The organism is Paraburkholderia sp. Clong3 (assembly GCF_050436485.1).
GTDB classification, from domain to species: Bacteria; Pseudomonadota; Gammaproteobacteria; order Burkholderiales; family Burkholderiaceae; genus Paraburkholderia; species Paraburkholderia tuberum.
This window is the reverse complement of sequence record NZ_JBNDMH010000002.1, coordinates 2,641,793-2,697,030: the sequence shown is the minus strand read 5'-3', so window position 1 is coordinate 2,697,030 and position 55,238 is coordinate 2,641,793. Positions and strand designations below refer to the sequence as shown.

Here is a 55,238-nt window from a genome sequence, read left to right as displayed (position 1 = left end):
CCGCCGATTACGCCAAGGGGCACCTGCCCTCGGCACGGCATTTCGAATTCGCAGAGTTGCAGGCGAAAGTCACGCAACTCGCGAAGAACAAGAGCAACCCGGTGCTGCTGGTGTGCCAGACCGGCCAGCAGTCGAACAAGGCCGCGCGTATCGTGCAGGAAGCGGGATACGCGGAAGTCCATGTTCTCGAGGGCGGCGTCGATGCCTGGCAGAAAGCCGGTATGCCGGTTGTGAAACAAGGAGCAGCCAAGTGAACAAAGTGATCATGTACAGCACCCAGGTGTGCCCGTATTGCCAGATGGCCGAACGTCTTTTAAAGTCGCGCGGCGTCGAGCACGTTGAGAAAGTACTGATCGACAAGGACCCGGGCCGTCGTGAGGAGATGATGACCCGGACCGGTCGTCGCACGGTGCCGCAGGTGTTCATCGGCGAGACGCATGTGGGCGGCTATGATGACCTTTCCGCGCTCGATCGCGCGGGCGGTCTGACGCCGCTGCTCGAAGCAGCCTGAGTTCGCGCGTTTCGCGCCGCGCGAGCGGGCGGACCACTCGATAAGCCGGCGCACGCGCTCCTCGTGGAGCCGGCGAGCCGGCGCAATAATCTGGCGGCCCATGCGTGCATCGGCCGCCGCCACGCACACCTATCAGGAATCACCATCATGTCCGACGAGAATAACCAGCCGTTCTTCAACATCCAGCGCATCTATCTGAAGGACATGTCGCTCGAGCAGCCGAATTCGCCGGGTATCTTCCTCGAGCAGGAAATGCCGTCGGTCGAAGTCGAAGTCGACGTGAAGGCCGAGCGCCTCGCCGAATCCGTGTTTGAAATTCTCGTGACGGGCACGGTCACGGCCAAGGTGTCGGACAAGGTCGCGTTCCTGATCGAAGCGAAACAGGCCGGCATTTTTGACATTCGCAACATTCCTGCCGAGCAGATCGATCCGCTCGTCGGCATTGCCTGCCCGACCATCCTGTTCCCGTACCTGCGCTCGAACATCGCCGATGCGATCACCCGCGCCGGCTTCCCGCCGATCCACCTCGCCGAGATCAACTTCCAGGCGCTGTACGAGCAGCGTCTCGCCCAGATGAGCGCGGCCCAGCAGGACGGCGCGGCGCAAAAAGGCGTCACGCACTAAGGCGCCGCGCGCAGTGCCGGCTATGAAAGTCGCCGTTCTCGGCGCTGGCGCCTGGGGCACCGCCCTCGCCGGCCATCTGGCCTTAAGGCACCACACGGTGTTGTGGGCGCGCGAGTCCGCGCTCATCGCCGAGCTTTCCACTTCGCATGAAAACGCCCGCTATCTGGCGGGCGTCGCGTTGCCGCCCGCGCTTCGCTTTGAAGCGGATCTCGGAGTGGCGCTCGATCACGCGCTCGACGACGATGCGCTGTGCGTGGTCGCGACGCCCGTGGCTGGCCTGCGCGGCCTGTTGCGCGTGATGCGCGATGCGGGCAAGGTGCCCGCGCATATCGTGTGGCTGTGCAAGGGGTTCGAAGCGGATTCGCAGTTGTTGCCGCATCAGGCGGTCGCGGCGGAATTGCCCGAGCATGCGAGCAACGGCGTGTTGTCCGGACCGAGCTTCGCGCGCGAAGTCGGGCAGGGGCTGCCGGTTGCGTTGACGATCGCGAGCCCGTCGGCGGCGTGCCGCGAACGCACGGTCGCGGCGTTCCATCACGGCGCGATGCGCATCTATACCGGCGACGACGTCGTTGGCGTCGAAGTGGGCGGCGCGGTGAAAAACGTGCTCGCCATCGCCACGGGCATCGCCGATGGCCTCGGCCTCGGCCTCAATGCACGCGCGGCGCTGATCACCCGCGGCCTCGCCGAAATGTCGCGCCTTGGCGTGACGCTCGGTGGGCGCGCGGAAACCTTTACCGGGTTGACCGGCCTCGGTGATCTGATTCTGACTGCCACCGGCGATCTGTCGCGCAACCGCACCGTGGGCCTGCAACTCGCCACGGGCCGCACGCTCGACGACATCCTCGGCGGTCTCGGTCACGTGGCCGAAGGCGTGCGCTGCGCGCGGGCGGTACTCTCGATCGCATGTGCTCATGCAATCGAAATGCCGATCACGCAGGCGGTCTGCGCGGTGCTGTTCGACGGCGTGGCGCCGCGCGATGCGGTTAGCGCGCTCCTGCGGCGCGATTCGAAGGCGGAATAAAGCCTTTTCTATCAGCCGTTTAGCGGAAATTCGCGTTGAACGGCTGCCTCGCCTGGTTGTCCACTTCGGGTTGTCCACTTCGGGTTGTCCACTTCGTGAGCGAGACTCGGGTCAGCGAGGTTCCCATGCCCACCTTCATTCTCAGGCTTGGCACGTGCACGCTCGAAGCGCGCGTGGTCGATATCACGACGCTCGCCGTCGATGCGATCGTCAATGCCGCGAATACTTCGCTGCTCGGCGGCGGCGGTGTGGATGGCGCGATTCATCGCGCGGCCGGCAAGGAGTTGCTGCGCGAATGCGAAACGCTCGGCGGCTGCGCGACCGGCGACGCCAAAATCACCGCCGGCTATCGTCTGCCCGCGAAGCATGTTATTCACGCGGTCGGTCCAGTGTGGCGTGGCGGCGCGCATGGCGAAGCCGACCTGCTCGCATCGTGCTATCAGCGCTCACTCGAAGTCGCGCGCGAAACTCAGTGCACGAGCATCGCGTTTCCAGCGATCAGCTGCGGTATCTACCGTTTCCCCGCCGACGATGCGGTCAGCATCGCGGTCGCGACCGTACTCGACACGTTGCCGCGCACACCACACATGAAGCACGTGACGTTCGCGTGCTTCGACGACGCGATGTTCGCACGCTACGAGGCCGAGCTCGAACGCCGTCAGGCGCCGCCTTCGAAGCCGGCCTGACGCCACGCTTCGAACACCACGATCGCCACCGTATTCGACAGATTCAGACTGCGATTGCCGGGACGCATCGGCAGACGCACGCGCTGTTCGTTCGCAAAGCGCTCGAGCACCGTGCCGGGCAGGCCGCGCGTTTCGGCGCCGAACACGAACCAGTCGCCCGGTTGAAACGCGTGGTCGTGAAAGCGCCCCGAGCCGCGCGTCGTGAATGCGAACATGCGCGACGCGTCGGGCGTTTCTTTCGCGATGAACGCGTCCCAATCGGCATGCACGTTCATTTCCGCGTACTCGTGATAGTCGAGGCCGGCGCGCCGCATCTTGGTATCGTCGAGAGGGAAGCCGAGCGGCTCGATCAGGTGCAGCCGGGCGCCGGTGTTCGCGCACAGGCGAATCACGTTGCCGGTGTTGGGCGGAATTTCGGGTTCTACGAGAACGACGTTGAACATAAGAAGACCACGTAAAAGCTAGTTTTTCGGAGTGCGCAGCGCGACGAAGTTCGTAACCCGCCGCGCGCCGGCGGCCTTCAGCGTATGCGCGAGCGCTTCGAGCGTCGCGCCGCTCGTCATGACATCGTCGACGATGCCGACGTGCAGGCCGCGCACTGGGCGCGCGACGCGAAACGCTCGGCCGACGTTCTGCCGGCGCGCATCGAGATCGAGGCGCGATTGCGGCGCGGTGTCGAGCGTTCGTTCGAGCAGCGTGGGGTCGCCGCGCACGCCGAGCGCCCGGGCGAGCGGCCGCGCGATCTGCCAGGCCTGGTTGTAACCGCGCTCGACCAGACGGCGACCGGCGAGCGGCACAGGCGCGATCACGTCGGGCCGCTCGGCCGCGTCGTGCCAATTGGCTTCAGCGAGCCGCGCGAGGCGTTGCGCGAAGTCTCGCGCGAGCATCAGCCGGGCGCGGAACTTCAGGCCGACCGCGAGCGTATCGAGCGGCGCGCGATAGTCGGCGAGCGCGAAGCTCGCGTCGAACGGCGGCGGCTCGGCCACGCAATCCGCGCAGCGATACCGCGCCTGAGCGACCCAGCGTGACGCCGGCAACGGCACCGCGCAAACGGTGCAGCGCAGCCGGCTCTCGTTCCAGTAGGCCGCGTCGCAACCGTCGCACAACGTCTTATGCGACAAATTGCCGCACAACGCGCACAGGTTCGGCAGCGCGGCGTTCAAGGCCCGCGGCCATGCCGAATGCAGTCCGCGCGCAAAACGCGCCACCTGATTTCGACACGACGAAGAAAATGACTGGAATCGCACGAGTGAGCGCCGGTGAAAGCCGTTCTCGCTGAATGGAGAGGAACGAACGAGTATACTTCGAGCTCACGCCAGCACGACACACATGTCCCCAACATCCGCTCAATCTGGCCGTCCGGCCTACGATTCACGGCGCCTCAGGCGTATTTTCGACCGTCGCGCTGCCACCTTCGACGAGGTTGCGTTCCTGCCGCGAGAGATTGCGCAGCGCATGCGCGAGCGTCTCGATTACATCAAGGTGGCGCCCTCGAGCGTGCTCGACGCCGGTTGCGGCGCGGGCGAAGACCTCCCCGCATTGCGCGAACGCTTTCCCGAGGCGCCGGTGTTCGGCGCTGATCTGTCGCACGGCATGCTCCGCCGCGCGCTGCGTCACGATGCCGGCGACACCAGTTGGCGGCGCTTTCTTCCCGCCTCGCTCGGCAAGGCGCTCGGCGCGCGTGGCCCGCGCTTCGCGCAGACCGATTTCTCCGCGCTGCCGTTCACGTCCGGCGCATTCGAATTCATCTGGTCCAACCTCGCGCTGCACTGGCACTCGCGGCCCGATCTGGTGTTTCCCGAATGGCAGCGCGTGCTGAAGGTCAACGGCCTGCTAATGTTCAGCACGCTCGGCCCCGATACGCTGAAGGAGTTGCGCGGTGCCTACGCCGAGATCGAGGCCGCCCACGGCGTCGCGTCTCGCAAGCATGTGATCGACTTCGTCGACATGCACGACCTCGGCGACATGCTCGTCGAGGCCGGCTTCGAAATTCCGGTGATGGACCAGGAGACGCTGACGATCACCTATAAGTCGCCCGAGTCGCTGCTCGCGGACGTGCGTCGCTGGGGCGCGTACCCGTTCGAGCGCGATGCGCATGACGGCGTGCTCGCGCGTCGGTTGCACAAAGCCCTGCTCGCCGCGCTCGAAGCGCGCCGGCGCGCCGACGGCACGATCGCGCTGACCTTCGAGGTGATCTACGGCCACGCATGGAAAGCCGTGCCGCGCACCACGGCGGAAGGACATGGCATCGTGCGGCTCGAGGACATCGGACGAGGTCCGGGCAAGCGTGGATAGCAGATTGCGGTGCTGTCATCAACTGCTTGCCGACGGTGCGGTTGACGTGTTGCAAAAGCGGTAAAGAGGACATCCGTTATGCCTGGGATTTGCCCTCCAAAAGAGCCGCAAAATGCCGGGCAAAATGGCGCGAAGGCTTGTCGCGCCTGGCTTGCGGGCCGATCGGGGTTTGCTTGTCGATGCTATGGATCGCGCCTATAATGCGTCAGTTTGTCACCCGAGGTTCCCACATTTGGGGTGGCAAGCCCGAGGCGCGGGGCTGCAAAATGAAGTGATGCGGTAGGGGTTGGCGCGCTCGCGAGTGATGCTGGAAACAGTGACTCGAACGGCGGCCGCGAGATGCATCCGGAAGTAAAAGAAGGCAGGCCGGACTCGACGATTCGCAGGAGGCAGCGATGGGCGCATCAGATCATCTGCTGGCGGATTCAGAACCGGTCCTTAGGGACTGGACCATGAAGCGCAACTGTTCGATATCGCCGCGGCAGTTCGTCTGTCTGTACGTGTCGCTTGCGTTGTTTTCGTTGGCAATTGCATTCATGCTGGTTCTGGTCGGCGCCTGGCTGGTGTTGCCGTTCACTGGAATCGAATTGCTGGCCGTAGGTATCGCGTTTGCAATATATGCGCGTCATGCTGTCGATTACGAGCGCATCCGGTTGTTTCCGAACCGGCTCGTGATCGAGCAGGTCAGTGCCGAGCAGATTACGCAGTTCGAATTCAATCCGCGCTGGGTGCGGATAGAGCCGGGCGCAACGCCGCGCGATCAGATCAAGCTGGTCTCGCGCGGGCAGACTCATGATCGGGCAACACCTCGCGCAGAATCGGCGCGCGCAGTTCGCAGGCGAACTACGTATGTGGCTGGCACGTTGTTAGATGGTGCCGGACGCGCGGCGTTCAAGGGGGCGCGACACGCTGCCAGCGGGGTCGAGGGGTTTGAATGGAAAATTTGGGTAAGGAAGCTATGAAAACAATCAAGCGAGCGCTCATGAGCGTGCTGGCGACGAGCGGACTGCTTTTCGCCGGTGCCGCCCTGGCAGTGGGCGATGCTCCGGGCGGCCCAGCCGTCAACGCGATCAATCTCCAGCCGCCTGCAACGAGAATCGCTGAGGAGCTGTTCAGCCTCCACATGTTCATGCTGGGACTTTGCACCGTGATCTTCATCGGTGTGTTCGGCGTGATGTTCTATTCGATCTTCGCGCACCGCAAATCGAAAGGCCACAACGCAGCCAATTTCCACGAAAGCACCACCGTCGAAATCATCTGGACGATCGTGCCGTTCATCATCGTCGTGCTGATGGCGCTGCCCGCCACCAAGGCCGTCGTCGCGATGAAGGACACCTCGAACGCCGACCTCACGATCAAGGTCACCGGCTACCAGTGGAAGTGGGGCTACGACTACGTGAAGGGTCCGGGCGAGGGCATCGGCTTCCTGTCCACGCTCGCCACGCCGCGCGCGCAAACCGATGGCCGCGAGCCGATCTCCACGCTGTATCTGCAGGAAGTCGACAACCCGCTCGTGGTGCCGGTCGACAAGAAAATCCGCATCATCACCACCGCGAACGACGTGGTCCACTCCTGGTACGTGCCGGCCTTCGGCGTGAAGCAGGACGCGATTCCCGGCTTCGTGCGCGACACGTGGTTCAAGGCCAACCGCACCGGCACGTTCCGCGGCTTCTGTACCGAACTGTGCGGCAAGGAACACGCGTTCATGCCGGTCGTCGTCGAGGTGCTGTCTGCCGACGACTACGCGAAGTGGGTCGACGAGCAGAAGAAGAAAATGGCCGCCGGCCAGGACGATCCGAACAAGACCTACACGATGGCCGAGCTGATGGAACGCGGCGGCAAGGTCTACGCGTCGAACTGCGCGGTCTGCCACCAGCCGACCGGCAAGGGCGCGGGCGCATTCCCGGCGCTCGACGGCAGCAAGATCGCCAACGGTCCGATCGGGCAGCACGTGAGTCTCGTGTTGAAGGGCAAGAACGCGATGCCTTCGTGGGCGCCGACGCTGAACGACGTCGAAATCGCCTCGGTGATCACGTACGAACGTAACTCGTGGGGCAACCACACGGGCGACATCCTGCAGCCGAAGCAGGTCGCCGACGCGCGCAACGGCAAGCTGCCGGAAGGCGGCGATCATCTGGCCAACGCCGGTGCTGCCGCGAGCGGCGCCGTTGCGGCATCGGGCGCGGAAGCAGCGTCGGGCGCAGAAGCGGCGTCCGCACCGGCCGCATCGGGCAACGAGGCTGGCGCGGCTGCTTCGAACAACGCAGAGGCCGCGCTGCCGGCGAGCATCTACTTCGAGACCGGCAAGAGCACGCTGCCGGCCGACGCGAAAGCGGCGGTCGACGCGGCCGCGGCCTACGCGAAGGCGCATCCGGACGCGAAATTCATGCTGTCGGGCTTCACCGACGCAACCGGCTCCGCCGACGTCAACGCGAAGCTCGCGAAGAGTCGTGCCGAAGCCGTTCGCGACGCGCTGAAAGCAGCCGGCATTGCCGACGATCATATTATTTTGAAGAAGCCGGAAACGATCACCGGCGGCACCGACGCGAAGGAAGCCCGGCGCGTTCAGATCAGCCCGGCAGCCTGACGTGTTCATGGTCAGCACCGCAGAATTCGCTTTAGGAGATTGTCATGTCTAGCATCGGACACGATGTAGTCGCGGGCCACGAGCACGTGCACGGCGACCATGCCCACGAAACGCCGCATGGCTGGCGCCGTTGGCTGTTCGCAACCAACCACAAGGACATCGGTACGCTGTACCTGATCTTCTCGTTCACCATGTTCCTGTCCGGGGGCGTGATGGCGCTGATGATCCGTGCCGAGCTGTTCGAGCCGGGTCTGCAGATCATGCGTCCCGAGTTCTTCAACCAGTTGACCACCATGCACGGGCTGATCATGGTGTTCGGCGCGATCATGCCGGCGTTCGTCGGCTTCGCGAACTGGATGGTGCCGCTGCAGATCGGCGCATCGGACATGGCTTTCGCGCGGATGAACAACTTCAGCTTCTGGCTGCTGCCGGTCGCGGCCGTCCTGCTGGTCGGCTCGTTCTTCGCGCCGGGCGGCGCGACCGCCGCGGGCTGGACGCTGTACGCACCGCTCTCCACGCAGATGGGCCCGGGCATGGACTTCGCGATTTTCGCGATCCACCTGATGGGTGCGTCGTCGATCATGGGCGGTATCAACATCGTCGTGACGATCCTGAACATGCGCGCACCCGGCCTCACGCTGATGAAGATGCCGATGTTCGTCTGGACCTGGCTGATCACCGCGTACCTGCTGATCGCCGTGATGCCAGTTCTGGCGGGCGCGATCACGATGGTGCTGTTCGACCGTCACTTCGGCACGTCGTTCTTCAATGCGGCAGGCGGCGGCGACCCGGTCATGTACCAGCACATCTTCTGGTTCTTCGGGCACCCCGAGGTGTACATCATGATCTTGCCGGCGTTCGGGATCGTCTCGCAGGTGATCCCGGCGTTCTCGCGCAAGCCGCTGTTCGGCTATAGCTCGATGGTGTACGCAACCGCGTCGATCGCGATCCTGTCGTTCATGGTCTGGGCGCACCACATGTTCGTGACCGGCATGCCGGTCACGGGCCAGCTGTTCTTCATGTACGCGACGATGCTGATCGCGGTGCCGACCGGCGTGAAGGTGTTCAACTGGGTCGCGACGATGTGGCGCGGTTCGCTGTCCTTCGAAACGCCGATGCTGTTCGCGGTCGGCTTCCTGATCGTGTTCACGTTCGGTGGCCTGTCGGGTCTGATGCTCGCCATGGCGCCGCTCGACATCCAGTATCACGGTACCTATTTCGTGGTCGCGCACTTCCACTACGTGCTGGTGGCGGGGTCGCTGTTCGCGCTGTTCGCCGGCTGGTACTACTGGTCGCCGAAGTGGACCGGCTGGATGTACAACGAAACGCGCGGCAAGATCCACTTCTGGGCGTCGATGTTCTTCTTCAACCTCGCGTTCCTGCCGATGCACTTCGTCGGTCTCGCTGGCATGCCACGTCGTTATGCCGACTACCCGGCGCAGTTCACCGACTGGAACCAGGTGATCTCGATCGGCGCGTTCGGCTTTGGTCTGTCACAGGTGTACTTCCTGTTCGCGGTGGCGCTGCCGGCCTACCGTGGCGGTGGCGAGCTCGTAGAAGCGGGCGACAAGCCGTGGGACGGCGCAACGGGCCTCGAGTGGACCGTGCCGAGCCCGGCTCCGTTCCACACGTTCGAGCATCCGCCGACCGTCGAGTAAGCCCATCCCGGCGAGGTGCCGGGTTCCGGCGGCGCGATATGCCGCCACCGGACTCGGACGCTTCGCGCGGCGGCCTCGCCAGTCAAGAACCGTACTCAGAAAGTCGAGCATGACGCGCAATCCACAGGAAAGACGTACGCCGGAGCAGATTCGCGCGGGCAACAGGCGGATAGGGTTGGTGATGTTCGCGATCGCCGCGGTGTTTTTCGCGAGCGCGATTCTGAAGCAGTGCTGGTTCAGCTAACGCCGCCTTCGCAGTCTGTTTGCAGGTTTGTTGAGAATTCAGATGTCGACGCAACCGCCGGCCGAGGCCGATCGCTCTTTCAACCGTTCGATGCTGATCAAGCTGTTCGTCGTCGCGTTGATGATGTTCGGTTTCGGTTTCGCGCTGGTGCCGATGTATCGCGCGATCTGCCAGATCACCGGCGTGAACAACCTCGTGCAGCGCGACGTTTCAGCGCGCGAGGCGAAGAATACGCAGGTCGACATGAGCCGCACGATTTCGATCGAATTCGATGCGAACGCGCGGGGCCTGTTGGGTTTCAAGCCGGAGCAGCGCAGTCTCGACGTGCATCCGGGCGAAGTAACGACGGTCATGTACGACGTCAGCAACGAGCAGTCGCGCACGATCCGTGCGCAGGCCATTCCGAGCTACGCGCCGAAGCAGGCGACCGAGTACTTCAGGAAGATCGAGTGTTTCTGCTTCACGCAGCAGACGTTGAACGCGAACGAGACGAAGCGGATGCCGGTGGTGTTCGTCGTCGACCCGAAGTTGCCGAAGGACGTGAAGACGATCACGCTGTCGTACACGTTTTTCGAGTTGAACACGCCGGCGGCGGCTAGCGCGGATGATGCGGCGCCGAAGGCGAATGCAGTGAACAATGCAGTGACCAGCGCGGCAGCCACTCCCGCGAAGCCGGCCTGAAGCAGATTTGACGGCGCGAGCCGCGGACGAACGAAGGAAAACGAAGCGACATGAACGATAACGGCGGCAGTCCGCGCAAGAGCAGTTTCGGTCAATCGATGCGCGCGGTGTTCTGGTCGTTTTTCGGCGTGCGCAAGCGCCGCGATCTCGAGGCGGACGCGACGCAACTGAACCCGCTGCATGTGATCGTGGCGGCGCTGATCGGCGCGGCGGTTCTGATCGGGGTGCTGATTCTGGTCGTGCGCCTCGTGGTCGGTTGAGGCAGTAGCAGGGCGCAGCAGCAGAGAAGAGCCCACGAATTCGAGAGAAGCGGTGCGGTATCGACGCGCCGCCGAAGATACAGCCGGAGATTCCGGAACAACTGGACTGAAGTGGAGAATCAAGAATGAGCGGTCAAAACGAGAGCCCGTACTATTTCGTACCGCATCCGTCGCGGCATCCGATCAGCGCCGCTACGGGGTTGCTGGTCATGCTCGGATCGCTTGCGGCCTGGATCAACGACCATACCTGGGCGCCGCTTGGCGTGCTCATCGGTCTGCTGTGGCTGCTCTTTACGCTGTGGCATTGGTTCGGCGATGCGATCGCCGAGTCGGAAGGCGGCATGTACGGCAAGAACGTCGACCGGTCGTACCGCTGGAGCATGAGCTGGTTCATATTCTCCGAAGTGATGTTCTTCGGCGCATTCTTCGGCGCGCTGTTCTATGCCCGCGAAATCGCGCTGCATCAACTCGGCAGCCTCGACTACAAACTGATCTGGCCGGATTTCACGGCGGTGTGGCCGAACAACGGCCCGGCCGAACTCGTGGGCACCTACAAGTCGATGCAGCCGTGGCCGGTGCCGACCATCAACACGGCGCTGCTGCTGTCGTCGGGTGCGACGCTGACGGTGTCGCACCACGCGCTGCGCGACAACCATCGCAAGAAGGCGATGGCGTGGCTCGCGGCGACAATCGTGCTGGGCGTGAGCTTCCTGTTCCTGCAGGGCTTCGAATACTTCCACGCGTACAACGAGCTGAACCTGACGCTGGCTTCGGGCATCTACGGTTCGACGTTCTTCCTGCTGACTGGCTTCCACGGCTTTCACGTGTTCCTCGGCGGCACGATGCTCTCCGTTGTGCTGGTGCGCCTGATTCGCGGCCACTTCACGCCGGAACATCACTTCGCGTTCGAAGGCGCGGCCTGGTACTGGCACTTCGTCGACGTCGTGTGGCTCGGGCTGTATGTCGTCGTGTACTGGCTGTAATGCGGCCAGATCCGTGCGCGCAATGCCGTTCAGGCGGCGCGCACGAGCAGTATGCAAGGCTGAATGCAGCGCCGCCCTCGACCTCTCAGGGCGGCGTTTTGTTTGGCGGCGAGGAAAATTTGCCGCTGAAGGGATGCGGCGGCGACCTATCCGCGAGCGTCAGCGCCCGTACGGAATCCCGGTCGACTGAATCCAGCCCATCCAGTGTGCGAACAGGATGAACAGGAACAGCGAGATCGACAGGCCCACCCGCGTGGCGAGTGACCAGACCATCCGCTTGGTCTTGCCTTTGTCGTGCATCATGAAATACAGCGCCGACACCATGCTGGCGATGATGAGAGCAAAGGCGATGGGAACGATAATGTGCATGGAACCAACTGAAACCGGAAAGCGCAGTGGCAAGACATTCATTATCGCACCGCGAGCGGGCGTCTGCCGCAGGTTCCCGGCGGCCCTGAGCGCGATGCCGGAGCGCTCGCAATGAAGTTTCGCCTGATTCCCGCGCTGCTGATCCTGCTGGTCGTCGTCGTGACGATGCGGCTCGGTTTCTGGCAGCGCGATCGCGCGCATCAGAAGGAAGCGCTCGAGGCGCGCATCACGCAGTTCGAGAACGCGCCCGCGTTGCCGGTCAGCGCGACGCCGCTCGCGCTGAAGGACATCGAGTTTCATCGCGTGAAAGCGCGCGGCAGTTTCGTCACGAACAAGGTCGTGTACCTCGATAATCGTCCGTATAACGATCAGCCGGGCTTTTACGTCGTGATGCCTTTTAAACTCGCCGACGGCGGTTACGTGCTCGTCAATCGCGGCTGGCTGCCGCGCAACCTGAGCAATCGCGAGACCATCGCGCCGTACACGACGCCGCCGGGCGAGGTCGAGATCGAAGGGATTGCGCGTGCCGACGCGTCGCGCGCGTTCGAGCTCGGCGAGGGTGGATCGGTCGCGCATCACCTGATCCGGCAGAATCTCGACGTCGGCTCGTACGCCGCGGAGACCGGGCTGCCGCTGCAATCGTTCGTGATCCAGCAGACCGGCGATGCCGGCGACGGCCTGGTGCGCGACTGGCCCGCACCGACCACCGGCGTCGAGCGCAACTACGGCTACATGCTGCAGTGGTGGGGCATGGCCGTCGCCGCGCTCGCCTTCGGTCTGTATGCGGCGCGCCGCGCGGGCAAAAAAGAGCACGCGCCGGGCGCGTGAGGAACGCAAGGCACGGCTCGCCGCCGTCCAAACATTGAAAGAGGTTCTGTAGTGTCGACTCAAACTCCCCGTTCGCCGGAAGCTGGCAAATCCAGCGGCAAACCCGCCGCGGCCAAAGCGATGCCCGGCCAACCGAACGGCCCGGGCTCGTGGCGGCGCGGCCGCTGGGTGCTGCTGCTGCTCGCGGTGATCTGCGCGGCGCCGATCGCGATCTCGTACTTCATGTACTTCGTCGTGAAGCCGACCGGCGGCAGCACGAACTACGGCGCGCTGATCGAGCCGCAACGGCCGATCCCGGACTCGCTCATGGTCACCGGCGCGGACGGCAAGCCGCTGAAGCTCGCCTCGCTGCATGGCCGCTGGCTCATGATCTCGGTGGACAACAGCGCGTGCGACCAAGCCTGCGTGACGAAGCTCTACTTCATGCGACAAATCCGCGCAGCTCAGGGCCCGGAACGCGAGCGCGTCATGGAAGTGTGGCTGCGCACCGATGCAGACAAGGTCGCGGACGTGATACAAACCGCCTACCCCAACACCGACATGCTGATCGCCGATCCGGCGCAGGTCGCCGCGTGGCTGCCCGCCGACACCGGCACGCGGATCACCGACCACATCTACCTGGTCGATCCGAACGGCAATCTGATGATGCGTTTTCCGAAAGACGCGAACCCGAGCAAGATCAAAGGCGACCTGACCAAGCTGCTCAAATGGTCGACCATCGGCTGACGCCGCAACCTGGGTAAATGAGATGTTCGTATTGCAACTGGGCCTGATCGGCTTGTGTATCGCGTTGCTGCCGTTGTCCTACGTGTGGGTCAAGGCCGACGACAACAAATTCCGCAAGCTGGTCTGGCTCACCACCTTCCTGACGCTCGATCTCGTGATGTTCGGCGGCTTCACGCGCCTCACCGATTCGGGCCTCGGCTGCCCGGATTGGCCCGGCTGCTACGGCACGTCGTCGCCGTTCATCGCGCACGCGGCGATCTCCGCGGCCTATCAGGCGATGCCGAGCGGCCCCGTCAGCATGACGAAGGCGTGGATCGAAATGATCCATCGCTACTTCGCGATGGCGATCGGCGTGCTGATCATCGCGCAGACGATCATTGCCTGGACGGCGCGTATCAAGCGTCGTCCGCTGCATGTGTCGCCGTGGTGGCCGACTTCGCTGCTGCTGCTGATCGTCGTGCAGGGCGTGTTCGGCGCGTGGACCGTGACCATGAGGCTGCAGCCGATCATCGTGACCACGCATCTGCTGCTCGGCCTGGCGCTGCTCGGCACGCTCGGCTGGCTCGCGGCGCGCCTGACGCCGCTGCCGGCCTACGAGCCCGAGGCCGCGCGCTGGCGCGTGGCCGCGCTCGCGGGTCTCGCGCTGCTGGTACTGCAAATCGCGCTCGGTGGCTGGGTCAGCACGAACTACGCGGTGCTCGCGTGCACCGACTTCCCGACCTGCAACGGCCAATGGATTCCGCCGATGGACTTCGCGCACGGCTTCCACCTGTGGCGCGCGCTCGGCATGACCGGCGACGGCGACGTGATCACGCAGGATGCGCTGGTCGCGATTCACTGGACGCATCGCACGTTCGCGTTCGCTGTGATCGCCTATCTGGTGTGGTTCGCGTTGAAGATGCGCCGCTTCGAGTCACTGCGGCGACCCGCCAACGGCGTGCTGCTGGTGGTGCTGATCCAGTTCGTCACCGGCTTGTCGAACATCGTGCTGCAATGGCCGTTACCGATTGCGGTCGCCCATAACGGCGGGGCCGCGATCCTGCTGCTGCTGCTCGTTATGTTAAACTTTCGAGTCGCTTATAGCCGTCCCGGCTGCGCCGCGCTCCCTGCGCGCGAAGCCGCGCCAGCGTGACTCACATGGACAGCACAACACTCTCCCGAACGCCCGGCAGCCGGGTCTCCCAATATCTCGCACTGACCAAGCCGCGTGTTACGCAGCTTGCGGTGTTCTGCGCGGTCATCGGCATGTTCCTGTCGACGCCGGGCATGGTGCCATGGACCGTACTGATCGGCGGCACGGTCGGCATCTGGCTGCTGGCCGGCGCCGCGTTCGCGATCAACTGCCTCGTCGAGCAGCAGATCGACGCCAAAATGCGCCGCACGTCGTGGCGTCCGTCCGCGCGCGGCGAAATCACCACCCCGCAGATCCTGCTGTTCTCGGCCGTGCTCGGCGGCCTCGGCATGTGGACGCTGTACACGTTCGCCAATGCGCTGACCATGTGGCTCACGCTCGCCACATTCGTCGGTTATGCGGTCATCTATACGCTGCTGCTGAAGCCAGTCACGCCGCAGAACATCGTGATCGGCGGCGCGTCGGGCGCGATGCCGCCCGCGCTCGGCTGGGCCGCGGTAACGGGCCACGTGCCCGGCGACGCGTGGATCCTCGTGCTGATCATCTTCGTGTGGACACCGCCGCATTTCTGGTCGCTCGCGCTGTATCGCCGCAAGGACTACGAAAACGCCGGCCTGCCGATGCTGCCGAACACGCACGGCGAAAAGTACACGCGCCTGCATATCCTTCTCTACACGGTCATCCTGTTCGCGGTCACGCTGATGCCGTTCATCTCCGGCATGAGCGGCGTCGTGTATCTCGCGTCGGCGGTGCTGCTCGGCGCCGTGTTTCTCGCTTATGCGTGGAAGATCTACCGCGAGTATTCGGACGAGCTCGCGCGCAAAACTTTCCGTTTTTCGATCGTCTATCTGTCGCTGCTGTTCGCCGCGCTGCTGATCGACCACTACTCGCGCGTCGTGATAGGCGCGTAACACCATGCTCAACAATCGCTTTGCGCGCATCGCGCGCGCCGCTGTGATGGCTTGCGCGCTCGGCGGCACATTGCTGATGACGGGTTGCGGCAAGCAGCCGCCGGCTTTTACGAATCTCGACATCACCGGCAATACGCAATTCGCCGGCGATTTCTCGTTGCCCGACACGTCCGGCAAGATCCGCACGCTTGCCGACTACAAAGGCAAGGTCGTCGTGCTGTTCTTCGGCTATACGCATTGCCCGGACGTCTGCCCGACGACGATGGCCGAGCTGTCACAGGCGTTGCAGCAACTCGGTCCGGAGGACGCGAAGCGCGTGCAGGTGCTGTTCGTCACCGTCGACCCCGAGCGCGATACGCCGCAGTTGCTCGCGCAATACGTGCCGGCGTTCAATCCGAGCTTCGTGGGCTTGCGTCCCGCCAGCGAAGAACAGCTCGCGAAGGTCGCGAAAGACTTCCGCGTGTACTACGCGAAGGTCCCGGGCAAGACACCCGACAGCTACACGATGGACCACACGGCCGCGAGCTATGTGTTCGACACGGACGGCAAGCTGCGTCTGTTCGCGCGCGATGGCCAAGGCGCGACACCATGGGTCCATGACATCAAGCTGCTGCTTGATTGATGCGCATCGCAGGCGGCTTTTTAAAGCGGCGCCGCTCACGCCTCCCCGCATCCCTCCCCTCTTCGCAACTCGCGCTCAGACCGGAATCGGCAAATTCAGCCCCGGCGCGAGACGCGTCGTCTTGAACTCCGTCACCTCGTAGCGCGCGAGCTGTTGCAGGGCGAACGGATCGCTCGCGAGAATGCGATCCAGCCTGTCGCGCTCGATACGAACCGCGAGGATGATGCCGCCGTCGCGCGGCACTTTCGGACCGGCCGCGACGAAGATGCCCGCGTCGAACTGCTCCGCGAGAAACGCGCGATGCGCGTCGAGCGCGTCGTCGATACGATCGAGCGGGGCGGTGTAGATCAGGTTGATCACGTACATGGTCGTTCTCAGGGGCGGGTGAGTGGGCCGTGCGCGGCTACGGCTCTGGATTATCGGTCAGCCGCGGGTTTTGCGTTGCGCTAGCCATTGCGCTTGCGCTCCGCATAACCATATGCGGTAAGGGTATTTCCCAACTTGCCGCCCATATGAAACAATTTTGGTCTTGGCCGACGGCGCGCCAGCACGAACCGGAGCGCCGCCCATTTCATCCGACTCCGACATCGATCGGAGTCATCGACTCAAACGTCGAACCGCAACAGCGAGAATCACATGCAGCGCAGAAATATCCTCAAAGCCCTCACCGCAGTCGTCGCCGGGGCGGCGATCCTGACCAGCTTCGGCGCGCACGCCGACGACAAGGTCATCAAGGTCGGCACGATCGGCGGCCCGGACGCGCAGATCTGGGAAGTCGTCACCAGGGTCGCGAAGCGCGAAGGCCTGAACGTGAAGGTCGTCGAGTTCAACGACTACATTCAGCCGAACGCCGCGCTCGACGCGGGCGACCTCGACGCCAACAGCTTCCAGCACCAGCCGTACCTCGATAGCCAGATCAAGCAGCGCGGCTACAAGCTCGTCAACGCGGGCCTCACGTACATCTCGCCGCTCGGCGCGTACTCGAAGAAGCTGAAGTCGTTGAAGGACCTGCCGCAGGGCGCGAAGGTCGCGGTGCCGAACGATCCGTCGAACGAAAATCGCGCACTGCTGTTGCTGCAGGCGCAAGGGCTGATCAAGCTGAAGGACGGCGCGGCCACGGGCGGCAACAACGCGACGCCGCTCGATGTCGTCGACAATCCGAAGAAGATCAGGTTCGTCGAGCTCGACGCCGCGCAACTGCCGCGTTCGCTCGCCGACGTCGACGCCGCCGTCATCAATACGAACTTCGCGCTGGCCGCTGGCCTGCAGCCGACCAAGGACGCGATCGCGCTCGAAGACATCCACAGCCCGTACGCGAACCTGATCGCCGTGCGCGCGAAGGACAAGGATCAGCCATGGGTGAAGAAGCTGGTCGCGGCGTATCAGTCGGAAGACGTGCGCCAGTCCATCAAGACGCAGTTCAAGGGTTCGATGGTGCCGTCGTTCTAAGCGACGCGTTCAGCGCGATCGCAAGCGCAGCAGCATGGCATCAGGAAAGGCACGCGCCGTACAGGCGCGTGCTTTTTTTATAGCTCCAGCTCCCATCTTTCGATCGTCAGATCCTGGCCGAAGCGGCGCTCTGCCGCGCTGCCGGCCAACTCGAACCCAGCGCGCTCGCAAAGCCGCCGTGGCTCCGCCAATGCGCTCGCGGTGGTCAGCGTGAGCTTCGTGTAGCCCGCGCGCCGCGCGAAGCGCACGCATTCGCTGAGCAACTGCGTGCCGATGCCGAGCTTCCGCACGTCCGGTTCGACCCACAGCAGGCGCACACCCGCGACCGTCGTCGAGACCCCGACGAGGCAAACCGAGCCGACCACCAGACCCTCCTGTTCGGCGATCCAGCACTTCTCGCGCAGCGGATCGTTGCGCTGCGCGTACTCGGCGACGACGCGCGCGAGCAAGCCCTCGAACGTGTGATCCCAGCCGTACTGCGCGGCGAACCACTGCGCCTGACGATGCACGACCCAGCCACATTCGCCGGCGCGCGGCTGACGCAGCACCACGAGCTCGTGCTTCGGCTTGTCGCTGAGCAGGCGCTCGATCAGCTTCATCGCGCCGATCAGCTGCTCCTGCGATAGCGCGCTGAGTCTGTCGAGCAGGCCGAGTGCTTCATGGATGGCGGCGGCGTCGAGCGGCGCGTAGATCGCGTGGCCGTGCTCGGTGAGCGCGATCAGCGACTGGCGTGCGTCGGTGTCGGACGGACGGCGGGTGATCAGCTTGCGTCGCTCGAAACTGGTCAGCAGGCGGCTCAGATAGCCGCTATCGAGCCCGAGCGCGCGCCCGAGCACCGACGCGGTCTGCGCGCGGGCGCGTGATAGCTCGTGCAGCACGCGCACTTCCGTCAGCGAGAACTCGCTTCGAGCCAGATGCTCGTGCAGGGCACCGATGCATTGGGTATAGAAGCGATTGAAATGGCGGACGGCCTGAGCGCGCCGCAGCGCCTCGGAATCTGTCAAGAGCGGCTCCCCGGGACTTTTTATGGTCGGTACAGCGCACTATATCGGCACGACCCTTATTTACAAAGCCACTCCACCGCCGCGAGACACCAACTGGTATTAAATAGGTATTGATTATTTGGGCTGTTGATACCACCAGGAGCCCGATAACGACTCGCTGGTATCGTCAAATGCGTGCGATGCGGGAAAGTCCCTGGTCTGCAAATCGCTCCGACGGAGCCCTTGAATCCCGCTGTGATCCCCAATCAGCAAGGCTTTCCGGCGATCCGGGCCGGCATGGAACCAGTCCGTTGACTGGTATTATGTTGGTTATATAATGGGCTCTCAATTTTCCGGGCTGTACTGCTCACGGCGTCCTTGGAGCCCCATGGAAACTCGCTGGTCCGCATTGATGCCTGACGTGCGCAACGTCACGCCGCTCTACCTGCAGCTCGCGCGCAACCTGGCGACGGCGATCCATTGCGGCGTCTGGTCGGCCGGCGAGGCGCTGCCTTCCGAGCGCACGCTGTCCGACGCGATCGGCGTGTCGCGCGTCACCGCGCGCAAGGCGATCGAACTGCTGGTCGAGCAGGGGCTGATCCGGCGCTCGCGCGGCGCGGGCAGCTTCATCACGCCGCGCGTCGAAGATCCGCTGTCGCGTCTCACCGGCTTCACGAAGAAGATGCAGCAGCGCGGTTTCCGGCCCGATTCGGTCTGGCTCGAACGCGACGTGCGCGCCGCCAATCGCGACGAGCTGCTGCGCCTCGGCTTGTCACCCGGCGCGGCCGTCACGAGCCTGCGGCGGCTGCGGCGCGCGGACGGCATCGTGATGGCGGTCGAACATTCGGCGCTGCCGGTCGCGATCGTGCCTGATCCGATGGTGATCGGCGACTCGCTGTACAGCTATCTCGAGCAGCGCGGCGCGGCCGTCGTGCGCGCGTTGCAGCACTTCCGCGCGGTCAACGCGTCGAGCGAAATCGCCGCGCTGATGGACATCGAACCGCGCACCGCGCTGCTGGTCATCACCCGGATCGGCTACTGCGCGGATCAACGGGCGATCGAGCTGACCGACACCTATTGCCGCGACGACTACTACGACTTCGTCGCTGAATTGCGCACCTGAGCTGCGCGGCCCTCGTAGGCCGCAAGTCCGGCGGACGCCATTTGCCGCATACGTATCACGCACCAGAGAGACTCATGCTGACCGGAAACATACTCACCACCGAAGGGTGGATCCACGGCACGCTCGAATACGAAAACGGCCGCATCACGACGCTGTCCGGCGAGCGCGTCGATCCGTCGACGAACGACGCACCGTACATCCTGCCCGGCTTCATCGATCTGCACGTGCATGGCGGCGGCGGCGCCGACGTGATGGAAGCTGGCGACGCGATCGAAACGATCACCCGCACGCATGCGCGCTACGGCACCACGAGCCTGCTCGCAACGACCATGACCGCGCCGCGCGACGAGCTGATGAACGTCGTCGCCGGGCTCGGCAACGTCACGCGGGTGCGCACGCCGGGTTGCGCGCGCGTGCTCGGCGTGCATCTGGAAGGACCGTACATCAACCCCGGCAAGCTCGGCGCGCAGCCCGACGCGGCGGTATCGGCGGTGTTGGACGAGGTGCTCAGGTATCTGTCGATCGCGCCGATCCGCGTCGTCACGCTGGCGCCCGAGATCGCCGGCCACATGGAGATCATCTCCGAGATGGCGGCGCGCGGCGTACGCGTGCAGCTCGGCCATTCGCTCGGCACCTACGACGACGCGGTCGCCGCGCTCAAGCACGGCGCGTGCGGCTTCACGCATCTGTTCAACGCGATGTCGCCGCTGCATCACCGCAACCCCGGCCTCGTCGGCGCTGCGCTTGCGCACGCCGAATACGCCGAAATCATTCCCGACCTGCTGCACGTGCATCCGGGGGCGATCCGCACCGCGCTGCGCGCGATTCCGCGCCTGTATGTGGTGACGGACAGCACGTCGGCCACGGGCATGCCCGACGGCGAATATCGCCTCGGCAGCCAGCACGTAACCAAGTGCCTCGGCGGCGTACGTCTGGCCGACGGCACGCTCGCGGGCAGCACGCTGACGATGGATCAGGCGCTGCGCAATCTCGTCTCGATCGGCCTGCCGATCGCCGATGTATCCCACCGTTTGTCACGCTACGCCGCCGACTATCTCGGCATCGAGGACCGCGGCCGCATCGCGCGCGGTGCGTGGGCCGACGTGGTCGTATTCGACCGCGAGCTGGCGCTGAGCGCGACCTACGTCGAAGGAGAAGCCATTGTCGAATATGCTTAAGGAAGCGCTCGCGTCCGCCGCAACAGTAGCCGAGCAGCTCAAGGACACCTCGCGCGTCGCGGCGCTCGCCGCGAAGCTCGCGCAGCAGCCGCGCCATGTCGCGCTGACCGTCGCGCGCGGCAGCTCGGACCATGCCGCCAGCTACTTTGCATCCCTGACGATGAGCCGCCTCGGCGTGCCGGTCGCGTCGCTGCCGATGTCGGTCGCGACGCTGCAGCAGGCGCCGCTGCAGGTGCGCGACCAGCTTGCGCTCGCGTTTTCGCAATCGGGCAAGAGCCCCGACCTCGTCGGCACGATGAACGCGTTGCGCGCGGCCGGCGCATTGACGGTCGCCGCCGTGAACGCACCGAGCTCGCCGCTCGCCGACGCGTGCGAATGGCATCTGCCGCTCGTAGCCGGTCCCGAGCTGAGCGTCGCGGCGACCAAGAGCTATATCGCCATGCTGTCGATCTCCGCGCAGCTGGTTGCGCATTGGCAGAACGACGCCGAGTTGCTCGATGGACTGAACACGCTGCCCGACGCGCTGGAACGCGCGGGCCGGCTCGACTGGTCGATGGCCGTGAACGAGTTGCGCGGTATCGAACGGATGATCGTGATTGGCCGCGGTCTTGGCCTCGCGATCGCGCAGGAAGCCGCGCTGAAGCTGAAGGAAACTTCCGGCATCCAGGCCGAAGCGTTTTCGAGCGCGGAAGTGCGTCATGGTCCGATGGAGCTGATCGACCGCGACTATCCGCTGCTCGTGTTCGCGCCGCGTGGCCCGGAGCAGGCGGGTCTGCTGCAACTCGCGCACGACATGAGCGCGCGCGGCGCGCGCGTGCTGCTCGCGGCGCCCGATGACGTCGCGCAAGCCTCGCTGCCGCTCGTCGCCACCGCACACGCGGCGCTCGATCCGATCGCCGCCATCCTGTCCTTTTACGTGATGGCCGCGGATCTTGCCGCCGCGCGCGGGCGCAATCCCGACGCGCCTCGCCATCTCAACAAAGTCACCGAAACTCACTGACGAGAATGACGATGCGACGTGTCGAGAAGTCCAACCTGATGAGCCATTCCGAGAATCACATTGTTTTGCTTGCACCGCTGACCGGCCCGGTCGTGCCGCTCGCGAAGGTGCCGGACCCGGTGTTTTCGGGCGGCATGTTCGGCGACGGCATCGGCGTCGATCCGCTCGAGGGTCGGCTCGTCGCGCCATGCGACGGCGTCGTCACGCATCTCGCGCGCACCGGCCACGCGGTAACGCTCGAGAGCGCCGAGGGCGCGCAGATTCTGCTGCATATCGGTATCGACACCGTGGGACTGAACGGCAAGGGTTTTGCGCCGATGGTCGAGCAGGGCGCGCAGGTGCGCGCCGGTGACGTGCTGATCGAGTTCGATCTGGACCAGATCGCGCTGAATGCGCCGAGCCTCGTCTCGGTGATCGCGATTGCGAATTCGGATGCGTTCGAGGTCATCGAGCGGGCGCCGAACGGGCATGTCAAGGCCGGCGAAACGACGCTGCTGGTGCTGCGCGCGCGCGAGGGCGTCAGCCACGACGCGGTGCGCGAGGCGAGCGCCGCGCACGTGACGGACGAAGCGCGCCGGCAGATCACGCTGACGCACGCGGGCGGCCTGCATGCGCGGCCCGCGGCGCGGGCGCGCGAAGCGGCGCGCGGCTTCGACGCACGGGTCGAGGTGCGCTACGACGGGCGCAAGGCGTCGATCGAAAGCGTGGTGGGTCTGCTTGGACTCGGTGCCGGCGAAGGCGCAAGCGTCGAGCTGCTCGGCGTCGGTCCGCACGCGCAGGCGGCGGTCGATGCAATCGCTGACGAACTGACTCGCGAAGCGCACGGCGAGGTCGAACCGAAGCGCGAACAGAAAGCGGCGCGGCCAGCGGCCGCACCGGCGGCAGTCGTTGCGGCGCCCGCCGCGGGCGAGCCGCTCCCGCCGAACACGCTCGCGGGCGTGTGCGCGGCGCCGGGCATCGCGCTCGGCAAGCTGGTGCGCTGGGACGACGCGGATCTCGAGCCGCCGGAGCAGGCGAGCGGCACGTCGGCGGCGGAAAGCCGTCTGCTCGACAAGGCGATCGCGACCGTCGACGCCGATCTCGACACGATCGTGCGCGATGCGTCGCAACGCGGCTCGGTCGGCGAGGCGGGGATTTTCGCGGTGCATCGCGTGCTGCTCGAAGATCCGACACTGCTCGACGCCGCGCGCGATCTGATCAGCCTCGGCAAGAGCGCCGGTTTTGCATGGCGCGAAGCCATCCGCGCGCAAGTAGGCATCCTGAGTAATGTGGAGGACGCACTGCTCGCCGAGCGGGCCGCCGATCTGCGCGACATCGAAAAGCGCGTGCAGCGCGCGCTCGGCTACACGGGCAGCGCGGCTCGCACGCTGCCGGACGAGGCGGTGCTCGCGGCCGACGAATTCACGCCGTCGGATCTGTCGTCGCTCGATCGCACGCGCGTGACCGCGCTCGTGATGGCACGCGGCGGCGCGACCTCGCACGCGGCGATTCTCGCGCGTCAGGCGGGCATTCCGGCGCTGGTCGCGCTCGGCGACGCGTTGCATGCGATACCCGAGGGCACTCAGGTGGTGGTGAACGCGAGCACCGGCCGGCTCGAATTTGCGCCGACCGAACTCGACGTCGAACGCGCGCGACGCGAACGCAGCCGCCTCGCCGACGTGCGCGAATCGAATCGCCGCACGTCGCAGCAGGCAGCGGCGACCTCCGACGGCCGCGCGATCGAAGTGGCCGCCAACATCGCCACACTCGACGACGCGAACGCCGCGGTCGACAACGGCGCGGACGCGGTCGGCCTGCTGCGCACCGAGCTGCTGTTCATCCACCGCCCGGCCGCGCCGAGCGCGGACGAGCATCGCCACAGCTATCAGGCGATCGTCGATGCGTTGCGCGGCCGCGCCGCGATCATCCGCACGCTCGACGTCGGCGCGGACAAGGAAGTCGATTATCTGACGCTGCCGCCCGAGCCGAACCCCGCACTCGGCCTGCGCGGCGTGCGCCTCGCGCAGGTGCGCCCCGATCTGCTCGACGACCAGCTGCGTGGCCTGCTCGCGGTGCGTCCGGTCGGCGCCGTGCGCATCCTGCTGCCGATGGTCACCGATGCGGGCGAACTGATCCGCATCCGCAAGCGTATCGACGAGCTTGCACGCGAAGCGGGTAGAACGGAGCCGGTCGAAGTTGGCGTGATGATCGAAGTGCCGTCGGCTGCATTGCTCGCCGATCAGCTCGCGCAGCACGCCGATTTCCTGTCGATCGGCACCAACGACCTGACCCAATACACGCTCGCGATGGACCGCTGCCAGCCCGATCTGGCGGCGCAGGCGGACGGCCTGCATCCGGCGGTGCTGCGCCTGATCGCGGCGACCGTCGAAGGTGCCGCGAAGCACGGCAAATGGGTCGGCGTGTGCGGCGCGCTCGCCGGCGACCCGCTCGCGATGCCGCTGCTGGTGGGCCTCGGTGTGACCGAGCTGTCGGTCGATCCGGTCTCCGTGCCAGGCATCAAGGCACGCGTGCGCACGCTCGACTATCAGCTGTGTCGCCAGCGCGCCCGCGATGCGCTAGCGCTCGACTCGGCGCAGGCGGTCAGAGCCGCAAGCCGCGCCACGTGGCCCCTCGATTGAAACACTAACGAATTTGAGAACCCGCACGCCGTGCGCCCGGCAGCACGTCTGCCTTCACGCGCGGCGCGAGTCTCCGTATAGCTGCACCACTCAACCACGACCTACCCCTACGAGACAAAATTGGAGATACCGATGGATGGAAATCCGTTTCTGAAGATTCAGCGCCTGGGACGCGCGCTGATGCTGCCGATCGCGGTGCTACCGGTGGCCGGCCTGTTGCTGCGGCTCGGCCAGCCCGACGTGTTCAACATCAAGATGATCGCCGATGCGGGCGGTGCGATCTTCGACAACCTGCCGCTCCTGTTCGCGATCGGCGTGGCGGTCGGCTTCGCGAAAGACAACAACGGCGTCGCGGGTCTGGCTGGCGCGATCGGCTATCTGGTGCAGATCGCGGTGATGAAGGACATCAACGACAAGCTCAACATGGGCGTGCTGTCGGGGATCATCGCGGGCATCGTCGCGGGGCTGCTGTACAACCGCTACAAGGACATCAAGCTGCCCGACTACCTGGCGTTCTTCGGCGGCAAACGCTTCGTGCCGATCGTGACAGGGGTGGTCTGCGTGGTGCTAGGCATCGTATTCGGGCATGTGTGGGAGCCGGTGCAGAACGCGATCGACGTGGCCGGCCACTGGCTCACGACCGCCGGCGCGCTCGGCGCCTTCGTGTTCGGCGTGCTGAACCGGCTGCTGCTCGTCACGGGCCTGCATCACATCCTCAACTCGCTGACGTGGTTCGTGTTCGGCTCCTTCACGCCGGTGGGCGGTGCGCCCGTCACGGGCGACCTGCACCGCTTCTTCGCTGGCGATCCGACCGCGGGCACCTTCATGACCGGCTTCTTCCCGGTGATGATGTTCGGCCTGCCGGCCGCATGTCTCGCGATGTATCACGAGGCGCCGAAAGAGCGTCGCGCGATGGTGTTCGGCCTGCTGTTCTCGATGGCGCTCACGTCGTTTCTGACCGGTGTGACCGAGCCGATCGAGTTCAGCTTCATGTTCCTCGCGCCGGTGCTGTATGCGATCCACGCGCTGCTGACAGGTCTGTCGCTCGCGATCTGCTCGGCGCTCGGGATTCACCTCGGCTTCACGTTCTCGGCGGGCTTCATCGACTACGTGCTGAACTTCGGTCTGTCGACGAAGGGCTGGTGGGCGATTCCGCTCGGCATCGTGTACTCGGTCGTGTACTACGGTCTGTTCCGCTTCTTCATCCGTAAGTTCAACATGGCGACGCCGGGCCGTGAGCCCGCCGCTGCCGACGAGCTGGTCGAGTCGCTCGCGGCGGGCGGTTTCGTCGCGCCGGCGGCTGGTGCGGCCGTGCCGCGTGCGCAGCGCTATATCGCGGCGCTCGGCGGCGCGGCGAATCTGTCGGTCGTGGATGCGTGCACGACGCGTCTGCGTCTGTCTGTCGTCGATACGGACAAGGTCTCCGAAAGCGAACTGAAGTCGATCGGTGCGCGCGGTGTGCTCAAGCGCGGCACGAACAACGTGCAGGTGATCATCGGACCGGAGGCGGACATCATCGCCGATGAGATGCGTACGGCGATCGCGCAGGGTCAGGGCGACGCGGTGAAGGTGGCGGGTGCTGCTGTATCGGCGCCGGCTGCTGCCGCAGCGGCTACCGCTGCCGCGCCGGTCGCGCGAAACGCTGGGCACGCCGATGACGCGCAAGGCGGTCCGCTCGATCCCGATCCGCTGCGCGGGCTCGCCGTGCTCGGCGGCGCGGGCAACGTGGTATCGCTCGATGCGGTCGCGGCGACGCGTCTGCGGGTAGTCGTGCGCGATCCGTCGGCGGTCGATCGTCAGCGCCTCGCGACGCTCGATACCGCGTGGGTGTCGACCGACACGTTCCATATCGTCGTCGGCGAGGCCGCGCAGCGCTATGCGCAGAAGCTGGCCGAGCGCCTGTCGTCGCAAGGCGACAGCGCGGGCGCGGCGCCGGTGCCGGCGTGATCGGTTGATGGCTGTCGAGCGCTGTTGAGTTGCACGGCGATCACAGCACGCCAATAAAAAAGCGGCACCTGGTCCCAAGGTGCCGCTTTCGCGTTGACGACCAGAGCGTGGCGCCTAGCGAGTCCCCCGCTTTGCCGAGCGCGCCGCCTCGCGCGATTCGAGCCACATCACATTGATGACACCGAACGCCAGCGCGACGCCAACGCCGAGAATCCGGCTGAAATACCACATCGCCAACTCCTGTTTTCTGTTGCAGCGTCGTGCCGGTCAATACATCGAATGGTGGTTTTCCTTGATCGCCGCGGCGGTCACCTTGCCGCGCATCACGCGATACACCCAGCCCGTATAGAGCAGGATGATCGGCAGGAACACGATGACGACGAACAGCATGATCTCGAGCGTCATGCGGCTCGACGTGGAATCCCACATGGTCAGGCTGCTGCGGCCGTCGAGTGACGATGGCATGATGAACGGGAACATCGAGAAGCCCGCGGTCAAGATCAAGCCGACGATCATCAACGACGTCGACAGAAACGCCGTCGCCTCGAAGCGCGAACGCGCGAGCAGCACCGCGAGCACCCCGCCGAGGAGACCCGCGAGCGGCGCAATCGCCATCCACGGGTAGAGCGCGTAGTTGTTCAGCCACAAACCCGGCGCGCCGATCACGGTCTTCATCAACGGATTGGAGACGGCGTCGAGCGGCGGCGCGTCGACGATCTGATAGCCGCCGATCATCGTCGCGACGAGCGCGCCCGCGACGAGAAACAGCACCACCGTGCACAGCGCCGCGAGCCGCAGCGCCTTCGACGCGCGCTCGTGAACCACCCCATCGGTCTTCCACTTGACGAACGCGGCGCCGTGCGCGGCCAGCATCGACACGCTGACGAGTCCCGTCAGCAGCGCAAACGGATTGAGCAGGCCGAAGAAGCTGCCGTGATAGGTGACGCGCAGATCGGTATCGAACGAAAACGGCACGCCTTGCAGCAGATTGCCGAACGCGACACCGAACACCAGCGCCGGCACGAAGCCGCCGATAAAGAGGCCCCAGTCCCACGCGTTGCGCCAGCGCGGATCCTCGCGCTTGCCGCGATAGTCGAAGCCGACCGGACGGAAGAACAGCGCGAACAGCACGAGCAGCATCGCGAAGTAGAATCCCGAGAAGGATGCCGCGTAGGCGAGCGGCCACGCGGCGAACATCGCGGCGGCCGCGGTCACGAGCCAGACCTGGTTGCCTTCCCACGTCGCGCCGACCGTGTTCACGACGATGCGTCGCTCGGAGTCAGTGTTGGCGATGAACGGCAGCAGGATCGCCGCGCCCATGTCGAAGCCGTCGGTGAGCGCGAAGACGATCAGCAGTACACCTATCAACACCCACCAGATCAGTCTGAGAACTGCGTAGTCCATATGGGTTTCTCCTCCGGGGCGGTGCAGCGGTGCGTCATGCGGCCGTGTTCGACAGTGGCTGCGTCACCGGCTGTCCGATCTCGTGGTGATAGCGGCCCGTATGCAGCGACGAAGGGCCGAGCCGCGCGTACTTGAACATCAGCATGATCTCGATGACGAACAGCCCCGTGTAGAACAGCACGAAGCCGCCGATGCTCAGATACAGATCGCGCGGCGTCAGCGTCGACGCGGCCAGGTTGGTCGGCAGAATGCCCGCGATGCTCCACGGCTGGCGGCCCATTTCCGCGACGATCCAGCCGAGCTCGGCGGCGAGCCACGGCAGCGGAATCGCGATGACCGCCCAGCGCAGAAACCAGCGGCGCCTTTCGAGCAGCAACGTGCGCTGCGCGCAGAACCAGAAGGCGAGCACGAAGGTCGCGAGGAACAGCAGGCCAAGGCCGACCATCATGCGGAACGAGAAGAACACTGGCAACACCGGCGGAACCGTGCTTCTTGCCGCCGCGGCGATCTGGTCTGGCGTCGCGTCGATGACGTTCGGCGTGAACCGCTTGAGCAGCAGGGCGTAGCCGAGATCGTCCTTGTACTTGTCAAACTCCGCATGCGCCTCGTCGCTGGAGTCGCCGCCCTTTAACCGCTGCAACGCCGAATAGGCGAGCATGCCGTCCTTGATGCGACCTTCGTTTCGGGCGATCAGGTCGCGCAGGCCGACCACGGGTTCGTCGAGCGAGCGGGTCGCGATAATGCCGAGCGCGTACGGCACACGGATCGCATAGTCGGTGCGTTGCTCTTTCTGATTGGGGATGCCAAATATCGTGAACGGTGCCGGCGCGGGCGCGGTCTCCCATTCGGATTCGATCGCGGCGAGCTTGATCTGCTGGACTTCACCGGTGCGATAGCCGGATTCGTCGCCCAGCACGATCACGCACAGCGCCGACGCGAGGCCGAAGCCGGCGGCGATCGCGAACGAGCGCAGCGCGAACTCGGTGTCGCGGCGCTTCAACAGATACCACGACGACACGCCGAGTACGAACATCGCCGCGGTCACGTATCCAGCTGATACCGTGTGCACGAACTTGACCTGTGCAACCGGGTTGAAGATCACCGAGCCGATGCTGTCGAGCTCCATGCGCATCGTCTGATAGTTGAACTTCGCGCCGACCGGATTGTTCATCCAGCCGTTGGCAATCAGAATCCACAGCGCCGACAGGTTCGAACCGAGCGCGACACAGAACGTGACGATCAGATGCTGGATTTTTGACAATCTGTTCCAGCCGAAAAAGAACAGACCGACGAACGTCGATTCGAGGAAGAACGCCATCAGCCCTTCGACGGCGAGCGGCACGCCGAAAATGTCGCCGACGTAATGCGAGTAATAAGCCCAGTTGGTGCCGAACTGAAACTCGAGCGTGAGGCCGGTCGCGACGCCCATTGCAAAGTTGATGCCGAACAGCTTGCCCCAGAACTGCGTCATGTCCTTGTAGATCTGCTTGCCGGTCATCACATAGACCGATTCCATGATGACGAGCAACCAGGCGAGACCGAGCGTGAGCGGCACGAACAGAAAGTGATAAAGCGCCGTGATGGCGAACTGGAACCGCGACAGTTCTACGACTTCGCTAACGGGCATGTTGATCACCTCGAGACGGATGCGGGGCGGGCACCGACAGCAGCGCCTGCGCGACCTGCTCAGGCGGCAGCATCATGTGCTGCGCCTGTGGATGATTGAAGAATGTGTACTTGAGCGCCATCAGTAGCACGAACTTGATGGCGAGGATGATGGCGATATCGCGCGCCAGCGTTGGACCGCGCACCCACCTGGTGAACCGGCCGCGCAAGCGCGACCGGACAGTGCTGCTGCGATTCAGGGCTATGGTCATGATCGGTCGAAGACGACTTCACGCCGGTGAGTCCGGCTGGATCCAAACCGCCCTGGCCGTCAGGCAGTCTGGCAGTCTGGCGAATGCATGCCGATTGTAGGAGGTGAACCTCGCGCGCTCAGGTTTAGCCAGGCGGCAACACGTCGCGAAACTTGCCGCGTCTGTGCAGTATTGCTACCGGACTTGCGATACGTCAAGAAACGCTTACCGGCCTCGACAGGCCGGCTTGCGGATAGGCCGACGCGAAGCGCGGCCGCGGGGACGCAAGAAAGGGCGAAAAGAATGAAAAAGCCCCGCCGTCTTGCGAGGGCGGGGCTTGAGCGCGATGGTCGCTAAATGGCGCGACCGATTAACGCGTGTCGTTTTAACCTATGTCATGGGCGGGACACAATTGACGCGCGCATGGCTTCGACGCTTTACGCGTATTCGGTCAGCGCGCCGCGCATCTTCTTCATCGCGCTGGCTTCGATCTGGCGGATACGTTCGGCCGAGACACCGAACTCGTCGGCCAGCTCGTGCAACGTCGAGCCGCCCGAGCCATCGTCGGCCACCTTCAGCCAGCGCGCTTCGATGATGCGGCGGCTGCGCGGATCGAGCGCGTCGAGCGCGCTTGCGATGCCGTCGCTTTGCAGCCGGTCGCGCTGACGCGAAGCCAGCACGGCAGTCGGCTCACTATGCGAGTCGGCCAGATAGGCGATTGGCGCGTACGACTCCTCGCCGTCTTCGACCTGACCTTCGAGCGCGATATCGCCGCCCGACAGACGCGTCTCCATCTCCGCGACCTCTTCGCGCTTCACGTTCAGCTCCTTTGCGAGACCGTCGATCTCGTCCGGCGTGAACGCGCCAAGCCCCTGCTTGTGGCTGCGCAGGTTGAAGAACAGCTTACGCTGCGCCTTGGTGGTGGCGACCTTCACCATGCGCCAGTTGCGCAGGATGTACTCGTGGATCTCGGCCTTGATCCAGTGCATCGCGTATGACACGAGGCGCACGTTTTGCTCGGGATCGAAGCGCTTGACCGCTTTCATCAGGCCGATGTTGCCTTCCTGGATCAGATCGGCGTGCGGCAACCCGTAACCGAGGTAGTTACGCGCGATGGACACGACGAGTCGCAGGTGCGACAGCACCAGGCGGCGCGCAGCCTCCAGATTGTCGTGTTCGCGCAACTCGGTGGCGAACTGGCGTTCCTCCGCCGGCGTCAGCATCGGAATCCGGTTGACCGCCTGGATGTAGGCGTCGATGTTGCCCAGGTGACCGGACAGCAGCGAAGAATGCGAGAGCGCCAGTGCACCTGCCGGAGCGGCCTTAGCCGACGACGGGCTCAAAGTACTCGGAAGGGTCATTGCATGGCTCACGTGTGAAGCTCCTTTGGAATCAGACAATAGCGGACTCAGTAAACGACTCCAGCGACGGATGTTAGCACTCAGATCTGCCGAGTGCTAATACTTAGAGGTCGCAGGGGCATCCGAGTTCCAGAAAATCCTATTGAGTTTTGACTTATGATAGCCATCATACGCTCTATTTGCCTTGCGCGTTGGACCTGTACAAAGTACCGCCCGGAGCGGTTGCAGGCTCATGTTTGACTGACATCGCCCCGTTTAAAAGAGAATAATTGCTGGTCATGGGCATTATCTGGGAAATATTTGCTCCTGAATTCGTGCTTGGAATAAAGGGGGCGCTCGCTTAATACTCGGCAGTATGGGGGGCGGATGAACAGGCAGAATCTTGTGGTGCGTGGGCTTATTCTAAAAAGCACGTTTGCCGTTCTGCTCGTTCTGCTGTTGGGTGCGGCGGGCGCGTCCCAAGCTGAGCAGTTCGGCGTGCAGGTGGCCGCCGGCGTCGGCGACCATCACGTCAGGACGCTCGATCTCGGCGTGGTCTGGGATCCAAACCTGACCTGGTGGCAGATCGGCGACTGGCATTTCGCGCTGCTCGGCGAGGCGCATGTCGCGTGGTGGCACACCAATGAAGGAAACGTTCACGACAACATCGGCGAGATCGGCGTGACGCCGGTGATCCGCTTGATCAGGTCGTCGGGTTCGGTGCGGCCATTCATCGAGGTGGGTGCCGGCGTCCGGCTGCTGACTAGCCCGCGCATTTCTTCCGACTTCACGTTGGGCACCTCGTTCCAGTTCGCCGAGATGGCGGGCGTCGGGCTGCAGTTCGGCGCTCGTGAGCAGTATGTCGCCGGCTACCGCTTCCAGCATGTCTCCAATGGCGGTATCAAAGAGCCGAATCCTGGTATAAATTTCAGCCAGCTATATTTGCAATATCACTTCTGACCGTGGCCGCCTGCGGCTCGCGGTGTTCGAGGGGCTCTGCAATGGCGGCAAAGATGATCGAAGCGATTCGCGGGCTCGAGCGAGAGCGTTTTCGCGCGATGGTCGATGGCGATGGGCAGTCGCTCGACACGCTGCTCGCGGACAACGTGAGCTACGTCCATACGAATGGCAAGCGCGAGACGAAGCGGCAGTTCATCGACGGGATCACCGCGGGGCGCCGTCGTTATCGGCAAATCGAGGTGCAGTCGCAGGATGTCTTGCCGGCCGGGCGCGAGACCTACGTCGTCACGGGCCGCGCGCTGATCGAGATGGAGGCGAACAATGGCGCGCTCCTGTTTCCGATTGCCTATACCGCGATTCACACGCACGAAGACGGGCAGTGGCGACTGATCGCGTGGCAGGCGACCCGTTGCGCGCTCGAGTGAGATTCTCATCGGGCGGGCGCGCCTCGTGAGCGCGTCTTCAGCGGCGGCGGAATGCGGGTGTGCATTCCGCTGCAGCAGGCTCGAGGCCCAACGCGAATTCACGCGGTCGCGCATTCGCCAGCTTTGTCGCGGCTGTTTGCGCCGTGCTCGTCTACATCGGCATCCGCCTCGCGCGTGCCGCGCATCGCTACCTGTCCCGCATACGGATGCCGCGCCGCCACCAGAAGCCGCGTGCAGCGTTCCGCCACGCGCCTGATCGTCGCGAGATCCGAGAAATCGAGACCGCTGTCGATACCCATCGCGTCGAGATTCATCGCGACTGTGACGAGATCGACGTTGCCGGTGCGCTCGCCATTGCCGAACAGACAGCCTTCGATGCGATCCGCGCCCGCCAGCAGCGCGAGCTGCGCCGCGGCCACGGCGGTGCCGCGATCGTTGTGCGGATGCACCGACAGCACGATGCTGTCGCGGTAACCGAGGTTGCGATGCATCCATTCGATCTGGTCGGCGAACACGTTCGGCGTGGCCGCTTCGACGCTTGCCGGCAGGTTGACGATCATCTTGTGATCGCGCGTAGGCCGCCACGTTTGCGCGAGCGCGTCGCACACCTCGCGCGCGAACGGCAGCTCGGTCGTGTTGAAGGTCTCGGGCGAGTACTGGAAGGTCCAGCGCGTGCCCGGCCGCGCCTGCGCGTGTTCCTTGATGAGGCCCGTGCCTTCGACGGCGAGCGCCTTGATCTCATCTTTCGACTGCTGGAACACGATGCGCCGGAACGACGGGCAGATCGCGTTGTACAGATGCACGATCGCGCGCGGCGCGCCTTCGAGCGCGTCGAACGTGCGTGCGATCAGCTCCGCGCGCGACGGCACGAAGACTTCGATCGTGACGTCGTCGGGAATGCGCCGCTCGTCGATCAGCTTGCGCACGAAGTCGAAATCGGTCTGCGACGCCGACGGAAAGCCCACTTCGATTTCCTTGAAACCGATCGCGACCAGCATCTCGAAGTATTCGAACTTCTGCGCGGCGTTCATCGGTTCGATCAGCGCCTGATTGCCGTCGCGCAGGTCCGTGCTCATCCAGACGGGTGCGGCGTCGACCGTGCGACTCGGCCATTTGCGGCCGGTCAGCCGGACGGCGGGAAAAGGGCGGTACTTTTCAGCGGGATTGCGCAACATGGTGAGGTGCCTCATTCGTGGTGTCGTCGGCGGAGGGTGGGGACGTCGAGCGGTTGGCCGACTGTTCACGCATGCACGCTGCGGATGCTGCCCATGCAACGTACATGTGATCCTCTCACATCGTCCGCGCAGTAAACGGACGAATGCAAACGACGACAGGTTGTGGAGAACTACGACGGGGGTGAAGCGAAACTGCGGGAACTACGGGGAGGACCGCCGACGACAACCGGAGCTGCCAGCGCGCGGCGCTACGCGAGACTTACGCCAGGCGTAGCGATAGGGGCCGCGCCAGGCGGCCGGAGATAATTCGGAGGGTGTTCGGAAGGGAACGCATGAGGCCAAATGTATGACGGCGTGCGTTGGCCGGTCAACCCGCGGCCGTCAGGCCGCCGTCTTCGCGATATCGACGATCAGCTCGACCTGCCGCTCGAGCGCGCCAGGCACCGGCGCTTCGCCGCGCAGCACGGCGTCGATCCAGGCGGCCGTGGTCGCCGCGTCGCGCGCTTCGGGCAGCTCCACTTCGGGCGCATCGGGCGACGAGCGCTCGTGCGGCAGCCGCGTCTCGCAGATGCCGTCATGCAGCCAGTCCACCTGCACCTGGCGGCGCGTATCGGCGACCGCCTCGCCTTCGGTGCCGCGCGCGAGCAGCGCACCGCCGACGGCCGCATCGGGATGCGTGACGAACAGCTGAGTGAGACTGTCGCGATACGGCGGATGCGTGTAGTTCACGAGCCGCAATCCCGCGGGCGCGAACGGCTGCAGCAGCTTCACGAGCGTATGCGTCGAATTGCGCACGCCCATGCGCCGGCGCAGCGCGAGCAGGCGCGCGAGCTTGGGCGCCAGTACGTCGATCGAGGCGAACGCGACGCGGCGCTCCGCAAGTCCAGCTTCGATCTGCGTGTGCGACTGCGCATGGGCGATGCGCAGATGTGTGAAGATTTCCGCGCTCGTCACCCGACCCAGATCCTCGGTGACGCCGTGTACCAGCACCGGCACGCCTTCGCGGGCGAGCAGCAGCGCGAGCAGCGGCACGAGGTTCGGCTGCTTGCGCGCGCCGTTGTACGACGGAATCGACACCGGCCGAAACGCGCCGTGCGGCAGCCGCACCGGCTCGAACGACGTATGCGCGGCTGCCAGCATCGCGGCGAGTTCGTCGGCGGTTTCGCCTTTCACGCGATACGCGAGCAGCACCGCGCCGAGTTCGAGATCGTCGACGCGGCCGTCGAGCATCGCGGTGTAGAGCGAGCGCGTGTCGTCGGCGGTCAGCGCGCGGGCGCCATTCGGGCCGCGGCCGATTTCCTTGATGAATCGGGCCCAGGGGAAGGGAGAAGTGGTATCGGTGGAGTCGGTCATCGTGCGCAAGAGGCGGGTGGCGTGCCGCGCCTGGCGGTTCGCTACGCCATTCGGGGAACAGTTCGGTGTGAGTATCGCATCTATGGCGAGCGGGCGAACAGCAACGAAGCGGGCACGCAGTGGCGCGCGACGGGCCGCCTGACACGCCCCCGCGCCGTGCCGCGCGTTACACTCGATGTTTCTCGCCGCCTCGGCGGCACACATCGGAAAACGGAGAACGGGATGAGTTACGTATTTGCACCCGCACCGCAGGTCGCGGTGCCGGTCGTGGGGTCGGGCGAGCAGTTCGCGGTGCGCCGCATCTACTGCGTGGGGCGCAACTACGAGGCGCACGCGCGTGAAATGGGCCACGACCCGGACCGCGAGCCGCCGTTCTTCTTCACGAAGCCGGCCGATGCGATCGTGTACGTCGCGCCGGGCACGACCGGCGAATTTCCGTATCCGTCGCAGACCAGGAACGTCCATTTCGAAATGGAAATGGTCGCGGCGATCGGCGAGGGCGGCAAAGACATCCCCGTCGACCGCGCGCTCGACCACGTCTACGGCTACGCGCTCGGTCTCGACATGACGCGCCGCGACCTGCAAGGCGAAGCGAAGAAAATGGGTCGTCCGTGGGATACCGCCAAGGGCTTCGATCACTCGGCGCCGCTCGGCCCGATCCATCCGGCTTCGACGGTTGGTCACATCGGCAAAGGCGAGATCTGGCTGTCGGTGAATGGCGAGGACAAGCAGCGCGCGGATGTGTCGCAGCTGATCTGGTCGGTGGCCGAGACGATCGCGTATCTGTCGACGCTGTTCGAACTGCGGCCTGGCGACCTGATTTTCACCGGCACGCCGGAAGGCGTCGGCGCGGTCGTGAAGGGTGACCTGATGAAGGGCGGCGTGGACGGGCTCGGCGAGTTCAGCGTGCGCGTCGTCTGAGACGGCTTGCGTGCAGGTGGAGGAGGCAGACAACATGAAGCTCTACAGCTATTTCCGTAGCTCGGCGTCGTATCGCGTGCGCATCGCGCTGAACGTGAAGAACCTGTCGTACGACTACGTACCCGTGCACCTCGTGCGCGAAGGCGGCGAGCAGCTGAAGCCCGCGTATCGCAAGATCAACCCCGACTGCATCGTGCCGACGCTCGCCGACGGCAGTCATTTGCTGCCGCAGTCGCTCGCGATCATCGAGTATCTCGAGGAGACGCATCCCGAGCCGCCGCTGCTACCGAAGGCACCGCTCGATCGCGCGTATGTGCGCTCGGTGGCGCTGCAGGTCGCGTGCGAGATTCATCCCCTGAACAATCTGCGCGTGCTGCGCTATCTGAAGCACACGCTGCGAGTCGACGACGACGCGAAGGACGCGTGGTACCGGCACTGGATCGACGCGGGCTTCGCGACGCTGGAGACGCATCTTGCCGGCGACGCGCGCACCGGCAAACTGTGTTTCGGCGACGCACCGACACTCGCCGACGCGTGCCTGATTCCGCAGGTATTCAACGCGCAGCGCTTCAAGGTCGACACCGCAAAGTTTCCGACGATCCAGCGCATCTACGATCACGCGATGCAACTCGACGCGTTCGCGCGCGCGGCGCCGGGCGTGCAGCCGGACGCGGAGTGAGCCCGGGATCGCTGACACGTCGACGGTAGCTTGAAACGAAAAAAGGGCGCTCCGCTGAGTGCCCTTTTCCTTTGGTTCGCCGCGAGCGCCGAGCGCCGCAACGATCACGCGATCAGCCGCCCAGTAGCGCGTCCGAGAACTCCTCCGCGCTGAACGGCTGCAGATCCTCGACCTTTTCGCCGACGCCGATGAAATACACCGGAATCGGCCGCTGCCGCGCGATCGCCGCGAGGATGCCGCCCTTCGCGGTGCCGTCGAGCTTGGTGACGATCAGGCCGGTGAGCCCGAGCGCGTCGTCGAACGCCTTGACCTGTGTGAGCGCGTTCTGGCCGGTGTTCGCGTCGATCACGAGCAGCACTTCGTGCGGCGCGCCGTCCTGCGCCTTGCCAATCACGCGCTTCACCTTGCGCAGTTCTTCCATCAGATGAAGTTGCGTGGGCAGGCGGCCGGCCGTGTCGGCCATCATCACGTCGATCTTGCGCGCGCGCGCGGCGCCGACCGCGTCGAAGATCACCGCGGCCGGGTCGCCGCTTTCCTGCGCGACCACGGTCACGTTGTTGCGCTGGCCCCACACGGCGAGTTGCTCGCGCGCGGCGGCGCGGAACGTGTCGCCGGCGGCGAGCAGCACCGATTGGTCAAAGCTCTGCAGATGCTTCGCGAGCTTGCCGATGCTCGTGGTTTTGCCCGCGCCGTTGACGCCGGCGATCATCATCACGAGCGGCTGCGCGCGGCCGAGCATCAGCGATTTTTCGAGCGGCTTGAGCAACTCGACGAGCAGTGTGCGCAAGGCGGTTTTGACCTGCAGGGGGGCCGTCAGGCGTTCGCCGCGCACTTTTTCGCGCAGCGCTTCGAGCAGGAATTCGGTCGCCTCGACGCCGGCGTCAGACATCAGCAGCGCGGTTTCGAGTTCCTCGTACAGGTCCTCGTCGATCTTCGTGCCGACGAAAATGCCGGTCAGGTTCGAACTGGTTTTCGCGAGGCCGCTCTTCAGACGCGTAAGCCACGAGCGCTTCTCGCCGGCATCCTGCACGGGCGGCGGGACGATTTCGACGGTGTCGAGCATGGCGTCTGGCGGCTCGGGCTGCGGCTCGATGATCGTCGTGGCCACAGGAACGGGAGGCGCGGTAGGCTCGATCGGTTCGGCGGTCGCAACGGCCTCGGCCTCGGCCTCGGGTGCCGCGCCGTCTTGCGCCGCCAGCGATTCGTCTGCGGCGGTATCGGACTCTTTCGAGCCCTTGAATCGTTTGAAAAAGCTGAACATGATCTGACGTATGGGAGAGCGCGCCGATGCGCGCAGCCGGCACGGGACCGGCGAAGCGGTGGGCAGCGCCGGGATGCGAAAAGGCGGGGCGCTGGCAGCCGCACATTTTATCAGGCGTGCCGCGGCGCGTCGTATCGGCCGCTCGGCCAGGCTGGACGCGCGCCAACCCTGTGGTAACGTGAGCGCTCCGGCCCGCGCGCATCGACGCCGCGGGCGTGTTCATCACCTAGCTGAAACTGCACGATACTGGATGCCTCGTTTAGCACCTTCACGCGCCGCTGGCGCTTCGTCCAAAAGTGGCAAACCGCATGCCATTCGCATCATCGGCGGCGACTGGAAACGCACGCCGCTGCCCGTGCTCGATCTGGACGGCTTGCGCCCGACGCCCGACCGCGTCCGCGAAACGCTGTTCAACTGGCTCGGCCAGCGTCTGGACGGCCAGCACTGCCTCGATCTGTTCGCTGGTAGTGGGGTGCTCGGCTTCGAGGCCGCGTCGCGCGGCGCCGCTCGCGTGCTGATGGTGGAGCGCCATGCGCGCGCTGCCGGCCAGTTGCGCGCAAACCAGCAGCGGCTCGATGCACGCATGATCGAAATCGCCGAGGCGGACGGCCTGCGTCTTGCGGCGAGTCTCGCGCCAGGCTCGTTCGACGTCGTGTTCCTCGATCCGCCGTTCGATGCCGACCTGCTCGGCAAGGCGCTCGCGGTGGCCGTGCCGCTCGTGCGCGCCGGCGGCTATCTTTATGTCGAAGCCGGCGAAGCGCTCGAACCGGCCGCTCACGAGCCGCTGTCAGGCTGGGAACTCGTTCGGCAGGGCAAAGCGGGCGCTGTGCACTTTCATTTGCTGCAGCGCGAAAATAAGGAATAATGCGCGTTCCAAAAAAGGGCCGGGCGGTTTATCGTCATCCGCGCCGGTGCGAAATGCGTCGCCCGGACGTGCCCTTTTGTCTGAAGAGAGGAGAAGTCTCATGGTAGTCGCCGTGTACCCGGGCACGTTCGACCCGCTGACGCGCGGTCACGAAGACCTCGTTCGGCGCGCGTCGAGCATTTTCGACACGCTGGTGGTGGGTGTGGCCGACAGCCGTGCCAAGAAGCCGTTTTTCACTCTCCAGGAGCGCCTCGCGATTGCGCATGAGGTGCTCGGCCACTATCCGAACGTCCAGGTGATGAGCTTCAAGGGACTGCTGAAGGACTTCGTGCGGACCAACAACGCGCGGGTGATCGTCAGGGGGCTGCGCGCGGTGTCGGACTTCGAGTACGAGTTCCAGATGGCGGGCATGAACCGTTATCTGCTGCCCGACGTCGAGACGATGTTCATGACGCCGTCCGATCAGTATCAGTTCATCTCGGGCACGATCGTGCGCGAGATCGCGCAATTGGGCGGCGACGTCAGCAAGTTCGTGTTCCCGTCCGTCGAAAAATGGCTGAAGGAGAAGGTCGCTTCGCTGGATCCGCAGGACGGCGCTCAGGGGACCTGAGCCTGAGTCGCGCGAATGCTGGTTTTGACGGATCAAGACCGGCCAGGCCTCGGTGATCGGCGCCAGGTGCATCGGTCGGCTGTTCTAAGTAATGTTGGCGAGCCGTATTGGCGGCGAACGTCAATCCTGTCGTTATGCACGGGCATCGGTGTATTCGATGGTTCGCGCAAGCTGCGATGTCAATGATGATGCGAAGAACAAGAATTGTCTCTTCATCGCAAACGGGGCGATCATCAATAGTCACGCCGGCTTGTCAGGTTCCTACGGGACCCTATCCGGAAAACGTCACGGGCGTGGGCAATCGATATACCTTTGTCCAATTCGCCGAGTAGGAACTGACGAAGCGCACCAGTACGGTACGATGGATTTCAACAGGATGACAGGTGCCGCATACGTGGAATTGCCGGAGCGGAGCAACTAGACGGGCATTGCAAGAGGAATGAGGAGTTTTTCCTAACCGGATAGTGCCGGCTTAACCGAAGCAGAACAATGTCAGCTTCCCTTCGCAGCTTTCGTGAACGCCTCCGCAAGTTTGTCGAAGTGCCGGAGGGCCGCGGGCGTCAGCTCGACCTGTTTGCGGCGAGCGTCTTCGGTGTCGTCGAGCAGGAGCCAGCCCTTTTCGCGCATTGACGTGATACGGGCATGCAAGGTAGCCGGCGACCCCAGCGCACTTTGGGCCATCATGTCTCGAACCGACAGGCGTTCGTTTTTTTGCCTCATGCGAGCAACGAACTCCAGGATCTTTTCTTCGAGCGGATCGAGCGCGGGAAGTGAGGGAAGACCTCGCAGTGCTTCGGTCAATTGAAGAAATCGAAGATAGATATCAGCAGGGCGGCTCATGACCATCGCTCCAACGAAAACGCCGCTCACCCGAGCGCGGAAAGCGAACCTTGATGCCCTGCGACGACCGGGCTTCCCTATTTTATCTCCATGTCCAGCTTACGTTTGGGTTTGCTCCCGGTCGCGGGCACGGCCATCGCGTTCGCGCTGTCGCTCTGGATCAACCAGGAAGTCTTCACGCACATCGAGTTCGTCCGGGGCGAGAACTGAATCTACCTGCCGTCAGGAGTCAGACTATTGAGCACCTTGCTTCTGGGGGGCGATGGCGCAATCGGCTTGCTATTAGCGAGCTGGCTCGTCGACCTCTTCTATTTCTTCCCGCACGCCCCTGTGCGGTCAATCGGCGGCGGAATCATCGCTACGGTGGCGCCGTATGCGGTGTATCGCCAAAGCTTCTTCTTGATGTGTGGCGGCGATTCGTCCGGCGCGCTCAGCGTACGGCCTCGTACTCTTTTGCACGGGTATAAAAGGAAAAAGCAGGTTGAGCATGGGCTTTTGCCGTTATGCAACCGATCAAACGTAACCGACCGGTCGGCGCGAGCCAGAAAACCGGTCGGTCCGGACAGCGCGTTCCACGCGAACCATTTCTCTCAGGTGTGGCCGTTACAAAAACTATAACGATAAAGTTGCGCGTTGGCAAGGTTCGTGGGGGTGATCAACTCGAGCCGTCGCTGGAGGACGATTGGCTGCTTTCCGAAGGCGGATTCAACCGGTCGATGCAAAACCAGGATCGTCGATCAAGTGGCGAAGGCTGTAGGGCGCTAGGTGCTCGTAGAGGATCGGCCAATCTACCGCGAGTAGCGGAATAGTTGGGTCTTTCCGACACCAGTACGCAACAAACCGCGCCCAGCCCCCGAGAAACATTCCGTTGCCAGAACTCAGCAGACACGGAGGGCGAGCGACAGGCGGAACCAGCATCCGCGGCATTCCCGCCGCCAGGGTTTCAAGGGCGTCCGACGATTCGTGTAACGCCAGCAGACTGTCCTCGGCATCAGACAGGTATCGACGTACTTCTTCTGCGACGCATGTGCTGCGAAGTTCCAGGTAAGAGGCGCGGACTTCATCAAGTACTGAAGTGGGCACACGCGAATAATTGGAGCCACCCAGCCTTTCCAAAGCAGCGCGCCTGACGAAGTCAGGAAGCGCACCCAACCTTGTTTCGCAGCCGAGCAACGCATCTTGAAAGAAGGGATAGCACGCGAGCCATGCAGCAGGCGGGCGGCCTACTGGTCGGCGTGCCGATAGCCACCGGTTCGTCCGGATAGCGCGTTCCGTTCCAGCCTGTTCTCTCAGGTTCATCGCTATAAAAAGCATATCAATCTGGACGCGGCTCTGCATGCTTGTCGAGCCGGGCATAAAGCTATACATGGGTTTTCGGTCGCGTCGCGCAGAACTTGAGGGCCTCGCGAAATTTTTTCCGTGAGCGTCACGATATCTGTGACTGAAAGCCTGCTGCTTGTGCTCGCGGAACGCCATACGGGCACGCTATGATGCATTCGGCAAAAGCAACCGAGGATGGCTCACCGCAATGTCTAGCTTACGTTTGCATTTTTGGTCGATCGCTGGGACCCTGATCGCGTTCCTGGCGTCGCTGTGGATCAATCAGGAGGTGTTTACGCACACGTCTTTCGTGCGAGGCGTCAACTGGATTTTCCTGCCGTCTGGTGTTCGGCTTCTCAGCACGTTGCTGGTTGGGTTCGATGGTGCACTCGGCCTGCTGCTTGCCGGACTGATTACAGACTTTCTGTACTGGTTTCCGCATGACCCGGTGCGTGCAATAGCAGGCGCTTTGCTTGGGTCACTGGCACCGTATCTGGTCTACAGGTTTGCGCTCGAGTATTTCGATCTGCGCGCATCGCTGACGAACCTGACGCCGAAGCGGCTGCTTGTTCTGGCTGTCGCCTATTCGGGAGCAAATACGCTGTTTCACCACCTGTGGTTCGCGCTGGCCGGTACGACGAAGAACTGGTTCGAAAGCTTCTTCACGATGTTTGTGGGTGATCTGGCCGGCGCGCTAATCATTCTGTATGTGATGAAGGCACTGCTGGCCCTGTTGCCGAAACAGCCCGGCAATTCCCGCGTGTCGAATGGCATGTTCAGCATCCAGTTGGCGTTGAACAGCGCATATGCCAACCAGTTTGCGACGAAGGCTACCTGGCCGAGAAGCGCAGCCGTCCATGACCCTGGCGTGGGATTGCACGGCCGTGCGGGGGCGAAAAAGCTATAATGTATTGTTTTCTCTAGCAAAGTTGGTGGCGGCATGGCCCTGATGATTACCGACGAGTGCATCAATTGCGACGTCTGCGAGCCCGAGTGCCCGAACGACGCGATTTCGATGGGCCCGGAAATCTATGTGATCGACCCGAAGAAGTGCACCGAGTGCGTCGGTCATTTCGACGAGCCGCAATGCATTCAGGTGTGTCCGGTCGAGTGCATTCCGCGTGACCCGAACCACTTGGAAACGCCCGAAGGTTTGATGGCGAAATATCACGCGTTGCAGGCCGCCAAGGGCACCTGACGTTCGCGGGAGACGCGCAAAAGAAAACGGCGAAGGCCTGCGGACCTTCGCCGTTTTCTTTTGGGGGCGGCGTTTCCGTTATCCGACGTAAGCGCTGAAAATGCCGCGCAAAGCGTCGAGCAATATGTCGCATTCGGCGTCGGTGCCGACCGAGATCCGCAAATGCTGGTCGATGCGCGGCGCGTTGAAATGCCGCACGAAAATTTCCTGTTGCCGCAGCCGCGACGCGAGCGTCGCCGCGTCGTACCCCTCATGCCGCGCGAACAGCAGATTCGCCGCCGATGGCACCACCTCGAAGCCGAACGCGGTCAATTCCGCCGCAAGCCGTTCGCGGCTCGCGATCACCTTCGCGCAGCATTCGCGAAACCACGCGTCGTCTTCGTAGGCGGCGGTGGCCGCGACTTGCGCGAGGCGGTCGAGCGGGTACGAATTGAAGCTGTCCTTCACGCGATTGAGCGCATCGATCAACGCAGGATCGCCGAACGCAAAGCCGACGCGCATGCCGGCGAGCGAACGCGACTTCGACACGGTCTGCACGACGAGCAGATTCGGATAGCGCGCGATCAGCGCAATCGCCGACTCGGCGCCGAAGTCGACATACGCTTCGTCAATCACCACGACCGAATCAGGATGGCTCGCGACGAGGCGTTCGATTACCGCGAGCGGCAGCGGCCGGCCGGTCGGCGCGTTCGGATTCGGAAACAGGATGCCGCTGTTGGGCACCGTGTAGTCGTCGACGTTGATCGCGAAGCTGTCGTCGAGGGGGATGGTCCGGTAGTCGACCTCGAACAGCTTCGCGTAGGTCGGATAGAAGCTGTAAGTGATGTCGGGAAACAGCAGCGGCTTGTCGTGCTTGAGCAAGGCCTGGAACGTTAGCGCGAGTACCTCGTCCGAGCCGTTGCCCGCGAACACCTGCTCGGCGCGGATGCCGTGATACGCGGCGACCGTTTCGCGCAGCTTGCGTGCGCTCGGATCGGGATAGCGGCGCAGTGCGTCGGCCGTATCGCCGAGCTCGCGGCGGATCGCGTCTAGCACGCGCGGCGACGGCGGATACGGATTCTCGTTGGTATTCAGCTTCACCGGATGCGCGAGCGCGGGCTGCTCGCCCGGCACGTACGGCGTCAGACGGTAAACGATGTCGCTCCAGTAGCGGCTCAAGCGATTCTCCTTGCGGGGCCGATTGCGGGTGTCGATGAGTGTGGCGCGCGTCAGCTGTTGTTGCGATGCAGTTGCATCATTGCGCGTTCGAGCTCGCCCTTGATGATCTGCGGCATCACCGCGAGCGCGCGTTCGATCGACGCGTCGATGACCTCCTGCTCTTCTCGCCGCGGCGGCTTCAGCACATAGTTCGCGACGTCCGGCTTCGCGCCGGCGCGCGCGCTTTCGGGAATCAGATCGCGCGGATGGCCGATGCCGATCCGCAGCCGCCAGTATTGCTGCGACGACAGATGCGCGCTGATGTCCTTCAGCCCATTATGCCCGCCGCTGCCGCCGCCGAGCTTCAGCTTGACGCTGCCGGGTGGCATGTCGAGCTCGTCGTGCGCGACGAGGATCTCGTCGGGAAGAATCTTGAAGAATTGCGCGAGCGCGACGACCGATTGACCAGAGCGGTTCATGTAGGTTTGCGGCTCGAGCAGATGCACTTCCTCGCCATGCAACCGCGCTTTCGCGTAAAAGCCGTGAAAGCGCCGCTCGTCGCGCAGCGCGGTGCTGGCCTCGCGCGCGAGTTGATCGACCAGCCAGCAGCCGGCGTTGTGACGCGTCGCGGTGTATTCGGCGCCCGGATTGCCGAGCCCGACGATCAGCTTGATCATGATTGCGTGAGTCCACCAAGTCCGGAAGTGAAACGTACCGGACTAGAAAAGCCGAAAAAAAACCCGCCAGGGCGAACCTCGGCGGGTCACATCGACCGTTTCATAGGAAACGGATCGAGAGGATTGCTTGCTTCGAACCGGAAGGCTCTTAAGCAGCCGGCGTTTCGCCACCTTCAGCAGCAGCAGCGTCTTCAGCGATTGCGCCAGCCGGGATCGTTGCAGCAGCGACCACCGGGTTTTCCGCGTCGACGTGGGCCACGAGCGCCACACCTGCCGGCAACGGGATGTCCTTCGCGTGAACCGATTGACCTGCTTCGATCTTCGCGAGGTCGACTTCGATGAACTCCGGCAGTGCCGACGGCAAGCACTCGATTTCGATTTCGTTGAGGATGTGCGAAATCACCGCGCTCGACAGCTTCACTGCCGGGTTGGTTTCCTGGTTCAAGAAGTGCAGCGGCACCTTGGTGTGCAGCTTCTTCGTCGCGTCGACGCGCTGGAAGTCCACGTGCAGCACGAGCTGACGGAATGGGTGGTATTGCACGTCGCGCAGCAGAACCTGTTGCGACTTGCCTGCCACTTCCAGATCGAGGATCGACGAGTGGAAAACTTCTTTCTTCAGCGCGTGCCACAGGGCGTTGTGATCGAGTTCGATCAGTTGCGTGTCAGCGCCGGCGCCATAAACGATACCCGGGGTCTTGCCCGAGTTACGCAGGCGGCGGCTCGCACCCGTACCTTGCAGGGAACGCTCGAAAGCGACTACTTTCATGTTGAATCTCCAATGCACTGCCCGCGACCAGGCAGTAAAAACAGGGCCTCGAAGCCGTAATGGCTGAGGCCCAGGATAGCGGCAAGAACCTTCGTTCGTTCATGCCGATTGTGCAAAAACGCCGCGTGTCGCATGAAGCGGTACGCGGTGTCTTCGCAAATACTTAACTCTCAGCGAACAGCGACATCACCGAATCGCCGCGGCGGATGCGCGAGAACGTTTCGGCGAGCAAACCGGCGCTCGTCAGCGAACGGATCTTCGCGCACGAACGGGCTTCTTCGCCGAGCGGAATCGTGTCAGTGACAACGAGTTCGTCGAGTGCGGAAGCGGCAATACGCTCACCTGCGCCGCCCGACAGAACCGGGTGGGTGGCGTACGCGAACACCTGCTTCGCGCCGCGTTCCTTCAGAACCTGCGCGGCCTTGCACAGCGTGCCTGCCGTGTCGACCATGTCGTCCATGATCACGCAGGTGCGGCCTTCGACTTCACCGATGATGTTCATCACTTCGGCGACATTCGCCTTCGGGCGACGCTTGTCGATGATCGCGAGATCGCAATTGAGCTGCTTCGCCAATGCACGGGCACGCACCACACCGCCGACGTCCGGCGAAACGACCAGCAGGTTCTCGTAGTTCTGCTTGCGCAGATCGCCGAGCAGCACGGGCGTTGCGTAGATGTTGTCGACTGGGATGTCGAAGAAGCCTTGAATCTGGTCGGCGTGCAGATCCATCGTGATGATCCGCTCGACGCCGGCGATTTCCAGCATGTTCGCCACGACCTTAGCCGAGATGGCGACGCGCGCCGAACGCGGGCGACGATCCTGACGGGCATAACCGAAGTAGGGGATGGCTGCGGTGATCCGGCCTGCGGATGCGCGCTTGAGCGCATCGACCATGATCATCAGTTCCATCAGATTGTCGTTAGTCGGCGCGCACGTGGATTGCAGGACGAAGACATCCTTGCCGCGCACGTTTTCCTGAATCTCGACTTGGATTTCACCGTCCGAGAAACGGCTAACCATTGCTTTGCCGAGGGGAATACCGAGGTTTTTGACGACTTCCTGTGCAAGCGCGGGATTTGCGTTGCCAGTAAAAACCATCAGGCCGTCATGGCTGCTCATCGTGCACCTACTTCAGGCTGGGGGCGGGAGAAATGCGAACTACAGCGAACTACGAGAATTTTTGGCAGGGGAGAAAGGATTCGAACCTTTGCATGCCGGAATCAAAATCCGGTGCCTTAACCAGCTTGGCGACTCCCCTACACTAACTTTGAGCTCCGTCGAACGTGGAGTTTCGTTCGACGATGCAAAACTTATGACGCGAAAGCAAAGAGTGGATGCTGATCCAAGCCCGCTGCTACTGCACTGTTCCACTCGCCGGGCAGTTTGGCTTGCGCCGCTTCTGCTTCAGCTTTGCTACGGAACGCTGCAAAAACACTGGCACCCGATCCGGACATCCGCGCTGGCGCGATGCTTTCAAACCACCGCAACACTTGCGCTACTTCCGCGTGCTTTCCTACGACAACCTGCTGCATGTCATTCCGGCCGAAGCTTTCTGGCCACTCAGTGTTGCAGCTGAGTTCTGCGGGAAAGTCCGTAACTATGAGGGGCTTTGTATCTCTTGTCAACGCTTTTTCGGAAAAAATCGCTGCAGTCGGAACCTGCACCCTCGGCGTCACTACCAAGAAGTGACGCGGCGGCAATTGTACAACGTCCAATGATTCTCCGACACCCTCTGCAAACGCATTTTTTCCAAATACGAAGAAAGGCACGTCCGCGCCGAGTTTCAACGCAAGATCCTGCAACTCCTGACGTGGCAGATCGAGCTTCCACAGGCGATTGAGCGCGAGCAGCGTCGTCGCCGCATCGGAACTGCCGCCGCCGAGGCCCGCGCCCATCGGCAGGCGCTTGTCGATTTCGATATCGACGCCTTCGCGGGAGCCCGTATGTACCTTCAGCAACGTCGCGGCGCGTACGGTCAGGTCATGCTCGGGTGGCACGTCGGCGATTTCGGTGCGGCGCGTGATGAGACCGTCGTCGCGTCGCGTGAAGTGCAGCGTGTCGCCCCAGTCAAGCAACTGGAAGACCGTCTGCAGCGTGTGATAACCATCCGGCCGACGGCCGGTGATGTGCAGGAAGAGATTGAGTTTCGCTGGCGCGAGACAGTCGCGCAGCGAATTGGTTGTTTCGATCATGAGTGAAGGCTACATGCGCCACGGTGGCGCCAAACGGGTAGCAAGGTTACGTGAGCGGATGCTGGGACAAAAGGCCCAGCAAGAACGACTCACTGATCCAGCACGAGCTTGATGTCGAGTGGCGGCTCCGAGCGGCTCAGATTGAGGCGCTTCACGCCGGTGGCTGGTGCATCGGCATAGGCCACATAGTCGATCGTCCAGCCGTCCTGGGTGATCTGCTTCAGGCGCGACGGTTGCTCCGGATCCTTCTCGGTCTTCGCGCGCGAAGTCGGCGCCGGCGACGGTTGCAGCCAGTAGCGCAACCCTTCGACCGGCAGCGAGAAGCCGAGCGCGTTCTGCATCAGCGTCGACACGTTATCGGCGGTGAGCGGCTGGCGGTTCGGCAATTCGAGCGTGGCCGAAGCCGGCGACGAAGTCACGATGGCCAGCGTCTGGCCAAGCGGATTGCGCAACTGCAGCGTGACGGTGTCGCCCGTTTCCTGCCACGAGAAATTGCCGTAAGCGTTGCGCTGCTGGCCGTTCTGATCGTTGTATTGGATCGCGAAGCGGCCCTGATACGAGCGGCTCGTCTGCGCGGTGACTTCGGTGGCGGCGTTCGACGTGGACGGCCCCTGCGGCTTCACCGACGCGCAGCCGGCCAGCGCGACAACCGCCGCCGCCGCGAAACCAACCGCGCTGCCGCGAGGCGCCCTGGAAAAAGAAATCAAACGGGAAAGACGCATCAAAGATTGTTTACCTGAAGACGTTGCAACGTTTTGACGAGAGTCTCGTTGTCGGGTTCGAGCTTGCGAGCCTCGCGAAACGCGGCGCGCGCCTGTTCCTGCTCGCCGGCCTTCCACAGCACTTCGCCGAGGTGCGCGCCGATTTCCGCGTTCGGCTGGAGGCTGTATGCCTTGCGCAGCAGCTTGATCGCATCGGCCGTGTTACCCATCCGGTACTTGACCCAGCCGACGCTGTCCATGATGAACGCATCGTTCGGTGCGAGCGCCGAGGCCTTCTCGACCAGCTTGTCCGCCTCTGGCAGGCGCTGGTTGCGATCTGCGAGCGAATAGCCGAGCGCGTTATACGCCTGCGGATTGTCCGGCTGCGTCTCGATCAGCTTGCGCAGCTGCGCTTCCATGATGTCGTAATGGCCGGTTTTCTCGGCGGCCATCGCGTAGTCGTAGGTGAGGTCGGGGTCGTCGGGAAAGTTCGCCGTGGCTTGCTGCAGACGCGCTTCGGCCTCCGGGTAGCGCTTCGCGTCGAACAGGATCGCCGCATCGGTGCGCGCGATCAGCGCCACATCACGCGGATCGGAGGTCTGCAAGTTGGAGAGCAACTGGCGCGCCTCCTCGGTCTTGCCCTGTTTCGCGAGCAGTTGCGCGCGGGTAATCTGCGCGGCCAGGTATTGTTGACTCGCTGGCGAGATCCTGTTCAGCCAGTCGCTCGCGGCCGCCTCATTCTTCTGTTCGAGCGCTAGCTGCGCGAGGTAGATGTAGGCCTGGCCCGCATCGACACCCGGCGTCTTCTCGGCCTGCTGCGCGTACTGCATCAGATACGTCTGCGCTTCGGGGAGATTTTTCTGCTGGATCTTGATCAGCGCGAGCGCCATCAACGGTGTCAAGTCGTTGGGGTTTGCCTTGCGCATGAGCTCGAACTGCTTCTGCGCGTCGTCGAGACGGTCGCTGGCAAGATACATCTGCGCCAGCGCGAGCCGTGCGTCATGCGATTTCGGATTCTGCTGCACGTACTTTTCGAGCGACGCGATGCCTTCCTTGCGCTCCTCCGGACCCATTTGCGACAGCATCAACGCCGCCGGCAGATAGTCGGGCTTGATCGTGAGCGCCTGCTCGAGCGACTTGTGCGCGCCCGGCGCGTCGTCGGCCAGCAGCTGCTGACGCGCGAGGGCCAGTTGCGCCTCCGGCCGGTTCATGTCGTTCTTCAGCAGGTCCTGCAACACGTGCAGGCCACCGACGCGGTTCGGGCCGCGCGACAACAGCAGTTGCAGCGCGAGGACCGCGCTGCCGCGATTTTCCTCGGGTACCTTCGCCAGTTCTTGCGACAGGATCGGCGACGCATCGTCGGGCCTGCCAGACAGCACGAGCAGCGACGCGTCGAGCTGGGCGGCGCGTTCCGAACTCGGCGCGTACTGTTGCCACAGTTGCGCGGCGGCGAGCGCGTCCGACGGGCTCTGCGCCGCCAGCGCTATTTCGGTGGCGCGTTGCGCCATGCGCGGGTCGTGAGTGTCGCGCGCGAGCGCGAGGTAGGTCTGATAGGCCGGTGCCGGTTGGTCGCGCTGCAGCGCGATCTCGGCGGCCAGCACCTGGAAGACGATCTGGCTCGACAGCGGCACGCCGGGCAGCGACTTTTCGTCTTCAGGTGTTGCCGGACCCAGCGGGTCCGGCATCGTGACCGACGTGTCGTCGGAATCCGGCGTCGGGTCCTGCGCATGCGCGGGCACGGCGGCCAGCGCCCACAATCCGAGCACGGCCGCACCGAGCATCCGGCGAGCGGACACGGCGAGCGGCACGTTGGACACGCGCGCGCGGCGCTTTGATAGCAGCTTCACGAAGGACACGTTCATGGAAATCCGTTCAATGTTTCAGTCGATTGTAACGCGCTCGCTACAATACGCGCACAACCACTCACGCAAGTAGCAGACCAATCAGCCATGCCAGAGTTGCCAGAAGTCGAGGTTACCCGACGGGGGATCGAACCGTATGTGTCCGGGCGCAAGGTTGAGCGCGTCGACGTGCGGACGGCCGCGCTGCGCTGGCCAATTCCGGCCGACCTTGCGAAAACCTTGCGCGGCCACGTGGTGCGCAAAGTCGAGCGACGCGGCAAGTATTTGCTGTTCGAAATCGACGCTGGGTGGTTCATCGTCCACCTCGGCATGACGGGCACGTTGCGCGTTCTGCGTCATGTGCCGCATCCGCCTGCCGCGGCGAAGCACGATCATGTCGACTGGATCTTCGACGACTTTATCCTGCGCTATCGTGATCCCCGCCGCTTCGGCGCGGTGCTATGGCATCCGCGCGAAGCAGGCGACATCCTCGAACATCCGCTGCTCGCGAGCCTTGGCGTCGAGCCTTTCTCGCCGGCTTTTTCGGGCGCGCTGATGCATCGGTTGACGCGCGGGCGCAAGGTGTCGGTGAAGCAGGCGCTGCTGGCGGGGGACCTCGTGGTCGGCGTGGGCAATATCTACGCGTCGGAGAGTCTGTTTCGCGCGGGCATCCGGCCAACCACCGCGGCGGGCCGCGTGTCGCTCGTGCGTTATGAACTGCTGGCCGATGCCGTGCGCGTGACGCTCGCCGCCGCGATCGACAGGGGCGGCAGCACGCTGCGCGATTTCGTCGGCAGCGACGGCGAAAGCGGCTATTTTCAGCTCGACTACTTCGTCTATGATCGCGCGGGCCTGCCATGCCGCGTGTGTGGAACGCCAATCAAACAGATCGTGCAGGGGCAACGCTCCACGTACTTCTGTCCCACTTGCCAGCGCTAGATTCTCGATGCCTTCCCGCCTGACCCCAACGACCGGCGCGCGCTCCAGCGCGTCCGACACCGCGCCCGCGTTTGCGCCGATGCCCGAGTTTTCCGCGCGGCTGGTCGCGTGGCAGCGCCAGCACGGCCGCCACGATCTGCCGTGGCAGAACACGCGCGATCCGTATCGCATCTGGCTGTCCGAAATCATGCTGCAGCAGACCCAGGTGTCGACGGTGATTCCGTACTACGCGAAATTTCTCGCGCGTTTCCCGGATGTCGCCGCGCTCGCCGCCGCGCCGTCCGATGACGTGATGGCGCTGTGGGCCGGCCTCGGCTACTACACGCGCGCGCGCAATCTGCAACGCTGCGCGCAGGTCGTCGTCGAGCAGCATGGCGGCGCGTTTCCCGCGTCGGTCGATGAGCTCGCCGAGTTGCCCGGCATTGGCCGCTCGACGGCCGCGGCGATCGCGTCGTTCGCGTTCGGCGCGCGCGCGACGATTCTCGACGGCAACGTGAAGCGCGTGCTCGCGCGCGTATTCGGCGTCGAAGGCTTTCCGGGCGAGAAGAAAGTCGAGAACGCAATGTGGACGCTCGCGGAGTCACTGCTGCCGTCGAATGCGTCGAACGCGGAGGTCAGCGGGTACACGCAGGGCTTGATGGATCTCGGCGCGACATTGTGCGTGCGCGGCAAACCCCATTGCTCGCGCTGTCCGTTCGCGCCGGACTGCGTTGCCAACGTCACCGGACGTCAACGTGAATTGCCGACCGCGCGCCCGAAGAAAGCGGTGCCGACACGCCGTACGTGGATGCTGCTGCTGCGCGACGGCAATGCGGTGATGCTCGAGCGGCGTCCACCGTCGGGCATCTGGGGTGGTCTGTGGAGTCTGCCCGAAGCTGCCGACGAAGCATCGCTGGCCGAGCGGGCGCGCGCGTTCGGCGGCGACGGCGAAGTGTCCGCGCTCGCGTCGTTCTCACACGTATTCACGCATTTCAAGCTCGATATCGAACCGCGGCTTGCGGAGTTCGATCGCCGTGTCGGCGCCCTGGCCGCGCTCAACGATGCGGACACCGCATGGGTTGCGCTCAGCGATCTGGATTCGTTCGGCGTGCCGGCGCCGGTACGCAAGCTGCTCGCCAGTCTGCATGGTTCGTTGCTCTAACGGAATGGATCGGAGGTGCTGAGCGGGCGACTTGAGTCCGGCGCGGCAGCCTTCACGACTTCAGGATTTCACAGCAACTGATGCTGTTGCATGTAGTGATGCACGACGTCGATGCGCGCGCCGGCATCGGTTAATTCCATCAGCTTTTGCCGTGCGCGCAACGCGATTGGCAGCACCTCGGCGAGACGGTTCGACACCCACGACGGATCGTCGAGCCGGAACGGCTCGGCGAACGGTAGGCTGTCCGGATCGCGTTCGCGGATCGTTGCGATGATCCGCTCGAGCACTTCCGCGCACGCGCCGAATTTGGCCAATAGCTCATTGCCCTCGAGCGGGAGATCATCGGCGAGCGGCTCGGCCATGCCGACCAGCAGACCGCTCGCTTCGACGCGATGCGATAACAGACGAAAGCGCGTCGTGCCGCGCGCGCGAATCAGCAGCATGCCGAATGCTTCGACGTCGCACTCGTCGATTTCGGCGAGACAGCCGATCGTTTCGGGTACCGAAGGTTCTTCCTCGCGCGCGACTTCGGCGCCGCTTTTCAGCATGCAAACGCCGAACGGTGTTTTTTCGCGCAGACAGTCGCGCGCCATGTCGAGGTAGCGCGCTTCGAAGATTTTGAGCGGCAGCAAGCCATCGGGAAATAGCACCGTATGCAGCGGAAACAGCGGCAAATCGGCGTACACAGTAGGCGTAGAGGACATGGCGCAACGCTTCGGGTTAAGGCCGCGCGATGCGGCCGGTTAAGCCACCAGCTTCGATGATTCGCCGACGTCGACCGGCGCATCGCGGTGCCGCACAATCACATTCGCCGATGTTGCGAGACGCGCGGCAAGCGTCTCCGCGATGAATACCGAGCGGTGCTGGCCGCCCGTGCAACCGATTGCGACGGTCAGGTAGCTGCGATTGTCGTCGCGGAAATGCGGCAGCCACTTGGACAGATACTTCTCGATGTCGTCGATCATCTCGTGGACGACCGGCTGCGCATCGAGAAAATCCATGACCGGTTTGTCGAGGCCGGTGAGCGGCCTCAATTCATGATCGTAGTATGGGTTCGGCAGCGTGCGTACGTCGAATACGAAATCCGCGTCGAGCGGTACGCCGCGCTTGAAGCCGAACGACTCGAACATCAGCACGAGCCCCGCGTCCTCCTGTTCGATGAAGCGCTTGACCCATGCGCGCAGCACGTTCGCGCGCAGATTGCTCGTGTCGATCTGATGGCCGAATTCGGCAAGTCCCGCGACCAGTTCGCGCTCGCGTTCGATCGCTTCGGCGAGCGACGTGAGCAGGCCAACGTCCGCGTCGTGCGCGGGCGAGCCGGACAGCGGATGGCGGCGACGCGTTTCGGAAAAGCGTTGAATCAGCGACTGCGTGCTCGCACTCAGGAACAGCACGCGCACGTCGTGCGAGCGCTTGAGGTCGCGGATCATCGCGGGCATTTCGTCGAGCGACGAACCGGAGCGCGCGTCGATCGCGACCGCGAGACGATCCTGGCCGTCCGCGGCGAGGTAGGTGGCGAGTTGCTGCAGGAAACGCGGCGGCAGATTATCGACGCAGTAATAACCCGCGTCTTCGAGCGCGTTCAGGGCAACCGATTTGCCGGAGCCGGAGATACCGGTGATCAGGATTATGCGCATGGAGTCGTCGAAAGCGTAGATTTCATCATAGCATCTGGCCTCCATGCGCGTGCCCGCGGCCTGCCTTCTGCGGGCGCTTCATGGCGCTGTCGCGGGCTTCAGATCAGCTTTCCGGGAAACTGGCTATCGGGATCCTGCATGGCGAGACGTTGCCGATCCATGAAATCGCGCAGCGTGTCGATACCGCGCAGCTGCAGAATCGTGTTGCGCACGGCCGCTTCGACCAGCACCGCGAGGTTGCGGCCGGCGGCCACCTGGATCGTCACCTTGCTGATCGGTAGGCCGAGCACGTCGACGGTCTGGCTTTCCAGCGGCAGCCGCTGGAATTCGCCGTCGGGGCGGCGCACCAGTTGCACGATCAGCTTCAGTTTCATTTTGCGGCGCACCGCCGTTTCGCCGAAGATCGTCTTGATGTCGAGCAGACCGAGGCCGCGAACTTCGAGCAGGTTCTGCAGCAGCGGCGGACAGCGTCCTTCGACGAAGTCCGGGCCGAGGCGCACGAAGTCGACAGCGTCGTCGGCGACGAGACCGTGGCCTCGGCTAATCAGTTCGAGGCCGAGCTCGCTCTTGCCGAGGCCCGAGTCGCCGGTCAGCAACACGCCCATGCCGAGGATGTCGAGAAACACGCCGTGCAGCGTCGCGCGCGGCGCGAGAATGCGCGACATGTAAAGACGCAGACTATCGATCACCGCGGCCGCCGAGGTCGGCGTCGTGAACAGCGGCGTCGACGAGCGCGTGCAGCGCAGCACCAGCTCCGGCGGCGCCGCGACTCCGCCCGCGACGACGAGAAACGGCGGCTCCAGCGCGATCAACTCGGCCATGTGGCGCGAGCGGTCTTCGTCGGTCTGACGTTTGTAGTAGTCGATTTCAGCGTCGCCGAGCACCTGGATCCGGTTGGGGTGGATCAGGTTCAGGTGGCCGACGAGGTCGGCGCTCGACGTGGCATTGGCGACCGATTCCGAAGAAAAGCCGCGCTCCCAGCCTTCATGCCCCGTGAGCCAGCTGAGCTTCAGCATGGCGGCGTTGTCGTCGAAAATGCTCTGGGCGTTGATGCTGGACGTATCCATGAGTCAGTGACTCCAGTGTGAGCCGCTTACCGGGCCTTACCTGCGTGTGTGTGCGTGCATGAACTACCGCCGCCGTTGAGTCAAGGTTGCCACTGAGTAAGCAGGCGATGCAACGATTCGCGGTCTTCTTCCGTGTGCAGCCGCTCGCGGGCGTCGCGATCGGACAGCAACTGCGCAATCTCGGAAAGAATTTCGAGGTGCTGCTGAGTGGCCTGTTCGGGGACGAGCAGGAAGATCAGCAGCGAGACCGGCTGGCCGTCCGGCGCTTCGAAGGGGATCGGTTCGGCGAGTCTGACGAATGCGGCGAGCGGCTGCTTGAGGCCCTTGATCCGCCCATGCGGGATCGCGACGCCTTCGCCGAGCCCGGTCGAGCCGAGTCGTTCTCGCGCAAAAAGATTGTCTGTGACGGTACTGCGAGCGATGCCGTTCTGGTTCTCGAAGATCAGGCCCGCTTGCTCGAACACGCGTTTCTTGCTGGTGACCGATAGTCCGATGA

General features: G+C 64.0%; 59 protein-coding genes, 1 tRNA gene and 2 pseudogenes (2 of these 62 running past the window's edge). 35 read left to right on the top strand and 27 right to left on the bottom strand.

The features are described from left to right. From OKW30_RS16620 to OKW30_RS16600, 5 genes are all read left to right on the top strand, one after another. Positions 1–254 carry the 3' portion of a rhodanese-like domain-containing protein gene (locus tag OKW30_RS16620; RefSeq protein ID WP_013088271.1) on the top strand. It extends 172 nt beyond the left edge of the window, so only the last 254 of its 426 coding nucleotides appear in the window; its start codon lies off the left edge, out of view; its stop codon occupies positions 252–254. Continuing rightward, positions 251–511 carry a glutaredoxin 3 gene (grxC, locus tag OKW30_RS16615; RefSeq protein ID WP_090802871.1) on the top strand — a complete coding sequence of 87 codons (261 nt, stop codon included), beginning with the start codon at positions 251–253 and terminating at the stop codon, positions 509–511. Before OKW30_RS16620 ends, grxC begins: the two co-directional genes overlap by 4 nt. A gap of 147 nt (positions 512–658) precedes the next feature. Further along, entirely contained in the window at positions 659–1,135 is a 477-nt protein-coding gene (secB, locus tag OKW30_RS16610; protein ID WP_018419299.1) for a protein-export chaperone SecB, read from the top strand. Between the two features lie 22 nt (positions 1,136–1,157). Continuing rightward, the gene (locus tag OKW30_RS16605) at positions 1,158–2,156 is read left to right on the top strand and encodes an NAD(P)H-dependent glycerol-3-phosphate dehydrogenase (protein WP_429347126.1); all 999 of its coding nucleotides are present in this window, start codon (positions 1,158–1,160) and stop codon (positions 2,154–2,156) included. Between the two features lie 125 nt (positions 2,157–2,281). Continuing rightward, positions 2,282–2,842 carry an O-acetyl-ADP-ribose deacetylase gene (locus OKW30_RS16600; RefSeq protein ID WP_184066976.1) on the top strand — a complete coding sequence of 187 codons (561 nt, stop codon included), beginning with the start codon at positions 2,282–2,284 and terminating at the stop codon, positions 2,840–2,842. Here OKW30_RS16600 and trmL read toward each other — a convergent pair. Together trmL and OKW30_RS16590 are read right to left on the bottom strand one after the other, a co-directional pair. Beyond that, positions 2,815–3,285: a tRNA (uridine(34)/cytosine(34)/5-carboxymethylaminomethyluridine(34)-2'-O)-methyltransferase TrmL gene (trmL, locus tag OKW30_RS16595; protein ID WP_090802877.1), complete on the bottom strand. Its 471-nt coding sequence runs from the start codon at positions 3,283–3,285 to the stop codon at positions 2,815–2,817. The two genes, OKW30_RS16600 and trmL, sit on opposite strands and share 28 nt — an antisense overlap. 18 nt (positions 3,286–3,303) lie before the next feature. Beyond that, entirely contained in the window at positions 3,304–4,050 is a 747-nt protein-coding gene (locus tag OKW30_RS16590) for a phosphoribosyltransferase family protein (protein ID WP_409340024.1), read from the bottom strand. Between the two features lie 121 nt (positions 4,051–4,171). Here OKW30_RS16590 and OKW30_RS16585 point away from each other — a divergent pair, with 121 nt between their 5' ends. The 8 genes and pseudogenes from OKW30_RS16585 (at position 4,172) to OKW30_RS16550 (ending at position 11,550) form a co-directional block, all read left to right on the top strand. Continuing rightward, a complete protein-coding gene (locus OKW30_RS16585; protein WP_184066982.1) occupies positions 4,172–5,137 on the top strand; it encodes a methyltransferase domain-containing protein in 966 nt (321 codons plus the stop codon). A gap of 395 nt (positions 5,138–5,532) precedes the next feature. After that, positions 5,533–6,007, top strand: a pseudogene (locus OKW30_RS16580) (DUF2244 domain-containing protein). 64 nt (positions 6,008–6,071) lie between these two features. Continuing rightward, on the top strand, positions 6,072–7,724 hold the full coding sequence (gene coxB / locus OKW30_RS16575) for a cytochrome c oxidase subunit II (RefSeq protein ID WP_429347125.1): 1,653 nt from the start codon (positions 6,072–6,074) through the stop codon (positions 7,722–7,724). Between the two features lie 44 nt (positions 7,725–7,768). Beyond that, entirely contained in the window at positions 7,769–9,382 is a 1,614-nt protein-coding gene (ctaD, locus tag OKW30_RS16570) for a cytochrome c oxidase subunit I (protein WP_184026602.1), read from the top strand. A gap of 109 nt (positions 9,383–9,491) precedes the next feature. Then, on the top strand, positions 9,492–9,626 hold the full coding sequence (locus tag OKW30_RS16565) for a cytochrome oxidase small assembly protein (RefSeq protein ID WP_018419308.1): 135 nt from the start codon (positions 9,492–9,494) through the stop codon (positions 9,624–9,626). A gap of 42 nt (positions 9,627–9,668) precedes the next feature. Further along, the gene (locus tag OKW30_RS16560) at positions 9,669–10,307 is read left to right on the top strand and encodes a cytochrome c oxidase assembly protein (protein ID WP_429347124.1); all 639 of its coding nucleotides are present in this window, start codon (positions 9,669–9,671) and stop codon (positions 10,305–10,307) included. Between the two features lie 50 nt (positions 10,308–10,357). Then, positions 10,358–10,567: a DUF2970 domain-containing protein gene (locus OKW30_RS16555; protein ID WP_018419310.1), complete on the top strand. Its 210-nt coding sequence runs from the start codon at positions 10,358–10,360 to the stop codon at positions 10,565–10,567. A 125-nt stretch (positions 10,568–10,692) separates the two neighbouring features. After that, entirely contained in the window at positions 10,693–11,550 is an 858-nt protein-coding gene (locus OKW30_RS16550; protein WP_429347123.1) for a cytochrome c oxidase subunit 3, read from the top strand. 159 nt (positions 11,551–11,709) lie between these two features. Here the strand turns inward: OKW30_RS16550 and OKW30_RS16545 are convergent, their stop codons facing one another. Next, positions 11,710–11,919, bottom strand: coding sequence for a twin transmembrane helix small protein (locus tag OKW30_RS16545; protein WP_008921867.1), 210 nt, complete (start codon positions 11,917–11,919; stop codon positions 11,710–11,712). Between the two features lie 111 nt (positions 11,920–12,030). Between OKW30_RS16545 and OKW30_RS16540 the strand changes: the two genes are divergently transcribed. From OKW30_RS16540 to OKW30_RS16520, 5 genes are read left to right on the top strand one after another with little or no spacing between them, the layout of a single operon-like run. Further along, complete coding sequence (locus tag OKW30_RS16540) at positions 12,031–12,747, top strand: SURF1 family protein (RefSeq protein WP_429347122.1); 717 nt, start codon at positions 12,031–12,033, stop codon at positions 12,745–12,747. Between the two features lie 51 nt (positions 12,748–12,798). Then, positions 12,799–13,473, top strand: a complete 675-nt coding sequence (locus OKW30_RS16535; RefSeq protein ID WP_184066991.1) for an SCO family protein — start codon at positions 12,799–12,801, stop codon at positions 13,471–13,473. Positions 13,474–13,495: 22 nt separating this feature from the next. After that, entirely contained in the window at positions 13,496–14,605 is a 1,110-nt protein-coding gene (locus OKW30_RS16530) for a COX15/CtaA family protein (RefSeq protein ID WP_187628747.1), read from the top strand. Between the two features lie 5 nt (positions 14,606–14,610). Next, positions 14,611–15,516, top strand: coding sequence for a heme o synthase (gene cyoE / locus OKW30_RS16525; protein WP_187628746.1), 906 nt, complete (start codon positions 14,611–14,613; stop codon positions 15,514–15,516). A 4-nt stretch (positions 15,517–15,520) separates the two neighbouring features. Beyond that, the gene (locus OKW30_RS16520; protein ID WP_184066999.1) at positions 15,521–16,138 is read left to right on the top strand and encodes an SCO family protein; all 618 of its coding nucleotides are present in this window, start codon (positions 15,521–15,523) and stop codon (positions 16,136–16,138) included. A gap of 75 nt (positions 16,139–16,213) precedes the next feature. Here the strand turns inward: OKW30_RS16520 and OKW30_RS16515 are convergent, their stop codons facing one another. Then, the gene (locus tag OKW30_RS16515; RefSeq protein ID WP_018419317.1) at positions 16,214–16,504 is read right to left on the bottom strand and encodes a YciI family protein; all 291 of its coding nucleotides are present in this window, start codon (positions 16,502–16,504) and stop codon (positions 16,214–16,216) included. 270 nt (positions 16,505–16,774) lie between these two features. Here OKW30_RS16515 and OKW30_RS16510 point away from each other — a divergent pair, with 270 nt between their 5' ends. Beyond that, a complete protein-coding gene (locus tag OKW30_RS16510; protein WP_429347121.1) occupies positions 16,775–17,587 on the top strand; it encodes a MetQ/NlpA family ABC transporter substrate-binding protein in 813 nt (270 codons plus the stop codon). A gap of 77 nt (positions 17,588–17,664) precedes the next feature. Here OKW30_RS16510 and OKW30_RS16505 read toward each other — a convergent pair whose 3' ends face one another. Further along, positions 17,665–18,591, bottom strand: coding sequence for a bifunctional helix-turn-helix transcriptional regulator/GNAT family N-acetyltransferase (locus OKW30_RS16505; RefSeq protein ID WP_429347120.1), 927 nt, complete (start codon positions 18,589–18,591; stop codon positions 17,665–17,667). A 367-nt stretch (positions 18,592–18,958) separates the two neighbouring features. Between OKW30_RS16505 and OKW30_RS16500 the strand changes: the two genes are divergently transcribed. From OKW30_RS16500 to nagE, 5 genes are all read left to right on the top strand, one after another. Further along, positions 18,959–19,693 carry a GntR family transcriptional regulator gene (locus OKW30_RS16500; protein WP_429347119.1) on the top strand — a complete coding sequence of 245 codons (735 nt, stop codon included), beginning with the start codon at positions 18,959–18,961 and terminating at the stop codon, positions 19,691–19,693. A 74-nt stretch (positions 19,694–19,767) separates the two neighbouring features. Next, the gene (gene nagA, locus OKW30_RS16495; RefSeq protein WP_187628743.1) at positions 19,768–20,871 is read left to right on the top strand and encodes an N-acetylglucosamine-6-phosphate deacetylase; all 1,104 of its coding nucleotides are present in this window, start codon (positions 19,768–19,770) and stop codon (positions 20,869–20,871) included. Then, positions 20,855–21,871, top strand: a complete 1,017-nt coding sequence (locus OKW30_RS16490; protein ID WP_090802910.1) for an SIS domain-containing protein — start codon at positions 20,855–20,857, stop codon at positions 21,869–21,871. The genes nagA and OKW30_RS16490 overlap by 17 nt, the downstream gene beginning before the upstream one ends. Before the next feature lie 11 nt (positions 21,872–21,882). Next, positions 21,883–24,489: a phosphoenolpyruvate--protein phosphotransferase gene (gene ptsP / locus OKW30_RS16485; RefSeq protein ID WP_429347118.1), complete on the top strand. Its 2,607-nt coding sequence runs from the start codon at positions 21,883–21,885 to the stop codon at positions 24,487–24,489. Between the two features lie 132 nt (positions 24,490–24,621). Beyond that, positions 24,622–26,436 (top strand): N-acetylglucosamine-specific PTS transporter subunit IIBC, encoded by a 1,815-nt coding sequence (gene nagE, locus OKW30_RS16480; RefSeq protein WP_429347117.1) that lies wholly within the window; start codon positions 24,622–24,624, stop codon positions 26,434–26,436. A 114-nt stretch (positions 26,437–26,550) separates the two neighbouring features. On the opposite strand, the gene cydX is transcribed toward nagE, so the two are convergent. The 5 genes from cydX to rpoH form a co-directional block, all read right to left on the bottom strand. Further along, positions 26,551–26,667, bottom strand: coding sequence for a cytochrome bd-I oxidase subunit CydX (gene cydX / locus OKW30_RS16475; protein ID WP_429294446.1), 117 nt, complete (start codon positions 26,665–26,667; stop codon positions 26,551–26,553). A 36-nt stretch (positions 26,668–26,703) separates the two neighbouring features. Beyond that, positions 26,704–27,840: a cytochrome d ubiquinol oxidase subunit II gene (cydB, locus tag OKW30_RS16470; protein WP_187628740.1), complete on the bottom strand. Its 1,137-nt coding sequence runs from the start codon at positions 27,838–27,840 to the stop codon at positions 26,704–26,706. 34 nt (positions 27,841–27,874) lie between these two features. Continuing rightward, entirely contained in the window at positions 27,875–29,467 is a 1,593-nt protein-coding gene (locus OKW30_RS16465; RefSeq protein WP_429294447.1) for a cytochrome ubiquinol oxidase subunit I, read from the bottom strand. Then, complete coding sequence (gene cydP / locus OKW30_RS16460) at positions 29,457–29,717, bottom strand: cytochrome oxidase putative small subunit CydP (RefSeq protein ID WP_018419327.1); 261 nt, start codon at positions 29,715–29,717, stop codon at positions 29,457–29,459. Before cydP ends, OKW30_RS16465 begins: the two co-directional genes overlap by 11 nt. Before the next feature lie 416 nt (positions 29,718–30,133). Further along, positions 30,134–31,069 carry an RNA polymerase sigma factor RpoH gene (gene rpoH / locus OKW30_RS16455; RefSeq protein ID WP_090802918.1) on the bottom strand — a complete coding sequence of 312 codons (936 nt, stop codon included), beginning with the start codon at positions 31,067–31,069 and terminating at the stop codon, positions 30,134–30,136. 354 nt (positions 31,070–31,423) lie between these two features. On the opposite strand from rpoH, the gene OKW30_RS16450 reads away from it, so the two are divergent. Together OKW30_RS16450 and OKW30_RS16445 are read left to right on the top strand one after the other, a co-directional pair. Continuing rightward, positions 31,424–31,996 carry an acyloxyacyl hydrolase gene (locus OKW30_RS16450; RefSeq protein WP_429347116.1) on the top strand — a complete coding sequence of 191 codons (573 nt, stop codon included), beginning with the start codon at positions 31,424–31,426 and terminating at the stop codon, positions 31,994–31,996. Positions 31,997–32,037: 41 nt separating this feature from the next. Next, the gene (locus tag OKW30_RS16445; protein WP_008921685.1) at positions 32,038–32,421 is read left to right on the top strand and encodes a nuclear transport factor 2 family protein; all 384 of its coding nucleotides are present in this window, start codon (positions 32,038–32,040) and stop codon (positions 32,419–32,421) included. 140 nt (positions 32,422–32,561) lie between these two features. Here OKW30_RS16445 and OKW30_RS16440 read toward each other — a convergent pair. Continuing rightward, positions 32,562–33,596, bottom strand: a pseudogene (locus OKW30_RS16440) (2-isopropylmalate synthase); the annotation flags it as partial. A gap of 381 nt (positions 33,597–33,977) precedes the next feature. Next, the gene (ybiB, locus tag OKW30_RS16435) at positions 33,978–34,949 is read right to left on the bottom strand and encodes a DNA-binding protein YbiB (RefSeq protein ID WP_187628737.1); all 972 of its coding nucleotides are present in this window, start codon (positions 34,947–34,949) and stop codon (positions 33,978–33,980) included. 222 nt (positions 34,950–35,171) lie between these two features. On the opposite strand from ybiB, the gene OKW30_RS16430 reads away from it, so the two are divergent. Both OKW30_RS16430 and maiA read left to right on the top strand, forming a co-directional pair. Beyond that, on the top strand, positions 35,172–35,870 hold the full coding sequence (locus OKW30_RS16430; RefSeq protein WP_090802924.1) for a fumarylacetoacetate hydrolase family protein: 699 nt from the start codon (positions 35,172–35,174) through the stop codon (positions 35,868–35,870). Between the two features lie 34 nt (positions 35,871–35,904). Next, entirely contained in the window at positions 35,905–36,549 is a 645-nt protein-coding gene (gene maiA / locus OKW30_RS16425; protein ID WP_184062501.1) for a maleylacetoacetate isomerase, read from the top strand. Between the two features lie 112 nt (positions 36,550–36,661). Here maiA and ftsY read toward each other — a convergent pair whose 3' ends face one another. Then, entirely contained in the window at positions 36,662–37,810 is a 1,149-nt protein-coding gene (ftsY, locus tag OKW30_RS16420) for a signal recognition particle-docking protein FtsY (protein WP_429347115.1), read from the bottom strand. A gap of 250 nt (positions 37,811–38,060) precedes the next feature. Between ftsY and rsmD the strand changes: the two genes are divergently transcribed. Both rsmD and coaD read left to right on the top strand, forming a co-directional pair. Then, complete coding sequence (rsmD, locus tag OKW30_RS16415; protein ID WP_429347114.1) at positions 38,061–38,675, top strand: 16S rRNA (guanine(966)-N(2))-methyltransferase RsmD; 615 nt, start codon at positions 38,061–38,063, stop codon at positions 38,673–38,675. A gap of 100 nt (positions 38,676–38,775) precedes the next feature. Beyond that, complete coding sequence (gene coaD / locus OKW30_RS16410) at positions 38,776–39,285, top strand: pantetheine-phosphate adenylyltransferase (protein ID WP_062125937.1); 510 nt, start codon at positions 38,776–38,778, stop codon at positions 39,283–39,285. 492 nt (positions 39,286–39,777) lie between these two features. On the opposite strand, the gene OKW30_RS16405 is transcribed toward coaD, so the two are convergent. Next, positions 39,778–40,125 (bottom strand): winged helix-turn-helix domain-containing protein, encoded by a 348-nt coding sequence (locus tag OKW30_RS16405; RefSeq protein WP_429347113.1) that lies wholly within the window; start codon positions 40,123–40,125, stop codon positions 39,778–39,780. A gap of 237 nt (positions 40,126–40,362) precedes the next feature. On the opposite strand from OKW30_RS16405, the gene OKW30_RS16400 reads away from it, so the two are divergent. After that, complete coding sequence (locus OKW30_RS16400) at positions 40,363–40,743, top strand: hypothetical protein (RefSeq protein WP_260336438.1); 381 nt, start codon at positions 40,363–40,365, stop codon at positions 40,741–40,743. Positions 40,744–40,830: 87 nt separating this feature from the next. Here OKW30_RS16400 and OKW30_RS16395 read toward each other — a convergent pair whose 3' ends face one another. Further along, positions 40,831–41,493 carry a hypothetical protein gene (locus tag OKW30_RS16395; RefSeq protein WP_429347112.1) on the bottom strand — a complete coding sequence of 221 codons (663 nt, stop codon included), beginning with the start codon at positions 41,491–41,493 and terminating at the stop codon, positions 40,831–40,833. A gap of 160 nt (positions 41,494–41,653) precedes the next feature. Here OKW30_RS16395 and OKW30_RS16390 point away from each other — a divergent pair, with 160 nt between their 5' ends. Continuing rightward, complete coding sequence (locus OKW30_RS16390; RefSeq protein WP_260336439.1) at positions 41,654–42,352, top strand: hypothetical protein; 699 nt, start codon at positions 41,654–41,656, stop codon at positions 42,350–42,352. Positions 42,353–42,385: 33 nt separating this feature from the next. Further along, positions 42,386–42,643: a YfhL family 4Fe-4S dicluster ferredoxin gene (locus OKW30_RS16385; protein ID WP_090802933.1), complete on the top strand. Its 258-nt coding sequence runs from the start codon at positions 42,386–42,388 to the stop codon at positions 42,641–42,643. Between the two features lie 78 nt (positions 42,644–42,721). On the opposite strand, the gene hisC is transcribed toward OKW30_RS16385, so the two are convergent. The 8 genes from hisC to OKW30_RS16345 form a co-directional block, all read right to left on the bottom strand. After that, positions 42,722–43,801, bottom strand: coding sequence for a histidinol-phosphate transaminase (gene hisC / locus OKW30_RS16380; protein WP_429347111.1), 1,080 nt, complete (start codon positions 43,799–43,801; stop codon positions 42,722–42,724). Positions 43,802–43,851: 50 nt separating this feature from the next. Then, on the bottom strand, positions 43,852–44,457 hold the full coding sequence (pth, locus tag OKW30_RS16375) for an aminoacyl-tRNA hydrolase (protein ID WP_429347110.1): 606 nt from the start codon (positions 44,455–44,457) through the stop codon (positions 43,852–43,854). A 148-nt stretch (positions 44,458–44,605) separates the two neighbouring features. Then, on the bottom strand, positions 44,606–45,223 hold the full coding sequence (locus OKW30_RS16370) for a 50S ribosomal protein L25/general stress protein Ctc (RefSeq protein ID WP_090802936.1): 618 nt from the start codon (positions 45,221–45,223) through the stop codon (positions 44,606–44,608). Positions 45,224–45,386: 163 nt separating this feature from the next. After that, positions 45,387–46,343 carry a ribose-phosphate pyrophosphokinase gene (locus OKW30_RS16365; protein WP_062125957.1) on the bottom strand — a complete coding sequence of 319 codons (957 nt, stop codon included), beginning with the start codon at positions 46,341–46,343 and terminating at the stop codon, positions 45,387–45,389. A 62-nt stretch (positions 46,344–46,405) separates the two neighbouring features. Then, a tRNA-Gln gene (locus OKW30_RS16360) sits at positions 46,406–46,482 on the bottom strand. A 52-nt stretch (positions 46,483–46,534) separates the two neighbouring features. Next, positions 46,535–47,416 carry a 4-(cytidine 5'-diphospho)-2-C-methyl-D-erythritol kinase gene (gene ispE, locus OKW30_RS16355; RefSeq protein ID WP_429347109.1) on the bottom strand — a complete coding sequence of 294 codons (882 nt, stop codon included), beginning with the start codon at positions 47,414–47,416 and terminating at the stop codon, positions 46,535–46,537. Positions 47,417–47,505: 89 nt separating this feature from the next. After that, the gene (gene lolB, locus OKW30_RS16350; protein WP_429347108.1) at positions 47,506–48,138 is read right to left on the bottom strand and encodes a lipoprotein insertase outer membrane protein LolB; all 633 of its coding nucleotides are present in this window, start codon (positions 48,136–48,138) and stop codon (positions 47,506–47,508) included. Then, positions 48,138–49,979 carry a tetratricopeptide repeat protein gene (locus OKW30_RS16345; RefSeq protein ID WP_429347107.1) on the bottom strand — a complete coding sequence of 614 codons (1,842 nt, stop codon included), beginning with the start codon at positions 49,977–49,979 and terminating at the stop codon, positions 48,138–48,140. The genes lolB and OKW30_RS16345 overlap by 1 nt, the downstream gene beginning before the upstream one ends. 87 nt (positions 49,980–50,066) lie before the next feature. On the opposite strand from OKW30_RS16345, the gene mutM reads away from it, so the two are divergent. Both mutM and mutY read left to right on the top strand, forming a co-directional pair. Further along, on the top strand, positions 50,067–50,897 hold the full coding sequence (gene mutM, locus OKW30_RS16340) for a bifunctional DNA-formamidopyrimidine glycosylase/DNA-(apurinic or apyrimidinic site) lyase (RefSeq protein WP_184067039.1): 831 nt from the start codon (positions 50,067–50,069) through the stop codon (positions 50,895–50,897). Positions 50,898–50,904: 7 nt separating this feature from the next. After that, positions 50,905–52,038, top strand: a complete 1,134-nt coding sequence (mutY, locus tag OKW30_RS16335; RefSeq protein WP_429347106.1) for an A/G-specific adenine glycosylase — start codon at positions 50,905–50,907, stop codon at positions 52,036–52,038. A gap of 68 nt (positions 52,039–52,106) precedes the next feature. Here mutY and OKW30_RS16330 read toward each other — a convergent pair whose 3' ends face one another. From OKW30_RS16330 to OKW30_RS16315, 4 genes are all read right to left on the bottom strand, one after another. After that, positions 52,107–52,742 carry an LON peptidase substrate-binding domain-containing protein gene (locus tag OKW30_RS16330; protein WP_184067043.1) on the bottom strand — a complete coding sequence of 212 codons (636 nt, stop codon included), beginning with the start codon at positions 52,740–52,742 and terminating at the stop codon, positions 52,107–52,109. 39 nt (positions 52,743–52,781) lie between these two features. After that, positions 52,782–53,675: an RNase adapter RapZ gene (rapZ, locus tag OKW30_RS16325; RefSeq protein ID WP_041734268.1), complete on the bottom strand. Its 894-nt coding sequence runs from the start codon at positions 53,673–53,675 to the stop codon at positions 52,782–52,784. A gap of 98 nt (positions 53,676–53,773) precedes the next feature. Continuing rightward, entirely contained in the window at positions 53,774–54,742 is a 969-nt protein-coding gene (gene hprK, locus OKW30_RS16320; RefSeq protein WP_008921706.1) for an HPr(Ser) kinase/phosphatase, read from the bottom strand. A gap of 80 nt (positions 54,743–54,822) precedes the next feature. Further along, positions 54,823–55,238, bottom strand: partial view of a PTS sugar transporter subunit IIA gene (locus OKW30_RS16315; protein WP_429347105.1) — the 3' portion only. 100 nt of this gene lie beyond the right edge of the window; the window shows 416 of its 516 coding nt (coding positions 101–516); its start codon lies off the right edge, out of view; its stop codon occupies positions 54,823–54,825.

Coding starts and splice junctions, on each gene's coding strand:
- OKW30_RS16585 (WP_184066982.1), top strand. CDS start 4,172: ATGTCCCCAACATCCGCTCAATCTGGCCGTCCGGCCTACGATTCACGG.
- coxB (WP_429347125.1), top strand. CDS start 6,072: ATGGAAAATTTGGGTAAGGAAGCTATGAAAACAATCAAGCGAGCGCTC.
- OKW30_RS16555 (WP_018419310.1), top strand. CDS start 10,358: ATGAACGATAACGGCGGCAGTCCGCGCAAGAGCAGTTTCGGTCAATCG.
- secB (WP_018419299.1), top strand. CDS start 659: ATGTCCGACGAGAATAACCAGCCGTTCTTCAACATCCAGCGCATCTAT.
- OKW30_RS16605 (WP_429347126.1), top strand. CDS start 1,158: ATGAAAGTCGCCGTTCTCGGCGCTGGCGCCTGGGGCACCGCCCTCGCC.
- ftsY (WP_429347115.1), bottom strand. CDS start 37,810: ATGTTCAGCTTTTTCAAACGATTCAAGGGCTCGAAAGAGTCCGATACC.
- cydP (WP_018419327.1), bottom strand. CDS start 29,717: ATGACCATAGCCCTGAATCGCAGCAGCACTGTCCGGTCGCGCTTGCGC.
- OKW30_RS16565 (WP_018419308.1), top strand. CDS start 9,492: ATGACGCGCAATCCACAGGAAAGACGTACGCCGGAGCAGATTCGCGCG.
- OKW30_RS16465 (WP_429294447.1), bottom strand. CDS start 29,467: ATGCCCGTTAGCGAAGTCGTAGAACTGTCGCGGTTCCAGTTCGCCATC.
- OKW30_RS16515 (WP_018419317.1), bottom strand. CDS start 16,504: ATGTACGTGATCAACCTGATCTACACCGCCCCGCTCGATCGTATCGAC.
- OKW30_RS16370 (WP_090802936.1), bottom strand. CDS start 45,223: ATGAAAGTAGTCGCTTTCGAGCGTTCCCTGCAAGGTACGGGTGCGAGC.
- cyoE (WP_187628746.1), top strand. CDS start 14,611: ATGGACAGCACAACACTCTCCCGAACGCCCGGCAGCCGGGTCTCCCAA.
- OKW30_RS16510 (WP_429347121.1), top strand. CDS start 16,775: ATGCAGCGCAGAAATATCCTCAAAGCCCTCACCGCAGTCGTCGCCGGG.
- OKW30_RS16365 (WP_062125957.1), bottom strand. CDS start 46,343: ATGAGCAGCCATGACGGCCTGATGGTTTTTACTGGCAACGCAAATCCC.
- mutM (WP_184067039.1), top strand. CDS start 50,067: ATGCCAGAGTTGCCAGAAGTCGAGGTTACCCGACGGGGGATCGAACCG.
- rapZ (WP_041734268.1), bottom strand. CDS start 53,675: ATGCGCATAATCCTGATCACCGGTATCTCCGGCTCCGGCAAATCGGTT.
- ctaD (WP_184026602.1), top strand. CDS start 7,769: ATGTCTAGCATCGGACACGATGTAGTCGCGGGCCACGAGCACGTGCAC.
- ptsP (WP_429347118.1), top strand. CDS start 21,883: ATGCGACGTGTCGAGAAGTCCAACCTGATGAGCCATTCCGAGAATCAC.
- nagE (WP_429347117.1), top strand. CDS start 24,622: ATGGATGGAAATCCGTTTCTGAAGATTCAGCGCCTGGGACGCGCGCTG.
- OKW30_RS16330 (WP_184067043.1), bottom strand. CDS start 52,742: ATGTCCTCTACGCCTACTGTGTACGCCGATTTGCCGCTGTTTCCGCTG.
- coaD (WP_062125937.1), top strand. CDS start 38,776: ATGGTAGTCGCCGTGTACCCGGGCACGTTCGACCCGCTGACGCGCGGT.
- OKW30_RS16550 (WP_429347123.1), top strand. CDS start 10,693: ATGAGCGGTCAAAACGAGAGCCCGTACTATTTCGTACCGCATCCGTCG.
- OKW30_RS16545 (WP_008921867.1), bottom strand. CDS start 11,919: ATGCACATTATCGTTCCCATCGCCTTTGCTCTCATCATCGCCAGCATG.
- OKW30_RS16600 (WP_184066976.1), top strand. CDS start 2,282: ATGCCCACCTTCATTCTCAGGCTTGGCACGTGCACGCTCGAAGCGCGC.
- pth (WP_429347110.1), bottom strand. CDS start 44,457: ATGATCAAGCTGATCGTCGGGCTCGGCAATCCGGGCGCCGAATACACC.
- hprK (WP_008921706.1), bottom strand. CDS start 54,742: ATGGATACGTCCAGCATCAACGCCCAGAGCATTTTCGACGACAACGCC.
- OKW30_RS16445 (WP_008921685.1), top strand. CDS start 32,038: ATGGCGGCAAAGATGATCGAAGCGATTCGCGGGCTCGAGCGAGAGCGT.
- OKW30_RS16540 (WP_429347122.1), top strand. CDS start 12,031: ATGAAGTTTCGCCTGATTCCCGCGCTGCTGATCCTGCTGGTCGTCGTC.
- cydX (WP_429294446.1), bottom strand. CDS start 26,667: ATGTGGTATTTCAGCCGGATTCTCGGCGTTGGCGTCGCGCTGGCGTTC.
- OKW30_RS16405 (WP_429347113.1), bottom strand. CDS start 40,125: ATGAGCCGCCCTGCTGATATCTATCTTCGATTTCTTCAATTGACCGAA.
- OKW30_RS16530 (WP_187628747.1), top strand. CDS start 13,496: ATGTTCGTATTGCAACTGGGCCTGATCGGCTTGTGTATCGCGTTGCTG.
- OKW30_RS16385 (WP_090802933.1), top strand. CDS start 42,386: ATGGCCCTGATGATTACCGACGAGTGCATCAATTGCGACGTCTGCGAG.
- maiA (WP_184062501.1), top strand. CDS start 35,905: ATGAAGCTCTACAGCTATTTCCGTAGCTCGGCGTCGTATCGCGTGCGC.
- OKW30_RS16450 (WP_429347116.1), top strand. CDS start 31,424: ATGAACAGGCAGAATCTTGTGGTGCGTGGGCTTATTCTAAAAAGCACG.
- ybiB (WP_187628737.1), bottom strand. CDS start 34,949: ATGACCGACTCCACCGATACCACTTCTCCCTTCCCCTGGGCCCGATTC.
- nagA (WP_187628743.1), top strand. CDS start 19,768: ATGCTGACCGGAAACATACTCACCACCGAAGGGTGGATCCACGGCACG.
- trmL (WP_090802877.1), bottom strand. CDS start 3,285: ATGTTCAACGTCGTTCTCGTAGAACCCGAAATTCCGCCCAACACCGGC.
- OKW30_RS16345 (WP_429347107.1), bottom strand. CDS start 49,979: ATGAACGTGTCCTTCGTGAAGCTGCTATCAAAGCGCCGCGCGCGCGTG.
- cydB (WP_187628740.1), bottom strand. CDS start 27,840: ATGGACTACGCAGTTCTCAGACTGATCTGGTGGGTGTTGATAGGTGTA.
- rsmD (WP_429347114.1), top strand. CDS start 38,061: ATGCCTCGTTTAGCACCTTCACGCGCCGCTGGCGCTTCGTCCAAAAGT.
- mutY (WP_429347106.1), top strand. CDS start 50,905: ATGCCTTCCCGCCTGACCCCAACGACCGGCGCGCGCTCCAGCGCGTCC.
- lolB (WP_429347108.1), bottom strand. CDS start 48,138: ATGCGTCTTTCCCGTTTGATTTCTTTTTCCAGGGCGCCTCGCGGCAGC.
- OKW30_RS16430 (WP_090802924.1), top strand. CDS start 35,172: ATGAGTTACGTATTTGCACCCGCACCGCAGGTCGCGGTGCCGGTCGTG.
- OKW30_RS16520 (WP_184066999.1), top strand. CDS start 15,521: ATGCTCAACAATCGCTTTGCGCGCATCGCGCGCGCCGCTGTGATGGCT.
- OKW30_RS16390 (WP_260336439.1), top strand. CDS start 41,654: ATGTCTAGCTTACGTTTGCATTTTTGGTCGATCGCTGGGACCCTGATC.
- OKW30_RS16560 (WP_429347124.1), top strand. CDS start 9,669: ATGTCGACGCAACCGCCGGCCGAGGCCGATCGCTCTTTCAACCGTTCG.
- OKW30_RS16395 (WP_429347112.1), bottom strand. CDS start 41,493: ATGTATAGCTTTATGCCCGGCTCGACAAGCATGCAGAGCCGCGTCCAG.
- ispE (WP_429347109.1), bottom strand. CDS start 47,416: ATGATCGAAACAACCAATTCGCTGCGCGACTGTCTCGCGCCAGCGAAA.
- OKW30_RS16500 (WP_429347119.1), top strand. CDS start 18,959: ATGGAAACTCGCTGGTCCGCATTGATGCCTGACGTGCGCAACGTCACG.